Source organism: Solibacillus ferritrahens (genome assembly GCF_037027585.1).
GTDB lineage: Bacteria > Bacillota > Bacilli > Bacillales_A > Planococcaceae > Solibacillus > Solibacillus ferritrahens.
Map to the genome: position 1 here is coordinate 115,073 of NZ_JAXCLE010000004.1, position 57,671 is coordinate 172,743.

58 protein-coding genes are annotated in these 57,671 nt (G+C 38.5%); 55 read left to right on the forward strand and 3 right to left on the reverse strand.

Features of this window, described 5'->3' with window-relative positions; genetic code table 11:
• The first annotated feature begins 57 nt into the window (after nucleotides 1–57).
• The 13 genes from SNE38_RS05870 to SNE38_RS05930 all read left to right on the forward strand — a co-directional run bounded on the left by SNE38_RS05870 (nucleotide 58) and on the right by SNE38_RS05930 (nucleotide 18,225).
• Nucleotides 58–1,014: an ABC transporter substrate-binding protein gene (locus SNE38_RS05870; RefSeq protein ID WP_336046095.1), complete on the forward strand. Its 957-nt coding sequence runs from the start codon at nucleotides 58–60 to the stop codon at nucleotides 1,012–1,014.
• The gene (locus SNE38_RS05875; protein ID WP_191703235.1) at nucleotides 998–2,005 is read left to right on the forward strand and encodes a FecCD family ABC transporter permease; all 1,008 of its coding nucleotides are present in this window, start codon (nucleotides 998–1,000) and stop codon (nucleotides 2,003–2,005) included. Before SNE38_RS05870 ends, SNE38_RS05875 begins: the two co-directional genes overlap by 17 nt.
• Complete coding sequence (locus tag SNE38_RS05880; RefSeq protein WP_336046096.1) at nucleotides 2,005–3,471, forward strand: adenosylcobinamide amidohydrolase; 1,467 nt, start codon at nucleotides 2,005–2,007, stop codon at nucleotides 3,469–3,471. Before SNE38_RS05875 ends, SNE38_RS05880 begins: the two co-directional genes overlap by 1 nt.
• A 30-nt stretch (nucleotides 3,472–3,501) precedes the next feature.
• Nucleotides 3,502–4,062, forward strand: a complete 561-nt coding sequence (locus SNE38_RS05885; RefSeq protein ID WP_191703233.1) for a cob(I)yrinic acid a,c-diamide adenosyltransferase — start codon at nucleotides 3,502–3,504, stop codon at nucleotides 4,060–4,062.
• A gap of 196 nt (nucleotides 4,063–4,258) precedes the next feature.
• Nucleotides 4,259–6,613, forward strand: a complete 2,355-nt coding sequence (locus tag SNE38_RS05890) for a (Fe-S)-binding protein (RefSeq protein ID WP_191703232.1) — start codon at nucleotides 4,259–4,261, stop codon at nucleotides 6,611–6,613.
• A gap of 291 nt (nucleotides 6,614–6,904) precedes the next feature.
• Nucleotides 6,905–8,095 carry an acetyl-CoA C-acetyltransferase gene (locus SNE38_RS05895; protein ID WP_191703338.1) on the forward strand — a complete coding sequence of 397 codons (1,191 nt, stop codon included), beginning with the start codon at nucleotides 6,905–6,907 and terminating at the stop codon, nucleotides 8,093–8,095.
• A gap of 13 nt (nucleotides 8,096–8,108) precedes the next feature.
• Nucleotides 8,109–8,963 (forward strand): 3-hydroxybutyryl-CoA dehydrogenase, encoded by an 855-nt coding sequence (locus SNE38_RS05900; RefSeq protein WP_336046097.1) that lies wholly within the window; start codon nucleotides 8,109–8,111, stop codon nucleotides 8,961–8,963.
• Between the two features lie 9 nt (nucleotides 8,964–8,972).
• Nucleotides 8,973–10,109 (forward strand): acyl-CoA dehydrogenase, encoded by a 1,137-nt coding sequence (locus tag SNE38_RS05905; protein WP_191703230.1) that lies wholly within the window; start codon nucleotides 8,973–8,975, stop codon nucleotides 10,107–10,109.
• A gap of 168 nt (nucleotides 10,110–10,277) precedes the next feature.
• A complete protein-coding gene (locus SNE38_RS05910) occupies nucleotides 10,278–11,414 on the forward strand; it encodes an acyl-CoA dehydrogenase (RefSeq protein ID WP_191703229.1) in 1,137 nt (378 codons plus the stop codon).
• Between the two features lie 3 nt (nucleotides 11,415–11,417).
• Entirely contained in the window at nucleotides 11,418–12,053 is a 636-nt protein-coding gene (locus SNE38_RS05915; protein WP_191703228.1) for a TetR/AcrR family transcriptional regulator, read from the forward strand.
• Nucleotides 12,054–12,146: 93 nt separating this feature from the next.
• Nucleotides 12,147–15,389: a fused isobutyryl-CoA mutase/GTPase IcmF gene (gene icmF, locus SNE38_RS05920; protein WP_336046098.1), complete on the forward strand. Its 3,243-nt coding sequence runs from the start codon at nucleotides 12,147–12,149 to the stop codon at nucleotides 15,387–15,389.
• 413 nt (nucleotides 15,390–15,802) lie between these two features.
• The gene (rpoE, locus tag SNE38_RS05925) at nucleotides 15,803–16,381 is read left to right on the forward strand and encodes a DNA-directed RNA polymerase subunit delta (RefSeq protein WP_191703226.1); all 579 of its coding nucleotides are present in this window, start codon (nucleotides 15,803–15,805) and stop codon (nucleotides 16,379–16,381) included.
• Between the two features lie 239 nt (nucleotides 16,382–16,620).
• On the forward strand, nucleotides 16,621–18,225 hold the full coding sequence (locus SNE38_RS05930; protein WP_191703225.1) for a CTP synthase: 1,605 nt from the start codon (nucleotides 16,621–16,623) through the stop codon (nucleotides 18,223–18,225).
• 98 nt (nucleotides 18,226–18,323) lie between these two features.
• On the opposite strand, the gene SNE38_RS05935 is transcribed toward SNE38_RS05930, so the two are convergent.
• Nucleotides 18,324–18,887 (reverse strand): DUF2529 family protein, encoded by a 564-nt coding sequence (locus SNE38_RS05935; protein WP_191703224.1) that lies wholly within the window; start codon nucleotides 18,885–18,887, stop codon nucleotides 18,324–18,326.
• Nucleotides 18,888–19,022: 135 nt separating this feature from the next.
• Between SNE38_RS05935 and SNE38_RS05940 the strand changes: the two genes are divergently transcribed.
• The 42 genes from SNE38_RS05940 (at nucleotide 19,023) to SNE38_RS06145 (ending at nucleotide 55,244) form a co-directional block, all read left to right on the forward strand.
• Nucleotides 19,023–19,394 (forward strand): response regulator, encoded by a 372-nt coding sequence (locus tag SNE38_RS05940; protein ID WP_318247678.1) that lies wholly within the window; start codon nucleotides 19,023–19,025, stop codon nucleotides 19,392–19,394.
• 186 nt (nucleotides 19,395–19,580) lie between these two features.
• A complete protein-coding gene (locus SNE38_RS05945) occupies nucleotides 19,581–20,435 on the forward strand; it encodes a class II fructose-bisphosphate aldolase (RefSeq protein ID WP_336046099.1) in 855 nt (284 codons plus the stop codon).
• Nucleotides 20,436–20,573: 138 nt separating this feature from the next.
• Nucleotides 20,574–21,224, forward strand: a complete 651-nt coding sequence (gene fsa, locus SNE38_RS05950; protein WP_191700789.1) for a fructose-6-phosphate aldolase — start codon at nucleotides 20,574–20,576, stop codon at nucleotides 21,222–21,224.
• 64 nt (nucleotides 21,225–21,288) lie between these two features.
• Nucleotides 21,289–22,566, forward strand: a complete 1,278-nt coding sequence (locus SNE38_RS05955; protein WP_191703221.1) for a UDP-N-acetylglucosamine 1-carboxyvinyltransferase — start codon at nucleotides 21,289–21,291, stop codon at nucleotides 22,564–22,566.
• A 153-nt stretch (nucleotides 22,567–22,719) separates the two neighbouring features.
• Nucleotides 22,720–23,685, forward strand: a complete 966-nt coding sequence (gene glpX, locus SNE38_RS05960) for a class II fructose-bisphosphatase (protein ID WP_191703220.1) — start codon at nucleotides 22,720–22,722, stop codon at nucleotides 23,683–23,685.
• 187 nt (nucleotides 23,686–23,872) lie between these two features.
• Entirely contained in the window at nucleotides 23,873–25,156 is a 1,284-nt protein-coding gene (rho, locus tag SNE38_RS05965; protein ID WP_336046100.1) for a transcription termination factor Rho, read from the forward strand.
• Nucleotides 25,157–25,341: 185 nt separating this feature from the next.
• A complete protein-coding gene (rpmE, locus tag SNE38_RS05970) occupies nucleotides 25,342–25,542 on the forward strand; it encodes a 50S ribosomal protein L31 (protein ID WP_191700793.1) in 201 nt (66 codons plus the stop codon).
• Between the two features lie 404 nt (nucleotides 25,543–25,946).
• Entirely contained in the window at nucleotides 25,947–26,519 is a 573-nt protein-coding gene (locus tag SNE38_RS05975; RefSeq protein WP_191703218.1) for a thymidine kinase, read from the forward strand.
• Between the two features lie 206 nt (nucleotides 26,520–26,725).
• Nucleotides 26,726–27,802, forward strand: coding sequence for a peptide chain release factor 1 (gene prfA / locus SNE38_RS05980; protein ID WP_336046101.1), 1,077 nt, complete (start codon nucleotides 26,726–26,728; stop codon nucleotides 27,800–27,802).
• Nucleotides 27,789–28,652, forward strand: a complete 864-nt coding sequence (gene prmC, locus SNE38_RS05985) for a peptide chain release factor N(5)-glutamine methyltransferase (RefSeq protein ID WP_336046102.1) — start codon at nucleotides 27,789–27,791, stop codon at nucleotides 28,650–28,652. Before prfA ends, prmC begins: the two co-directional genes overlap by 14 nt.
• A gap of 44 nt (nucleotides 28,653–28,696) precedes the next feature.
• On the forward strand, nucleotides 28,697–29,293 hold the full coding sequence (locus SNE38_RS05990; RefSeq protein ID WP_191703215.1) for a stage II sporulation protein R: 597 nt from the start codon (nucleotides 28,697–28,699) through the stop codon (nucleotides 29,291–29,293).
• 49 nt (nucleotides 29,294–29,342) lie between these two features.
• On the forward strand, nucleotides 29,343–30,374 hold the full coding sequence (locus tag SNE38_RS05995) for an L-threonylcarbamoyladenylate synthase (RefSeq protein ID WP_191703337.1): 1,032 nt from the start codon (nucleotides 29,343–29,345) through the stop codon (nucleotides 30,372–30,374).
• A 124-nt stretch (nucleotides 30,375–30,498) separates the two neighbouring features.
• Entirely contained in the window at nucleotides 30,499–30,996 is a 498-nt protein-coding gene (locus SNE38_RS06000; protein ID WP_191703214.1) for a manganese efflux pump, read from the forward strand.
• Nucleotides 30,997–31,009: 13 nt separating this feature from the next.
• Nucleotides 31,010–31,465, forward strand: a complete 456-nt coding sequence (locus tag SNE38_RS06005; protein WP_336046103.1) for a low molecular weight protein arginine phosphatase — start codon at nucleotides 31,010–31,012, stop codon at nucleotides 31,463–31,465.
• A gap of 1 nt (nucleotide 31,466) precedes the next feature.
• Nucleotides 31,467–32,759, forward strand: coding sequence for a methyl-accepting chemotaxis protein (locus SNE38_RS06010; protein ID WP_191703213.1), 1,293 nt, complete (start codon nucleotides 31,467–31,469; stop codon nucleotides 32,757–32,759).
• 185 nt (nucleotides 32,760–32,944) lie between these two features.
• On the forward strand, nucleotides 32,945–33,298 hold the full coding sequence (locus SNE38_RS06015) for a c-type cytochrome (RefSeq protein ID WP_225223705.1): 354 nt from the start codon (nucleotides 32,945–32,947) through the stop codon (nucleotides 33,296–33,298).
• A 221-nt stretch (nucleotides 33,299–33,519) separates the two neighbouring features.
• Nucleotides 33,520–33,957 carry a ribose 5-phosphate isomerase B gene (gene rpiB, locus SNE38_RS06020; protein ID WP_191703211.1) on the forward strand — a complete coding sequence of 146 codons (438 nt, stop codon included), beginning with the start codon at nucleotides 33,520–33,522 and terminating at the stop codon, nucleotides 33,955–33,957.
• Between the two features lie 14 nt (nucleotides 33,958–33,971).
• The gene (locus tag SNE38_RS06025; RefSeq protein ID WP_336046104.1) at nucleotides 33,972–34,517 is read left to right on the forward strand and encodes a TIGR01440 family protein; all 546 of its coding nucleotides are present in this window, start codon (nucleotides 33,972–33,974) and stop codon (nucleotides 34,515–34,517) included.
• A gap of 76 nt (nucleotides 34,518–34,593) precedes the next feature.
• Entirely contained in the window at nucleotides 34,594–35,838 is a 1,245-nt protein-coding gene (gene glyA, locus SNE38_RS06030; protein WP_191703209.1) for a serine hydroxymethyltransferase, read from the forward strand.
• A gap of 362 nt (nucleotides 35,839–36,200) precedes the next feature.
• Nucleotides 36,201–36,830: a uracil phosphoribosyltransferase gene (gene upp, locus SNE38_RS06035; RefSeq protein ID WP_191700803.1), complete on the forward strand. Its 630-nt coding sequence runs from the start codon at nucleotides 36,201–36,203 to the stop codon at nucleotides 36,828–36,830.
• A gap of 119 nt (nucleotides 36,831–36,949) precedes the next feature.
• Complete coding sequence (gene wecB / locus SNE38_RS06040) at nucleotides 36,950–38,104, forward strand: non-hydrolyzing UDP-N-acetylglucosamine 2-epimerase (RefSeq protein ID WP_191703208.1); 1,155 nt, start codon at nucleotides 36,950–36,952, stop codon at nucleotides 38,102–38,104.
• 612 nt (nucleotides 38,105–38,716) lie between these two features.
• A complete protein-coding gene (locus SNE38_RS06045; RefSeq protein ID WP_191703207.1) occupies nucleotides 38,717–39,088 on the forward strand; it encodes an ATP synthase subunit I in 372 nt (123 codons plus the stop codon).
• 30 nt (nucleotides 39,089–39,118) lie between these two features.
• The gene (gene atpB, locus SNE38_RS06050) at nucleotides 39,119–39,844 is read left to right on the forward strand and encodes a F0F1 ATP synthase subunit A (protein ID WP_191703206.1); all 726 of its coding nucleotides are present in this window, start codon (nucleotides 39,119–39,121) and stop codon (nucleotides 39,842–39,844) included.
• Nucleotides 39,845–39,923: 79 nt separating this feature from the next.
• Nucleotides 39,924–40,148 carry a F0F1 ATP synthase subunit C gene (atpE, locus tag SNE38_RS06055; RefSeq protein ID WP_191703205.1) on the forward strand — a complete coding sequence of 75 codons (225 nt, stop codon included), beginning with the start codon at nucleotides 39,924–39,926 and terminating at the stop codon, nucleotides 40,146–40,148.
• Nucleotides 40,149–40,316: 168 nt separating this feature from the next.
• Complete coding sequence (gene atpF / locus SNE38_RS06060; RefSeq protein WP_191703204.1) at nucleotides 40,317–40,838, forward strand: F0F1 ATP synthase subunit B; 522 nt, start codon at nucleotides 40,317–40,319, stop codon at nucleotides 40,836–40,838.
• A complete protein-coding gene (locus tag SNE38_RS06065) occupies nucleotides 40,835–41,371 on the forward strand; it encodes a F0F1 ATP synthase subunit delta (protein WP_336046105.1) in 537 nt (178 codons plus the stop codon). Before atpF ends, SNE38_RS06065 begins: the two co-directional genes overlap by 4 nt.
• A gap of 29 nt (nucleotides 41,372–41,400) precedes the next feature.
• A complete protein-coding gene (gene atpA / locus SNE38_RS06070; RefSeq protein ID WP_191703202.1) occupies nucleotides 41,401–42,909 on the forward strand; it encodes a F0F1 ATP synthase subunit alpha in 1,509 nt (502 codons plus the stop codon).
• 103 nt (nucleotides 42,910–43,012) lie between these two features.
• Nucleotides 43,013–43,870, forward strand: coding sequence for an ATP synthase F1 subunit gamma (gene atpG, locus SNE38_RS06075; RefSeq protein WP_336046106.1), 858 nt, complete (start codon nucleotides 43,013–43,015; stop codon nucleotides 43,868–43,870).
• Nucleotides 43,871–43,918: 48 nt separating this feature from the next.
• On the forward strand, nucleotides 43,919–45,334 hold the full coding sequence (atpD, locus tag SNE38_RS06080; protein WP_336046107.1) for a F0F1 ATP synthase subunit beta: 1,416 nt from the start codon (nucleotides 43,919–43,921) through the stop codon (nucleotides 45,332–45,334).
• Between the two features lie 23 nt (nucleotides 45,335–45,357).
• Nucleotides 45,358–45,765: a F0F1 ATP synthase subunit epsilon gene (locus tag SNE38_RS06085; protein WP_336046108.1), complete on the forward strand. Its 408-nt coding sequence runs from the start codon at nucleotides 45,358–45,360 to the stop codon at nucleotides 45,763–45,765.
• A gap of 142 nt (nucleotides 45,766–45,907) precedes the next feature.
• Entirely contained in the window at nucleotides 45,908–46,150 is a 243-nt protein-coding gene (locus SNE38_RS06090; RefSeq protein WP_191703198.1) for a DUF1146 family protein, read from the forward strand.
• Nucleotides 46,151–46,516: 366 nt separating this feature from the next.
• On the forward strand, nucleotides 46,517–47,818 hold the full coding sequence (gene murA / locus SNE38_RS06095; RefSeq protein ID WP_336046109.1) for a UDP-N-acetylglucosamine 1-carboxyvinyltransferase: 1,302 nt from the start codon (nucleotides 46,517–46,519) through the stop codon (nucleotides 47,816–47,818).
• 330 nt (nucleotides 47,819–48,148) lie between these two features.
• On the forward strand, nucleotides 48,149–48,958 hold the full coding sequence (spoIID, locus tag SNE38_RS06100) for a stage II sporulation protein D (RefSeq protein WP_336046110.1): 810 nt from the start codon (nucleotides 48,149–48,151) through the stop codon (nucleotides 48,956–48,958).
• A 49-nt stretch (nucleotides 48,959–49,007) separates the two neighbouring features.
• Nucleotides 49,008–49,658 carry a M23 family metallopeptidase gene (locus SNE38_RS06105; RefSeq protein ID WP_191703195.1) on the forward strand — a complete coding sequence of 217 codons (651 nt, stop codon included), beginning with the start codon at nucleotides 49,008–49,010 and terminating at the stop codon, nucleotides 49,656–49,658.
• A 339-nt stretch (nucleotides 49,659–49,997) separates the two neighbouring features.
• Nucleotides 49,998–50,264 carry a sporulation transcriptional regulator SpoIIID gene (locus SNE38_RS06110; protein ID WP_191703194.1) on the forward strand — a complete coding sequence of 89 codons (267 nt, stop codon included), beginning with the start codon at nucleotides 49,998–50,000 and terminating at the stop codon, nucleotides 50,262–50,264.
• A 191-nt stretch (nucleotides 50,265–50,455) separates the two neighbouring features.
• Nucleotides 50,456–51,448, forward strand: a complete 993-nt coding sequence (gene mreB, locus SNE38_RS06115; RefSeq protein ID WP_318247676.1) for a rod shape-determining protein — start codon at nucleotides 50,456–50,458, stop codon at nucleotides 51,446–51,448.
• A 72-nt stretch (nucleotides 51,449–51,520) separates the two neighbouring features.
• On the forward strand, nucleotides 51,521–52,363 hold the full coding sequence (locus tag SNE38_RS06120) for a flagellar hook-basal body protein (protein ID WP_191703192.1): 843 nt from the start codon (nucleotides 51,521–51,523) through the stop codon (nucleotides 52,361–52,363).
• Nucleotides 52,364–52,428: 65 nt separating this feature from the next.
• On the forward strand, nucleotides 52,429–53,268 hold the full coding sequence (locus SNE38_RS06125) for a flagellar hook-basal body protein (protein ID WP_336046111.1): 840 nt from the start codon (nucleotides 52,429–52,431) through the stop codon (nucleotides 53,266–53,268).
• A 25-nt stretch (nucleotides 53,269–53,293) separates the two neighbouring features.
• Nucleotides 53,294–53,584 (forward strand): DNA-directed RNA polymerase subunit beta, encoded by a 291-nt coding sequence (locus SNE38_RS06130; protein WP_191703190.1) that lies wholly within the window; start codon nucleotides 53,294–53,296, stop codon nucleotides 53,582–53,584.
• 172 nt (nucleotides 53,585–53,756) lie between these two features.
• Complete coding sequence (gene fabZ, locus SNE38_RS06135; RefSeq protein WP_191703189.1) at nucleotides 53,757–54,194, forward strand: 3-hydroxyacyl-ACP dehydratase FabZ; 438 nt, start codon at nucleotides 53,757–53,759, stop codon at nucleotides 54,192–54,194.
• Nucleotides 54,195–54,386: 192 nt separating this feature from the next.
• Nucleotides 54,387–54,770: a hypothetical protein gene (locus SNE38_RS06140; protein WP_191703188.1), complete on the forward strand. Its 384-nt coding sequence runs from the start codon at nucleotides 54,387–54,389 to the stop codon at nucleotides 54,768–54,770.
• Nucleotides 54,771–54,881: 111 nt separating this feature from the next.
• On the forward strand, nucleotides 54,882–55,244 hold the full coding sequence (locus SNE38_RS06145; RefSeq protein ID WP_191703187.1) for a hypothetical protein: 363 nt from the start codon (nucleotides 54,882–54,884) through the stop codon (nucleotides 55,242–55,244).
• 794 nt (nucleotides 55,245–56,038) lie between these two features.
• On the opposite strand, the gene SNE38_RS06150 is transcribed toward SNE38_RS06145, so the two are convergent.
• Together SNE38_RS06150 and SNE38_RS06155 are read right to left on the reverse strand one after the other, a co-directional pair.
• On the reverse strand, nucleotides 56,039–57,007 hold the full coding sequence (locus tag SNE38_RS06150; protein ID WP_191703186.1) for a nuclease-related domain-containing protein: 969 nt from the start codon (nucleotides 57,005–57,007) through the stop codon (nucleotides 56,039–56,041).
• A 164-nt stretch (nucleotides 57,008–57,171) separates the two neighbouring features.
• Nucleotides 57,172–57,600: a YwpF-like family protein gene (locus SNE38_RS06155; RefSeq protein ID WP_191703185.1), complete on the reverse strand. Its 429-nt coding sequence runs from the start codon at nucleotides 57,598–57,600 to the stop codon at nucleotides 57,172–57,174.
• Nucleotides 57,601–57,671 lie beyond the last annotated feature (71 nt).

The window sequence follows — 57,671 nt, forward strand, 5'->3', positions numbered from 1 at the left end:
TTTTTATTTTTGTGTAAAATTACAGGTTAGAACAATTTTAGGAGGAATTAATTACATATGAAAACTTGGCAACGACTTTCTTCAACAGGAATCTTCTCCATTATGCTTCTTGCAGGATGTGGAGTAGAAGAAACAGCAGTTGAAAAAGATACAGCACAACAATCGACAAAAGCGGCTGAGGAACAAGCGCAGTTTCCTGTAACGGTAACTGATGCTTTAAACAAAGAAGTGACAGTGGAAAAAGCACCTGAACGCATTATTTCCCTCATTCCGTCCAATACAGAAATATTATTTGGCTTAGGCTTAAATGAACAAATTATTGGAGTATCCGATAATGATAATTACCCGGAAGAAGCTCAGACAAAAGAAAAAGTCGGTGGAATGGAATTTAACTTGGAACAATTGATTGCATTGCAGCCAGATCTAGTAGTAGCTCATGAATCAGGTCTTTATAGCTTTAACGAAGAAGGTATTGCGCAACTTGAATCAGTGGGTATTCCTGTATTTGTAGTGAAAAATACTACAACATTTGAAGAAACATATACGACTATTGAACAAATTGGGCAATTAACAGGGAAAACCGCTGAGGCAACAGAGATGATTGCATCCATTCAAAAAGGAATTCAAGACATTGAAGTTAAAGTGGCTGATTTAGAAGAAAAATCTGTGTTTATCGTAGTGGGCACAGAGCCGGACTTATATGCAGCAGGACAGGAAACATTTATTAATGAAATGCTAGAAGTGTTAAATGTAGAAAATGCAGTACAAGAACTTGGGTGGCCGATGTATAGCTCTGAGCAATTTGTTGACAGTAATCCGGACGAAGTGATTGTAACATATGAAAATGACTATGATAGCATCGTAAATAATTCTGCCTATGCCGAAATGGATGCAATTAAAAATGGCAATGTTCATGTAGTGGATGGGGATACGACGAGTCGCCAAGGTCCACGTATTGTAGAAGGTATTGAATCACTAGGTGAGGCAATTTATCCAGATGTATTTAAAGAATAGTAAGTATATATATGCTTATATTGCTTCCATTGCATTGCTTCTTTGCAGTTTGTGGATTGGGGTATCATTTGGAACGGTTAATATCCCGATTTCGACATTGTGGGATAAAGCGACAGATCCGATTGCTTATAGTATACTTTGGAAAATTCGAATGCCACGCGTAATTTTAGCCGCAATTGTTGGTGCATCACTTGCGATTGCAGGTGCGGCTTTTCAGGGGCTCTTAAAAAATCCATTGGCCGATCCGTATACGCTAGGGATTTCATCAGGTGCATCAGTCGGAGCAGTTATGACGATTTTTTTAGGTATCTCGATTCCTGTTCTTGGTGCATTTACATTACCTGTATTTAGTATGGCAGGTGCCGCATTTACAATGGTCATAGTATTATCATTTGCCCGACTTGTGGATCGTTCTATGAAAATGGAAACGTTAATCTTAACAGGAATTATATTTAGCTCGTTTTTAGGTTCATGTATCTCATTAATGGTTGCTTTAACGGGGGAAGAGCTTAGAGCTATTATTGGTTGGCTGCTTGGCAGTGTATCGATGCGCGGCTGGTCATATGTAAATATGGTTTTACCATTCATGATTATCGGTACGAGTATTATATGGTTCAACCGCCGTGAGCTGAATGCGATGATATACGGAGAGGAACGTGCCCAGTACTTAGGGGTAAATGTGAAGCGAAGTAAATATATGATTTTAGCAGGCGGCTCCATCTTAACAGGGTCTGCTGTAGCTGCATCCGGTACGATTGGTTTTGTCGGTTTAGTTGTCCCACACATGATTCGTCTATTAGTTGGAGCCGATCATCGACATTTACTGACATTATCCTTTTTAAATGGTGCCAGTCTACTCGTCATTTGCGACTTAGTATCACGTACCATCATCTCACCTGTAGAGCTCCCAATTGGCGTGATTACGTCGTTTATTGGTGCACCGGTATTTGCCTATATTTTCTTTAAGCAACGTAGAAAGGTTGTTGCATAATGTTAAAAGTGAACGAATTGTCGGGTGGTTATGACGGGAAACAGATTGTGAAAAATATGACGTTTCACGTGGAAAAAGGTAAAATCCTCGGGATTCTTGGTCCGAACGGTAGTGGAAAATCGACATTATTAAAAATGATCAGTGGCGTTTTAAAACCTACACGGGGGGAAATCTTGATTGAAGATCGCCCGATTAATAGCTATGATATCAAACAGTTGGCAAAAAAGATGGCCGTTCTTCCTCAATTAAATGCAAGCGTATTTACGAACAGTGTATATGACGCTGTTTCATTGGGCAGATATCCACATCAAAGTGGCTTTTTTTCCACATGGTCAAAGGAAGATGAAAACCTAGTACAGCGTGCAATGGAAAGCACAGGTGTTTCACATTACAGAAATCAACATCTAGAGTTTCTGTCTGGTGGTGAGCAACAGCGTGTATTTATTGCACAGGCATTAGCTCAAGATTCGGAGCTGCTTCTTTTGGATGAGCCGACAAATCATTTGGACATTGCCCATCAGAAGCAAATTTTGGATATGATTCGGATGCAAGTCGAACTTAATGGGTTAACCGTTGTATCGATTTTCCATGACATTAATTTGGCGTCGCTATATTGTGATGAACTGCTTCTAATAGAAAATGGAGAAATACGCGCGTTTGGTGAGCCGCATGAAGTCATTATGCAAGATCAAATTGCTGATGTATACAAAGCACGTATTGTGACTTATCCACATCCGGAACTGCCAAAGCCGCAAATAACAATGTTGCCAACGAATGAATTAGAACGGAAAAAAGCGACTATTAATAAAAAAAATTTCATAATAACAGATGAATATGTTAAGTACAATTCTCCCTCCCCATTAAAAGTTATCTCTTCAGCAGTACATAACGCAGGAATGGGCTGGTACGATACATTTTTAAACCGGGCGATTGCTCCGGAATATGATATATACAATGTAAAAGAAGAAACAGAGCAATTTTTACGACACAACCGGTTTTCACCAACAAATACGGTCGTTATGTTAACAGCTGTGAAAACGAAATGTGCTGCCATTCAGCACTTTTCAAAAGGTAATGTTGAAATTAGTGTTATGGTAACAGCAGGGATAGGAAATGGTGTTGATGTCACAAAAGCTTATTTACGCGAAGACGAGCCGCATATCGGAACTATTAATACATGGGTTTTTATTAATGGTAAACTAACGGATGAAGCATTTATCCAAGCTATGATTACGGCAACTGAAGCGAAAACAAAAGCATTGGCAGATCAACAAATTAAAGACCCTTTAACAAACACAACGGCAACTAGTACCGCAACTGATAGCTTATTAATCGCCGCGACCCAGCAAGGTGAAGAAATGCCGTATGCAGGGCCAATTACTGAAGTTGGAAAATTAATCGGTCGCGCCGTTTTCGAAGTTACCGTGTCCGCAATAATAAAGTATAAAGAGCATACAATTCTTTAATGCAACGCTAAATCGAAAGGATGAAATTTGATGAAATTATACACAAAGTCAGGCGATAAAGGGAAGACAAGCATTATTGGAGGGCGTGTTGATAAAGATCATCTACGTGTAGAAGCTTATGGAACAATTGATGAATTGAATTCATTCATTGGTAAAGCAGTATCAGAACTGGATGCAAGTAAATTTCAGGATATTATTGAAGATTTAACAGCTATCCAGCATGAATTGTTCGATGGCGGTGGCGATTTGGCTAATGTTATGAAAGATCGCCACTATAAATTAGCAGAGGAACCTATCACAGTTTTGGAGAATCGGATTGATTTATTATCTGAAGAAGCACCTCCATTAAAACGTTTCATTTTACCAGGAGGTGCTCCTGCTGCTGCCACACTGCATATTGCTCGCACAGTAGCACGTCGCGCAGAACGACAAACCGTATCGTTAATGAAAGAAATTGAAGACGTTTCACCGGTCGTACAAAAGTATTTAAATCGCTTATCGGATTATCTATTTGCTGCAGCACGCGTAGTGAACTATCGCTTATCCATTAGGGATATTGAGTATATTCGTAGTGGTGACGTCTTTAAATAAAGCAGGAAAATGCTAGCTTAGACAATTAAATTGTCAGGCTAGCATTTTTTATATTTTGATTTAATTTTCAGAATTAATGATGAAATTTGTTGACTGAATGCTCATTCATAACTACAATGAGGTTAGAGATTAATAGGGTAATATAGTTTGTAAGAACAAAGGGGTTCGGAAACTTAGTATTCCAGGGGGGAAAAGTATGAATACATTTTTAATTATTAACTGGATTGCATTCATTGCTGTGCTACTTTATGCATTAGGGTTATTTGCATACTTATTGAAAACACGCTATGACTACATTCAGCTTGGTCGTAAAGAAGAGTTTAATCAAAAATTTTCTGAGCGCATGGAAGATATTATCGAGAAAGTATTCGGTCAATCCAAATTAATGAAAGACAAGAAGATGGGACTTGTACACGTTCTGTTTTTCTACGGATTTTTAATGGTTCAGTTTGGAGCAATTGACCTGATTTGGAAAGGGTTGGCACCGGGTTCGCATTTGCCATTAGGCGGCTTATACCCAGTATTTACATTTACACAGGAGCTTGTCGTACTAACGATTTTAATCGCAGTTGCAGTCGCATTTTACCGTCGTTATATGGAAAAGCTTGCTCGTTTAAAGCAAGGATTTAAAAACGGTTTAGTATACATGTTTTTAGCAATTTTAATGTTTGCCACACTATTTGGTAACGGTTTTTATTTAATTTGGCATGATCATGGCTTAACAGGCTCTGAACCTGTTGCTTCAGCTATTGCATGGGTATTCCAATGGATGAACCCAACAATTGCTGCCGTAATGTTCTTTGTAATGTGGTGGGCGCATTTATTAGCGCTATTAGCATTCCTTGTTTATATTCCACAAGGTAAGCACTTCCACTTAATTACGTCGATTTTAAATGTTTATTTCAATCGTCAAGACCGTATGGGTACATTACGTCCAATCGATTTTGCAGCTTTGGAAGAAGCGGAAGACGAGGAAAGTATGCCGCCGCTTGGAGTTGGTAAAATTCATGACTTCACGCAGAAGCAAATGCTCGATTTATATTCCTGTGTTGAATGTGGCCGCTGTACGAATATGTGTCCGGCAACAGGTACAGGAAAAATGCTGTCGCCAATGGATTTACTTGTAAAATTGCGTGATCACTTAACATTTACAGGGGCTGTTGAACTAAAGAAAAAGCCTTGGGTACCATTTTCTTTCTTCAACAATACACAAGGGAACCAATTAGCAATGGCAGCTGGTGCTGAAGGTGCGGTAATTGAAGATATTTATAGTCCATCATTAATTGGTGATGTTATTACAGAAGAGGAAATTTGGGCTTGTACAACATGCCGTAACTGTGAAGATCAATGTCCGGTAATGAATGAGCATGTGGATAAAATTATTGATTTACGCCGTTATTTAACAATGACAGAAGGTAAAGTAAACCCGGATGCACAGCGTGCGATGACTAATATCGAACGCCAAGGTAATCCATGGGGATTAAACCGTAAAGAGAAAGAAAACTGGAGAGAGCTGGACGAATCTGTTTATGTTCCAACAGTTAAAGAGCTAAAAAAATCAGGCGAAGAAATGGAATATTTATTCTGGGTAGGTTCGATGGGTTCATTTGACAACCGCTCACAAAAAATTGCATTAGCATTCGCAAAATTAATGAATAAGGCCGGCGTTAAGTTCGCTATTTTAGGTAATAAGGAAAAGAACTCTGGTGATACACCACGCCGTTTAGGAAATGAATTCCTGTTCCAAGAGCTGGCAACTGCAAATATTGATGAATTTGAAAAAAATGGTGTGACGAAAATTGTTACAATTGACCCGCACGCATACAATATTTTTAAAAATGAATATCAGGATTTCGGTTGGAAAGGTGAAGTACTTCACCATACAGAGCTTTTATACGATTTAATCCAAGAAGGTCGTTTAACGATGGACTACCGTGTGGATGAAACGATTGTATTCCATGATTCATGTTATTTAGGTCGCTACAATGATGTATATGATCCACCACGTGAAATTCTAAAAGGTATAGCAGGTGTTAAGCTGGTAGAAATGACACGTAATCGTCAGGATGGTATGTGTTGTGGTGCCGGTGGTGGCTTAATGTGGATGGAAGAGCATGTCGGAAACCGTATTAACGTAGCACGTACAGAGCAGGCTCTGGCAACACAGGCTTCTGTTATTTCCTCAGGATGTCCGTACTGTTTAACAATGCTTTCAGATGGTACAAAAGCAAAAGAAGTGGAAGAAACAGTGGGAACATTTGATATTGCGGAAATTTTAGAGCGAGCAGTATTCGGTACACCGCAAAAAGTTCAAGTACAAAAAGAGCAGGTAGAAGAAATCGAAGAAGAAACGATTTTAGAACCAGTGGAAGTTTCTGGAGAACAGACTAACGAAAATGTGCAGCAGACAGAACCTGCAGAAGTTGAAAAAGAAGCACCTCCTGTAGAACAATCATCGATTATTGAAGAGCAACAAGTCGCAACGGATGAAGATTTAGCACAGAGTCCTTCTGAGGAAAATGATGAACAGGATAAAGAAAATAAGAATTAAAGAGAAGAATATTTAAATTCAGTATATTTGAATAATTGTTGCAGTTTAGAAAACTATTTAATACAATGAAATTAAGTGAAGAAATGGGAGTAGCTATTACTCTCATTTTTTTCTAAATATTGATTGAGCGAGCGTTCAGTCAAATAAACCAAGAAATGATTTACACAGAGGGAAAGCAGCAAAATTGTTCTTTTTACCATTAAGTAAAGGGGTTACTTGAAGTTGGTGAAAAAGGCAAAATCTATTTCGGATTTTGCAAGATTAGCAGATTCAAACAAAGGGGTGTATGTATTGTCGAGAACAGTCATTTTAGACGGAGCACGGACGCCATTTGGTAAATTTGGTGGTGCATTAAGTTCATTAACAGCAAGTGATTTAGGTGGAATTGTGATTAAAGAGGCATTGGCAAAAGCGAATGTAGCAACAGATGCAGTAGACGAAGTAATTATTGGAACGGTGTTACAAGCAGGGCAAGGGCAAATCCCTTCACGACAAGCTGCAAACAAAGCCGGGATTCCATGGAATGTAAAAACAGAAACAATTAATAAAGTCTGTGCATCAGGAATGCGCAGTGTAACACTTGCCGATCAACTCATTCGATTAGGGGATGAAGAGGTGATCGTGGCTGGCGGAATGGAATCGATGTCAAACGCACCGTACTATATGCCAAAAGGGAGATTTGGCTTGCGTATGGGAGATGCAAGTTTAGTAGATGGCATGATTTATGATGGTCTGTCATGTGCATTTCATCCAAAACAAGTGCATATGGGCATTTACGGTAATGAAACAGCAAGTAAGTTTGAGGTTTCCCGTGAACAGCAGGATGCATGGGCAGCACGTAGCCACGAAAAAGCACTTGGAGCGATTGAATCAGGTAAATTTGCTGAAGAAATTGTAGGCGTAGAAATTCCACAAAGAAAAGGTGAGCCGCTTCGCATAGAAACAGATGAAGCACCGCGCTTAGGGACAACAATGGAAACGCTTGCAAAATTAAAGTCGGCATTTAGCAGCGATGGATCTATTACAGCGGGGAATGCACCGGGTGTAAATGACGGGGCATGTGCATTAGTACTTATGAGTGAAGAAAAAGCACAACAAGAAAACCGCCAGCCACTTGCAACAATCCTGGCACATGCAGAAGTGGGAGTAGCACCGGAAGATTTCCCTCAAACACCAGGACTTGTAATTAATCAATTACTTGAAAAGTCCGGTAAAACATTGGCAGACATTGATTTAATCGAAATTAATGAAGCATTCGCGGCAGTTGCGCTAGTTAGCAATCAAATTAGCGGTTTAGATGAGAATAAAGTGAATGTCAATGGTGGAGCAGTTGCATTGGGTCACCCAATTGGAGCAAGTGGTACCCGTATCATTTTAACACTCGCTTACGAATTGAAACGTCGTGGCGGTGGTTTAGGGATTGCGGCAATTTGTTCAGGCGGTGGCCAAGGTGACGCGGTATTAATCGAAGTAACAAACTAAGGGGATGAAATAAATGACGATTCAAAAAGTTATGGTCATAGGTGCAGGGCAAATGGGTTCCGGGATCGCACAAGTTTGTGCACAAGCAGGCTATGAAGTCATTTTAAATGATATGAAGGATGAGTTTTTCGAACGCGGTCTAAATACCATTACGAAAAACCTGACACGTGATGTAGAAAAAGGTCGGAAAACAGAAGAAGAAAAATCAGCTATATTAGCACGAATTACAAAATCTGTGGCCATTGAGGATGCAAAAAACGCAGACATTATTATTGAAGCGGCCGTTGAAAATATGGATATTAAACAATCAATTTTTAAACAGCTTGATGAAATTGCACCTAAGCATGCGATTTTAGCAACGAATACATCAAGTTTGCCAATTACAGAAATTGCGGCAGTGACTAAGCGTCCGGAACAAGTGATTGGCATGCACTTTATGAATCCTGTACCTGTCATGAAGCTTGTGGAAATTATTCGCGGTCTTGCAACAACAGATGCAGTATATGAAACGGTTGCCGATATGACAAAGCAGCTTGGTAAAACAGGTGTAGAAGTAAATGACTTCCCAGGCTTTATTTCGAATCGTATTTTACTACCAATGATCAATGAAGCGATTTATGCATTGTATGAAGGGGTAGCAACGAAAGAAGCGATTGATGATGTGATGAAGATGGGGATGAATCATCCGATGGGTCCACTCACATTAGCTGATTTTATCGGGCTAGATACATGCTTATCGATTATGGAAATTTTACATGAGGGACTTGGGGATGGTAAGTATCGCCCTTGTCCATTATTACGCAAATATGTGGCAGCCGGCTGGTTAGGCAAAAAGAGCGGCCGAGGTTTCTACATATACGAAAGCTGAGGGACTCCTATGAATCTACAATTTACTGATGAGCAGATAATGATGCGTAACATGGTACGTGATTTTGCCAAAACTGAAATCGAGCCATTTATCGAGCAAATGGAAGCGGGCGAATTCCCCAGGCATTTACTAACGAAAATGGGGGAGCTAGGACTGATGGGCATTACAGCACCTGCTGAATACGGCGGGGCGGAAATGGATTTCACATCTTATATTATTGCTATCCATGAGCTATCGAAAGTAAGTGCAGTGATGGGTGTTATTTTATCAGTCCATACATCTGTTGGCACAAATCCGATTTTGTATTTCGGCAATGATGAACAAAAGAAACAGTATGTACCGAAGCTTGCAAGTGGTGAATATATCGGAGCCTTTTGTTTAACGGAACCAAGTGCAGGAAGTGATGCAGGGTCTTTAAAAACACGGGCAGTTCGAGATGGAGAGCATTATGTTTTGGATGGTGCAAAAGTATTCATTACTAATGGCGGGGAAGCAGATGTCTATATCGTATTTGCTTCTACAAATCCTGAAGCGGGATCACGCGGGATTTCGGCATTTATTGTAGAAAAGAATACACCGGGCCTAATTATCGGCAAAGATGAACGCAAAATGGGACTGCATGGCTCCCGTACAGTACAGCTAACATTTGAAAACATGCGTATTCCTGCACAAAATCTTCTCGGGCAGGAAGGGGAAGGCTTTAAAATCGCAATGGCCAATTTAGATGTAGGTCGAATCGGCATTGCAGCCCAAAGCTTAGGCATTGCCGAAGCTGCGTTGGAAGCTGCGACAAATTATGCAAAAGAGCGCATTCAATTTGGAAAACCGATAGCCCAGCAGCAAGGAGTCGGCTTTAAGCTTGCTGATATGGCCACAGCAGTTGAAGCGGCAAAGCTACTCGTTTACCGGGCTGCAAACTTACGAAGTGAAGGGTTATCATGCGGAAAGGAAGCGTCAATGGCAAAATTATTCGCTTCTCAAACAGCAATGGATACAGCAATCGAAGCGGTACAGATTTTTGGTGGCTATGGCTATACAGAAGAATACCCAGTAGAACGCTATTTCCGCGACGCAAAAGTAACACAAATTTATGAAGGCACAAGCGAAATCCAACGCATCGTTATTAGTAAGCATGTGATTGGGTAGATATTTTTGATAAGTAGTAAGGTTGCTTCTGCGGTGGTAGCAATAAGTTGCCACCATCCTTGGTGCAAAGAACTAGAGACAAACTAGTTTATCTCTAGTTGTTGTCCGCGGAAAGCGTAACCGTAACGGAAATCAACAGTTAATCTAATTTAAAGGGGATATGGGGAAATGAACTTTCAATTATCAGAAGAACACCAACAATTACGCGAAATGATTCGCGACTTTGCAATTAATGAAGTGGCACCAACAGCTGAGCACCGTGATGAACATGAGGAATTTGACCGCGGCATTTTCGACAAAATGGCAGAGCTAGGCTTAACGGGGATTCCATGGCCGGAAGAATACGGTGGTGCAGGCTTTGATTATTTAGCGTACTGTATCGCAGTAGAGGAACTGTCACGAGTATGTGCCTCAACAGGGGTAACATTATCGGCGCATACATCACTAGCAGGCTGGCCGATTTTCAAATTCGGCAATGAAGAGCAAAAGCAAAAGTATTTACGTCCAATGGCAGAAGGTAAAAAAATAGGTGCTTACGGCTTAACAGAGCCAGCATCAGGTTCAGATGCTGGCGGGATGAAGACATACGCGGTAAAAGACGGCGATGACTACATTTTAAATGGCTCAAAAATCTTTATTACAAATGGTGGCATTGCAGATATTTATGTTGTGTTTGCAGTAACAGATCCAGAGGCGAAAAACGGTACAACTGCCTTTATCGTTGAAGCGGATTACCCAGGGTTTTCTGTAGGGAAAAAGGAGAGAAAACTAGGAATTCGTTCATCTCCAACAACGGAAATTATTTTCGATAATTGCCGTGTGCCAAAAGCAAATGTTTTAGGTGAAGAAGGTGAAGGCTTTAAAATTGCCATGAAAACACTTGATGGGGGACGTAACGGAATTGCTGCACAGGCAGTAGGAATTGCCCAGGGTGCATTGGATGCAGCGGTTGACTATGCAAAAGAGCGTGTCCAATTCGGAAAACCAATTACAGCAAACCAAGGTATCTCGTTTAAACTTGCGGATATGGCAACAGAAATCGAAGCTTCACGTTTATTGACGTACCAAGCAGCATGGTTAGAATCAAATGATTTACCATACGGAAAAGCATCTGCAATGGCCAAACTACTTGCCGGAGATACAGCGATGAAGGTAACGACAGAAGCTGTACAGGTTTTCGGTGGCTACGGCTATACGAAAGACTATCCGGTAGAGCGCTATATGCGTGATGCGAAAATTACGCAAATTTATGAGGGCACACAAGAGATTCAACGCCTCGTAATTTCGCGTATGATTACGAAATAATCTATGGCGAATAATGATAAGCTGCATGTCCGATCGTCAATAAAGGATGAAAATAAAATTATAGAGCGGCGCCAGCAAATTATTGATGCAGGTGTGAAGCTCTTTAAGGAAAAAGGCTTCCACCGTGCAACAACACGAGAACTTGCAAAGGCTGCCGGATTTTCAATTGGGACATTGTATGAATATATTCGCACTAAGGAAGATGTTTTATTTTTAGTATGTGACAATATCTTCAATGAAGTGACAGAATGCTTATTGGAATTTCCCTCTGAAATAGGTTCGGTGGCAAGTTTGGAAAAAGCAATCCGTCAATATTATTTGCTCATTGATAAAATGCCTGAAGAGTTTACGATTATGTACCAGGAAACGAAGTCACTGCCGAAAGAAGCAATGCATTATATTCTCGACAAGGAGATGGAAATGGTCGCGATTTTTGAGCGTATACTAAAAGATTGTGTCGACTCTGGTAATTTATCTTTATCAAACGCTGCCATCTATTTGGCAGCGCATCAAATTGTCGTTCAGGGGCAAAGTTGGGCATTCCGTAAATGGGCATTGCAAAAACGCTATACAATTGAGGAATATATTAAATTGCAAACAACAATGTTTTTACAAGGCATTATGCAGTTTGAAAAATAAGAAAGGAAAAAACGCCATGTAGAGCAACTATTTTAGGGAGTTTGCTTTGTATGGTGTTTTTTCACTATTTCACTATAACAAAGGGGTAATAAAATGGGGAAAATTGAAGTATACAAACCAAAAAATTATATTCGCTTCGTTACAGCATCTAGTCTTTTTGATGGTCATGATGCTTCGATTAATATTATGCGCCGAATTTTACAATCAAGTGGTGCGGAAGTAATTCACTTAGGTCACAACCGTTCAGTAGAGGAAGTTGTTAACGCTGCGATACAGGAAGATGCACAAGGGATAGCGATCTCATCATACCAAGGCGGGCATATGGAATATTTTAAATATATGTATGACCTACTGCGCGAAAAAGGTGCACCACATATTAAGATTTTTGGCGGTGGTGGGGGAGTTATTTTACCGCGTGAAATCAAAGAGCTTCATGAGTACGGAATTGCTGGTATTTTCTCACCGGAGGATGGCCGTCAATTAGGCTTACAAGGAATGATTAATAAAAAGTTGCAAGGCGCGGACTTTTCTACATTAAAGGGAAATTATAAAGAACTTTTAGAAAAGCTGTCGACAAATACACCAGAAATTTTGGCTAATTTAATTACAGCTGCTGAAAATGGTGATGGAGCGGAGATTGAGTCAATGCTGCAGCTTGTGCGCAGCAAGGATTTAAATACACCGGTTATTGGGATTACCGGTACTGGCGGAGCTGGGAAATCTTCGTTAACAGATGAACTAATTCGACGTTTCCTGCAAGAGTTTCCAGATAAAAAGCTGGCTATTATATCAGTCGATCCAACAAAACAAAAAACAGGTGGTGCATTGCTTGGTGACCGTATTCGCATGAATGCCATCTTTAATAATCGCGTTTATATGCGTAGTTTGGCAACACGTGGCTCACATACAGAATTATCAAGCTCAATTGGCGATGTACTCGATGTTGTGCGTGCAGCAGGATTTGACTTAATTCTTGTAGAAACAAGTGGCATTGGGCAAGGGGACGCAGAGATCACAAAATACACAGATCTTTCGATGTATGTAATGACAAGTGAATTTGGTGCTCCAACACAGCTAGAAAAAATCGACATGATTGACTATGCGGATTTAATTGCGATCAATAAATTCGAGCGAAAAGGCTCAGAGGATGCATTGCGCCAAGTCCAAAAACAATTCCAACGTTCACGTGAGCTATGGGAAGAGCCGATTGAGCAAATGCCGGTATTCGGGACGATTGCCTCACAGTTTAACGATTTAGGAACGAACTCATTGTTTGCAGCACTCGTTTCAAAAATTAATGAAAAGTTCGGCTACAATTGGGAAACTTCTTATGAGCAATTTGTGAAAACACAAAAGCAAAATATCGTTATTCCAAATGATCGCCGCTACTACTTACGCGAAATTTCGGAAACAGTGCGCAACTATCATAAGCATGCAGAGCAACAGACAAACCTCGCAACGAAATGGTATCAGCTTGAAGGAACAAAAGCGTTGCTAAATGAAAATGAAACAGCATTAATTTTGTCGATTGATTCTTTATTGGAAGGGGTACAAAATGAACTGACAGCAGAATCAAAGCGTATTCTAAAAAATTGGCAAACATTAAAAGAAGCGTATGCGGGTGATGAGCTAATTACAAAAGTGCGCGATAAAGAAATTAAAACCATTTTACGAACAGAGTCTTTGGCTGGCTTGAAAATTCCAAAAGTAGCATTACCGGGCTATAAAGATTACGGTGAAATTTTACGCTGGGTTTATAAAGAAAATGTACCAGGGGAATTCCCGTATACAGCAGGGGTGTTTCCATTCAAACGAGAAGGAGAAGATCCGAAACGTCAATTTGCTGGCGAAGGGACACCAGAACGTACAAATAAACGGTTCCATTATTTATCGAAGGATGATGATGCAAAGCGCCTATCAACTGCATTTGACTCAGTAACTCTCTATGGGGAGGACCCTCATACACGTCCGGATATTTACGGGAAAGTTGGCGAATCAGGAGTAAGCATATGTACACTTGAAGATATGAAGAAGCTATATGCAGGATTTGACTTATGTGCACCTTCAACTTCTGTTTCGATGACAATTAATGGACCTGCACCGATTATTTTGGCAATGTTTATGAATACAGCAATAGATCAACAAGTACGTAAGCGCGAACAAGAGCTTGGCCGTACATTGACTATGGAAGAATTTACAGAAACAAGAGAACAAACGTTACAAGTTGTACGTGGTACGGTACAGGCGGATATATTAAAAGAAGATCAAGGGCAAAACACGTGTATTTTCTCAACAGAATTTGCTTTACGGATGATGGGTGATATTCAACAATATTTCATCGATCATAAAGTCCGCAACTACTATTCGGTTTCAATTTCGGGTTATCATATTGCTGAAGCAGGGGCAAATCCAATTTCGCAACTAGCATTTACACTTGCAAATGGCTTTACGTATGTAGAATATTATTTAAGTCGTGGTATGCATATTGACGATTTCGCACCTAACTTAAGCTTTTTCTTCTCGAATGGACTGGATCCTGAATATACTGTAATTGGTCGTGTAGCACGTCGAATCTGGGCAGTCGTTATGCGTGAAAAGTATGGTGCAAATGACCGCTCACAAAAACTGAAGTATCATATCCAAACATCCGGTCGTAGCCTACACGCACAAGAAATCGATTTCAATGATATTCGTACAACATTACAGGCATTAATGGCTTTACAAGATAATTGTAATTCATTGCATACGAATGCATACGATGAGGCAATAACTACTCCTACAGAAGAATCGGTACGTCGTGCAATGGCGATTCAAATGATTATTACAAAAGAGCATGGTCTATCGAAAAATGAGAACCCTTTACAAGGTGCTTTCGTTATTGAAGAGCTTACACAATTGGTGGAGCATGCGGTGCTGGAGGAGTTTGATCGCATGAATGATCGAGGTGGTGTTCTTGGTGCGATGGAAACGCAGTATCAGCGCGGAAAAATTCAGGAAGAATCCATGTACTACGAGCATTTAAAGCATTCAGGACAACTGCCGATTATTGGGGTGAATACGTACCTAAATCCAAATCCGCCTTCTGAGGATACAATCAATAATATGGAGATTGCACGTGCCTCAAAAGAGGAAAAGGATTTACAAATTGCTAACTTAGAAAGCTTTAAAGGTGCAAATACTCATATTTGTGCTGAAGCACTTAGTAAATTAAAGGAAGTCGCAAAAACGGGTGGCAATATTTTCGAAGAGCTTATGGAAACAGTAAAAGTAGCAAGCTTAGGGCAAATTACACAAGCTCTCTATGAAGTAGGAGGGCAATACCGACGCAATATGTAATAGAAAAAAGCAAAAAATCACTAATATTTTGCAAAAATTGCAAATAAATTAATTTGGCATACCACGGGGACAGTAAATTTCGTTATACTAGTAAACACATGATATTTTAAAGGAAGAAGGTGCGGCATGGTGCAGCAATATTTACATTACATTTTAATATTAGCATGCCTTATCGCAACCTTCTTTTTATACAACCAGCAATTAGCTGCAATTCCTTTACTGATATTATCATTCATTTTATTTTATGTAGCATATAAAAAAGCAACAAATTTAAAAAACAAGAAATGAAACTAGCATAGTGATGGCATGTTTGTATATAATGGGTATTATGCTTATCTTCATTCGGCCAATGTTTGAGTATGGTTGAATGAACATAGTGCCTGGATAAATAGATATGTAAGATAAGAAAGGACGTGCACGATTTGAACTTTCGTGGTTTGACAGATGAACAATTAGCAGAAGAGTCATTAATCGACTTAGCATACGCACTACTAGAAGAAAAAAAACAAGCAATGCCTTTAAATGAATTATTAAAAGGAATCCAACAATTAAATGGTATTTCCGATGCAGACTTAAAATCTCGTTTAGTGCAATTTTATACTGACTTAAATGTAGAAGGGCGTTTCTTATTAAACCAGGAAAATGGTTGGGGATTACGTGAATGGTATAAAGTAGAAACAATCGAGGAAGAAACTGCACCGACTATTAAGACGCGTAAAAAGAAAGCAAAAGTCGCGGATGACGAAGATGAAGAAGTACTTGACCTTGAAGAAGAGGATGTATTATTCGAGGAAGATTATGATGAATTCGTAGATGAAGAAGACGACGAAGATGAAGTAGAAGATGAAATCGACTTTGTAGAAGAAGACATCGAAGAAATTGATCCGGACATTGATGAAGAGCTTATCGATGAAGATGATACATTTATTATCGAAGATGACGACGAAGATGAATTGGATGAAGAACTGGAAGATGAAGAAGATTTAAAATAATTAGTGTTTCAATTGGAAAATTGAAAGTACTTGACTTCTTTTTCAGTTACGTATAATCTTTTACTTGGGCTCCTTTAAAAAGGAGATTGACCGTATAAGTAATACGCTCCCCCTGCAAACTGATGCAGGAGGAGCGTTTTTTATTTTTTCATGTGTATATTAGAAAAACATTCACTTACTTCTAGCAAGTAACAGGGTGTTTTTCTAATTTGTTTTAGAAAGAAGGAGGAAATTATTATATGACAAAGTATATATTTGTAACAGGTGGAGTAGTATCCTCTCTTGGTAAAGGGATCGTAGCCGCTTCTTTAGGACGTTTATTAAAAAACCGCGGTTTGGAAGTAACAATTCAAAAATTTGATCCGTATTTAAACATTGATCCAGGTACAATGAGCCCTTACCAGCACGGTGAAGTTTTCGTTACTGATGATGGCGCAGAGGCAGATTTAGACTTAGGACACTATGAGCGTTTTATTGATATTAATCTTGGGAAACACTCAACAGTAACTTCTGGTAAAGTGTATCAGTCTGTATTGAATAAAGAGCGCCGTGGTGATTACAACGGTGGTACAGTTCAAGTAATTCCTCACGTAACAAATGAAATTAAAGACCGTATTCAACGTGCAGGCCGTGAAACTTCAGCGGATGTCGTAATTACGGAAATTGGTGGTACAGTAGGTGACTTCGAATCTCTTTCTTTCCTAGAAGCCATTCGTCAAATGCGTCGTGACCTAGGTCATGAAAATGTTATGTATATCCACTGTACATTAATGCCTTACATCGCGGCTGCAGGAGAAATGAAAACAAAACCAACGCAGCACTCTGTAAAAGAGTTACGTTCATTAGGTATTCAGCCAAACATTATCGTTTTACGTACTGAACAGCCGGTACCTCAGGATATGAAAGAGAAAATCGCGCTATTCTGTGACGTGCAATCTTCTGATATTATCGAATCCCGTGATGCTGAACATTTATATGAAGTGCCACTAAACTTACATGCACAAGGATTCGACCAAATCGTTCTTGACCACTTCCGCATTAGCGCACCACAGGCAAATATGGAAGATTGGAAAGACCTTGTACATTTAGTGAAAAACCTGGAGCATAAAACACGTATCGCTTTAGTTGGTAAATATGTAGAGCTTCAAGATGCGTATATTTCAGTAGTAGAAGCATTAAAGCATGCAGGTTATGTTTACAATTCAGATATCGAAATTGACTGGATCAATGCTGAACATATTACAGCTGAAAACGTGGAGCAATTACTGGGACAAGCGGACGGCATTTTAGTGCCAGGTGGTTTCGGTGACCGCGGTGTTGAAGGAAAGATCGAATCTATTCGTTATGCTCGTGAAAATGACATCCCATTCTTCGGTATTTGTTTAGGAATGCAGATGGCTACTGTAGAATTTGCGCGTAATGTAATGGGCTTAGATGGTGCACATTCAACTGAATTGGATAAAACTACGAAGTACCCGATTATTGATTTCCTGCCAGATCAATCTGAGGATACAGATTTAGGCGGTACATTACGTCTTGGACTATATCCATGTAAATTAAAAGAAGGATCACGTGCACGCACGGCCTACAACGGTGAAGAGTTGGTGTATGAACGTCACCGTCACCGCTACGAGTTTAACAATGAATTCCGTGAAGCAATGGAAGCGGAAGGTATGGTATTCTCAGGCGTATCACCTGATAACAAGTTAGTAGAAATCATTGAATTACCAGAGAAAAAATTCTTTGTGGCTGGTCAATTCCACCCAGAATTAATTTCTCGTCCACAACGTCCACAGCCATTATTCCGTGAGTTTGTTGGAGCAGCGTTTAATAACCGAAAATAACAGTTCAGAAGCGTGTCCTATTTAAATGGGGCACGCTTTTTTTAAAAGTAAAAAACGATCCCTATACGTAGTGAAACGTAATAAGAATCGTTTATTAGTTAAGCAAAAGGAGAAATAGATTCCTCTTCTTCATCTTCGTCATCATCGACCAGCATTTCATCAAATTCCATTTTAATCGCCTCATAAATATATAAAGCAGCCATTAAATGAGGGAATACGATTCGCTCACCAAGATTGGTTGGATGGGGTAAAATTCCACCACGTACTTTTAATGAAATATAAGTATATGCAAGCTCGCTTAAAAGATTGCCAGTCTCAGCAACCTCACTTGCCACAGCTGCAAAGGGAATAAAGTTATCATGCAGTTTTTGCGCGAGCTTTAACGCTTGTTCATCCGTAGCGTGCTGCGTAAAAATAATGAGACGATCAGCAGGCAACAGCTCAACCTCATCCGTATAACGAGCAAATTTTGCAAAAGGACTGGCACCAAGCTCTGCATGGATTGTGACAGCTTCCATTTCACCAAAAGCAGCAAAGTAAATAGTTCCTTGCCCGATAGCTGCCTGTGCCAATAAACGGGCTGTTTCCTCAATAGGCTCTTCTTCGGACTGTTGAATGCGCTGAAATAGCCCTGTTAATTGAGTAGTTAAAATTTTAGACATAATTTCACCTCAAAGCTATTATAAAATTGTGCTCAAGAAAAAGCAAAATCGTATATACTTATTGTAAAAGAAGGAAAAAAAAGATAAAAATTGAATTTAGTAATATAAAATCAATATCGTAAATGGGGAATGACTATGAGGGAAATATTAATCGTAGATGATCAAAGAGGAATAAGGTTACTGTTAAATGAATTATTTAAAAAAGAAGGATTTATAACACATTTGGCTGCAAACGGTTATGATGCATTAAAAATAGCAGAGGAAAATGCAGTAGATTGCGTTTTGTTGGATATGAAAATCCCTGGAATGGATGGATTGGAAATATTAGCTCGTCTAAAAAGCAAAAATTCCTACTTACCGGTTATAATGATGACAGCGTACGTTGAACAACATATGATTGATACCGCAACAGAACTAGGTGTGACAAAGTACTTTTCTAAGCCATTCAATATATTTGAAATACGTGATGAAGTAAAAAAAATATTAAAGATTCACGAAAAAATATAAATGAACCCGTGAGCAGGCAGTAGCGCATACTGTCTGTTTTTGTTATGATTAATCTGAATGTTTTTATCAATTCATGTGAACTTGCATAGAATTGACAATAGAAAAATTACTTAAAAAAAGCATAATGCACAAACTACGTTTTTCTAGTAGCAAACTATTTATGTATCTTCGAGGAGGATTTTTATAATGCCGTTAGTTTCAATGAAAGAAATGTTAATTAAAGCAAAAGCAGAAGGTTATGCAGTTGGTCAGTTTAATATTAACAACCTGGAGTGGACACAAGCTATTCTACAGGCAGCAGAAGAAGAAAAGTCGCCGGTTATTTTAGGTGTTTCTGAAGGTGCCGGTAAATATATGGGTGGATTCATCACTGTTGTAAAAATGGTTGAGGGCTTAATGGAAAGCTATAAAACAACAGTTCCGGTTGCCATTCATTTAGACCATGGTTCGAGCTTTGATAAATGTAAAGAAGCAATCGATGCTGGCTTTACTTCTGTTATGATTGACGCTTCCCATCATCCATACGAAGAAAATGTAGAAACGACAAAAACAGTTGTTGAATATGCACATGCAAAAGGTGTTTCTGTAGAGGCTGAATTGGGTACTGTAGGTGGAGAAGAAGATGGTGTTATCGGTGGTATTATGTATGCAAATCCACAAGAGTGTAAAGCTTTAGTGGAAGCTACAGGAATTGATTGCCTGGCACCTGCACTAGGTTCAGTTCACGGTCCTTATAAAGGGGAACCAAACTTAGGTTTCACTGAAATGGAAGAAATTTCTACACTGACGGATGTACCTTTAGTTTTACATGGTGGTACTGGAATTCCAACAAAGGATATTCAACGTTCTATCTCTTTAGGTACAGCTAAAATTAACGTAAATACAGAAAATCAAATCGCGGCGACTAAAGTAATCCGTGAATTTTTGGATGGCGACAAGAAAACATATGACCCACGCAAATATTTAGGCCCGGCTCGTGAAGCGATTAAAGCAACAGTAATCGGAAAAATGCGTGAATTCGGTAGCGCGGGGAAAGCTTAACAAATAAATGATTCCACAAAAGAAATGGGCAATAGTAGCGCACTTTTCTTTGTGAACACTTGTTTTCAACTTCAAGCATCTCGTTCACAATTGGGCGGGATGTGTTTTTCTAAGTACACATAAATCGGAGGACATATAATGAAATTTTTTATTGATACAGCAAACTTTGACGAGATTAAAGAAGCATACTCTTGGGGGATTCTTTCAGGTGTAACAACGAACCCATCATTAGTAGCAAAAGAATCAGGTGTAAATTTCCACGATCGCTTACGTGAAATCGCGGAATTAGTAAACGGATCGGTGTCTGGTGAGGTTATCTCTTTAGACGCTGAAGGAATGATTCGTGAAGGGGAAGAATTAGCAGCGATTCATCCAAATATCACTGTAAAACTGCCGATGACTCCAGACGGTTTAAAAGCATGTAAACACTTCTCTGAAAAAGGGATTAAAACAAATGTGACATTAATTTTCTCTGCAAACCAAGCATTAATGGCCGCTCGTGCTGGCGCATCATATGTCTCTCCATTTTTAGGACGCTTAGATGATATTGGTCAAGACGGTGTTGAATTAATTCGTGAAATTGCTGAAATGTTTGCAATCCATGAGATTGATACTGAAATAATTGCTGCTTCTATTCGTCATCCACAACATATTACGCAAGCTGCATTGGCAGGTGCACATATTGCGACTACGCCATACAAAGTTTTACAGCAACTGTTTAACCATCCATTAACAGCCAAAGGAATTGAAGGATTTTTAGCGGATTGGGCAAAGCGTGAAGGGAAATAATAAGAATACTTCACAGCAATCTGGTTCATTGTGAAATTTGTCCAATTATAAGGGAGAACACAAAATGGATGTATTTAAAATTCAAGGCGGACGTCGACTAAAAGGGAAAATTACTGTTAGTGGTGCAAAAAATAGTGCAGTTGCTTTAATTCCTGCATCAATTTTGGCGGATTCTTCCGTTACAATTGGAGGAATTCCAGAGATTTCGGATGCGTGGACATTAAAAGCACTGTTGGAAGAAATCGGTGGCGAAGTAACGTTTGAAGATGGAAAGATGACAATCGATCCTTCAAAAATGGTAGCAATGCCACTTCCTAATGGCAATGTAAAAAAATTACGGGCATCCTACTATATGATGGGTGCAATGTTAGGACGTTTTAAGCAAGCTGTTATTGGTTTGCCAGGAGGCTGTTTTTTAGGCCCACGTCCAATTGATCAGCATATTAAGGGATTTGAAGCGTTAGGCGCAAAAGTGACAAATGAGCACGGTGCAATTTATTTGCGCGCGGATGAATTGATCGGTGCAAAAATTTATTTAGACGTGGCTAGTGTAGGGGCGACAATTAATATTATGCTGGCTGCAGTGCGGGCAAAAGGTAAAACTACTATTGAAAACGCTGCTAAAGAGCCTGAAATTATTGATGTTGCGACACTTTTAACTAATATGGGTGCCAATATTAAAGGTGCTGGAACGAGTGTTATACGTATTGAAGGCGTCGATGAGCTAAAAGGAACAAAACATACGATTATTCCAGATCGAATTGAAGCTGCAACATTTATGATAATGGCAGCGGCAATTGGTGATGGTGTAGTAATAGATAATGTTATTCCCCTGCATTTAGAGGCAGTGACAGCGAAGCTTCGTGAAATGGGCGTAATTGTGGAAGAAAACGAAGAAAGCATGTACATTCCAAAGCAAACGAATCTACAAGCAGTTGATGTTAAAACACTTGTATATCCAGGATTTCCAACTGATGTACAGCAACCATTATCTGTATTAATGACTCAGGCAGAAGGTACTTCAATGATAACGGACACAATTTATTCTGCACGCTTCAAACATATCGATGAATTACGTCGCATGAGTGCAAAAGCACGAGTAGAAGGAAATACAGCAATTATACAAGGACCTGTTTCTTTAGAAGGGTCGGCAGTAACAGCAACAGACCTGCGTGCAGGTGCAGCATTGGTTTTAGCCGGTTTAATTGCAAAAGGCGAGACAGAAATTCATGATATTCATCATATAGAGCGTGGGTATAGTTCATTAATTGAAAAGTTATGTGCATTAGGTGCAAATATCCGAAAAGAGTCATCTGTCATTAATACGAATAATAAAGCATAAAATTTGCCATAATTGATGAGCAAATTAGCGCACCTTTAAAATATGTTAAAATTAAATTCGAAAAAAATAGTAAGTAAATTATACAATTACAAAACAGCGGTTTTTTAATGCTGTTAAAATCGGCTTTACCCGATTACAGGAGGCAAACACAAAATGGAACGTAGTTTATCAATGGAAGTAGTACGTGTAACAGAAGCAGCAGCGATTGCATCAGCGAAATGGATGGGACGCGGACTTAAAAATGAAGCAGATGACGCAGCAACAACAGCGATGCGTGTTATGTTTGATACAATCCCAATGCATGCGACAGTTGTAATTGGCGAAGGAGAAATGGATGAGGCACCGATGCTTTATATCGGTGAAGAATTAGGGCTTCGAAATGGCGGACCGGAAGTTGATATCGCAGTGGATCCATTAGAAGGTACGAATATCGTAGCAAAAGGAACAAATGGCGCGATGACTGTACTGGCTATTGCAGACCGTGGGAACCTTTTAAACGCACCAGATATGTATATGGATAAAATTGCAGTAGGTCCAGAAGCAGCAGGTAAAGTTGATATTAACGCATCTGTTACTTATAACCTACTGCAAGTAGCGAAGGCAAAAAATAAAGATGTTTCTGATGTCGTAGCAACTCTTTTAGATCGTCCTCGTCATCAGCATATTGTTGATGAAATCCGTGAAACAGGTGCTCGTATTAAATTTATCCAAGATGGCGATGTAGCCGCTGCGATTAATACAGCTTTTGACGAAACAGGTATCGACATTATGTTTGGTATGGGTGGCGCTCCAGAAGGTGTTATCGCAGCTGTAGCTTTAAAATGTTTAGGTGGCGATTTCCAAGCTAAACTAGTTCCGGAAGATGAAGAACAGCTGGAACGTTGCAAAAAGATGGGGATCGACGTAGATAAAGTGTTAATGATGGAAGATTTAGTTAAGGGCGACGATGCAATTTTTGCAGCAACAGCTGTTACTGACTCAGAACTTTTACGTGGTGTTCAATATAAAGGTTCCTATGCACTGACACATTCGGTTGTTATGCGCGCAAAAACTGGTACAGTACGCTTTATCGAAGGGCGCCACAGCATTGACAAAAAGCCAAAGTACGGTCAACTCTAACTTCTCATATATTGTAATTAACATAGAAAATGCCCATTTTCATTTAATTTACGATATTATATAATAAATGCCCGGTATAATAGCCGGGCATCTTTCAAATAAATGAATCTTCTTCCAACGCACATTCCTAAATTTTCTACATGTAAAAGCCCAAAAATTTAAATTATTAATAGACTGGAGAAAACCTATGACAGCATTAACCATTGCTCAATTAGAAAGCATGACATTAAAAGAATTATATGCTTTAGCGAAGCAATTTAAAGTAATGAATGCTAGTAAGCTAAATAAAAAGGAACTTATTTTTGCAATTTTAAAATCACGCTCTGAACAGGAAGGTTTCTTTTTCATGGAAGGTGTTTTAGAAATCATTCCTACGGATGGCTTCGGATTTTTACGCCCGATTAACTATTCCCCTTCGAAAGAGGACATTTATATTTCAGCGTCGCAAATTCGTCGTTTTGATTTGCGAAATGGAGATAAAGTATCAGGAAAGGTTCGTCCGCCAAAAGAAAATGAACGCTATTATGGATTATTGCAAGTTGATGCAGTAAATGGCGAAGATCCAGAAGTAGCCAAAGAGCGAGTGCATTTCCCTGCATTAACGCCGCTTTATCCGGACCGTCATATTAAATTGGAAACAGTACCTGCAAAACTTTCAACACGAATTATGGATTTAGTAGCACCTGTTGGATTTGGTCAACGTGGATTAATTGTAGCACCGCCAAAAGCAGGTAAAACTTCTTTATTAAAGGAAATTGCCAATGCCATTACGACAAATCATCCGGAAGCGGAACTTATCGTATTATTAATTGATGAGCGTCCAGAGGAAGTAACGGATATCGAGCGCTCAGTAAATGCAGATGTTGTTTCATCCACTTTTGATGAAGTGCCGGAAAACCATATAAAAGTAGCGGAAATTGTACTGGAACGTGCACGACGTTTAGTAGAACATAAGCGAGATGTAATTATTTTAATGGATTCAATTACGCGTTTAGCACGTGCTTACAACTTAGTCATTCCGCCAAGTGGCCGTACACTTTCAGGTGGTATTGACCCAGCTGCATTCCATCGTCCAAAACGTTTCTTCGGTTCGGCTCGTAATATCGAAGAGGGTGGTAGTTTAACAATTTTGGCGACTGCTCTTGTCGAAACAGGTAGCCGTATGGATGAAGTGATTTACGAGGAGTTTAAAGGAACGGGTAACTTGGAATTACACTTAGACCGTAGCTTGGCAGAGCGCCGTATATTCCCTGCATTGGATATCCGCCGTTCGGGTACGCGTAAAGAAGAGCTTCTTATTCCAAAAGATCAGTTGGATAAGTTATGGGCAATCCGTAAAACATTTAGTGATTCCCATGATTTCAGCGAGAAGTTTTTACGTAAAATACGCACTACGAAATCAAACGAAGAATTTTTCGAAAAGCTAGATACAGATATGAAAAAGGCAACGAACGGTAAAGGGTTATTATAATCGTTTACTTAGTAAAAAATAGTTGCAACCTATTTTAATTGTTGCTATAATTCATTAGGTATGAAACGTGCACATATATAGCTGACCTCAACACATTACGTATGTAGTGACATATTCGGGCTATGTAAGGTGCAGTTCGAAAATACTCTGTTCCGGATGGTTCAGGGCGAGAGGAGAAAACGAATATGAAACAAGGTATCCACCCAGATTACAAAGTAGCAACAGTAACTTGCTCTTGTGGTAATTCTTTTGAAACAGGTTCAGTTAAAGAAAAGATCTCAATCGAGTTCTGTAACGAATGTCACCCATTCTACACAGGTCGTCAAAAGTTCGCTTCTGCTGACGGACGTGTTGATAAGTTCAACAAAAAATATGGTATGAAATAATACCTTAACCCATTTCCACGTTGTTGGAGATGGGTTTTTTGATTTTTATAATGAGTAAAATAATTTTATTAGAACATATTGTGTAGTTATTAGAAAACTTTTAAGGTTATTAGCAGGTCTGAATAGTATATTCGAAAACGGAGATCTTATATTAGAAGATGTACATATTTTATTAGAAAATCCGAGGTTTATTAGAAAATATAAAATTATATTAGAAGGAAATTTGATTATATTAGAAATTTTTCACACAAGTTTTCTTAAAGATAAATAATAAGTACAACATCTTTTACAATAGACGAATCATGAAAAAATAGCTAAGATAAAAGAAGAATAATAAAAAGTAAAACCTTGAGTAGGCACTCAAGGTTTTTGTCTGTAATTACGTGGAGAAACGAGGAATTAAAATGGCTCAATTATTTTATAAACATGGTGCAATGAACAGCGGTAAATCGATTGAAATTTTAAAAGTTGCCCACAATTATGAAGAACAAAATAAATCGGTTCTTATATTTACATCAGGTATTGATACACGTGATGAAGTAGGGATGGTCTCAAGTCGAATTGGTTTAAAGCGCCCGGCAATCGCCGTTTTTAATGATACAAATATTTATGAGATCGTCAAAAATCATGAAGGGAAATTATATTGTGTACTCGTTGATGAAGTCCAATTTTTATCAAAAGAGCATGTCCTTCAATTGACTCAAATTGTCGATGAGTTGAATATACCTGTTATGGGCTTCGGTTTGAAAAATGATTTCCAAAATGAACTGTTTGAAGGTAGCCGTTATATGACGATTTATGCTGATAAAATTGAGGAAATGAAAACAATCTGCTGGTTCTGCCATAAAAAGGCGACGATGAATTTAAGAGTAGATGAAAGTAAAAAACCGGTTCGTACAGGTGATCAAATACAAATTGGGGGTAATGATAGTTATTATCCCGTTTGTCGCAAATGCCATTCAAACCCACCTTTATAACTTCATGCATAAAGTATAGATTACAAAGAAAATTGGAAACCTAAATGTATTTATGGAAAGGTGTAAAGTTATGAATAAAGTTCGCCGTAGAGGTAGCAACAACCGTGAAATTTCTTTATACTAGTAAAGGTGCATTTTAACATGACTCGTGAAATGACGAGCTGATATAAAATAATTTAAAAATAAATTTTAGAGGTGAAATACAAATGTTTGATCGTTTACAGGCGGTTGAGGACCGATATGAAAGATTAAATGAATTACTGAGTGACCCGGAAATCGTAAGTGATTCGAACAAATTACGTGAGTATTCAAAAGAGCAATCCGATATTCAGGAAATGGTGGAAGTATACCGTGAATACAAATCGGTAAAAGAGCAACTGGCGGATACACGTGAGTTAATGGAAATGGAAAAAGATGCTGAAATGCTTGAAATGATGAAGGAAGAGTTTAATGACTTAAATAAACAAGTTCCGGATTTAGAAGAACGTCTACGTATTTTATTAATTCCGAAAGACCCGAACGATTCGAAAAACGTAATTATGGAAATACGCGGTGCTGCAGGCGGTGACGAGGCCAATATTTTTGCAGGTGACCTGTTCCGTATGTATACACGTTATGCAGAAACGCAAGGTTGGAAAGTGGATGTAATGGAAGCTACACCGAATCCGGCAGGCGGCTATAAAGAGGTAATCTTGATGATTAATGGTCAAGGTGCGTATTCGAAATTCAAATATGAAAACGGCGCACACCGTGTTCAGCGTGTACCGGCGACAGAATCACAAGGCCGTATTCATACATCAACTGCAACGGTTGCATGTTTACCGGAAGTGCATGTAGAAGATGTGGAAATTCATGAAAAAGATATCCGTGTTGATACATTCGCTTCATCAGGTGCTGGTGGTCAATCAGTAAATACAACGATGTCCGCTGTCCGTATGACCCACTTACCAACTGGGGTTGTCGTTTCGATGCAGGATGAGCGTTCACAAATTAAAAACCGTGAAAAAGCGATGAAAATTTTAGTAGCCCGTGTAGCAGATAAACACCGTCAAGAAGCACAGGCAGAAATCGATGCAACACGTAAGACAGCAGTAGGAACAGGCGACCGTTCTGAGCGTATTCGTACTTACAACTATCCACAAAACCGAGTAACAGATCACAGAATTGGCTTAACGATTCAAAAACTTGATCAAATTGTTGAAGGTAAGCTGGATGAAATTATCGATGCACTCATTTTAGATGAGCAAGCAACACGCTTATCGAACTTGAATGAAGATGCATAAAACAATTTTTGAGGCCCTGAATGGGGCTTCTTCTTTTTTAGAGGAAAATGGTCGCGAAGGCAATGCCGCAAGATTACTCTTGCAGCATATTTTACAGACAAATTATTCAGGGTTGATGATGAAAATGCATGATCCCCTATTGATAGAACACCAACAGCAATTTGACGCTTATTTACAGGAGCATATTAAAGGACGGCCTATACAATACATTACAGGTGTAGAAGAATTTTATGGTCGTACTTACAATGTGGATGAGTCCGTTTTAATTCCACGCCCTGAAACAGAAGAGTTGATTGTGGGTACAATAGAGCGGATGCAAAAGCTATTTGGTGAAAAAAAAGAACTTAAATTTGCCGATATCGGAACAGGTAGTGGAGCAATCGCTATTACGATGAAAAAAGAATGCCCAAATCTTGATGTAACAGCGACGGATATTTCGGAGTCCGCATTGGAAACAGCAAAGAAAAATGCAGCGCAACTTCACGCGCAAATTACATTTAAGCAGGGCGATCTAACAGCACCGATTACCAATGAAAAGTGGGATATCGTATTATCCAATCCCCCGTATATCGCTTTTGATGAGATGAAGGGCATGTCCGATGTTGTCGTTGCACATGAACCGCATAGTGCATTATTTGCAGAGGAAAATGGGCTGTTACTTTATCGTAAACTAGCAGAAGATTTACCCGCAATTATGAATACACCTGCCTTAATTGGACTTGAAATTGGCTATACACAGGGAGAAGCTGTAGCAGAATTTTTCAAAAAAAGCTTCCCGAAAGCATGTGTAACAGTAGTTAAAGATATAAATAAAAAAGATCGAATAATTTTTTGTGAGATTAGTGATTAAAAACTAGATTCCTTGTTAACAATGGTTTGCAAGGGGGAATGAAAATGTTACATGATTACGATATTCAAAGTGAATCCAATCTTTTTTTAGCAATTGCTAAATTACTAATAAGTGTGTTGTTTATATATAGTGCTGCCTGTATCGTACCTGACTTTGTAGAGGAATTACGAGAAGGGCAGGCGCTAAGCGGTGAGGAACTAAAAATCCGTGTCATTGCAAATAGTTCAACAAAAGCTGATCAATTAGTAAAGTATGAGGTCGTAGAAACAATACAAGCTTATATGCAAGATACATCAGATTTTTCGGAAGATATCCACAGTGTGGAAAAGATTTATCAAGAAATTCAGAAAAATTACCCACAATTAAAAGTTTCGTATAACTTTGGGGATAACTTAATGCCTCCAAAATGGTATTTGGGACAATTTTATCCACAAAACAAATATTATTCTGTTAATTTTGTTATTGGACAAGGGCGGGGTGAAAATTGGTTCTGTGCAGTGTTTCCAACGCTTTGCAAAAATAATGAACCAACGAAAACGGAACGACCAACCTTTTATATTTCTGAGTGGTGGAAAAAAAATAAATTAAAAAATAATCAACAGAAAATAAGAGAATATACACAGGATGCTGTTAGTTATTAACAAATTGTGGATAATATTTTGAAATCCTTATAGAAAGGGGGTTGGAATGATGCAAACCTTACAATTACCTGTGGATGATTTTGTGGATAATTCAGAAAATTATACACAAGCTGTGGATTTGTTGGAAAAGGGAGAAGTTGTGGCGTTTCCGACAGAAACAGTTTACGGGTTGGGTGCAGTTGCAACAGATGAAAAAGCAGTGAAAAAAATATTTGATGCAAAAGGTCGTCCTTCCGATAATCCGCTTATTGTACATATTGGCACAGCGGAAGAAATATCCCTCTATACATCATATATTCCTGAAGTTGCCAAAATATGCATGGAGGCTTTTTGGCCGGGTCCACTCACAATTGTCATGCAGGCAAAACCAAATGTATTGGCACCGAGCGTGACAGCGGGATTGGATACAGTTGGAATCCGTATGCCAAACCACCCGGTGGCACTCAAACTGCTGCAAACTTTAAAAGCACCATTAGCGGCACCAAGTGCAAACCGCAGTGGGAAGCCAAGTCCAACAAAAGCCGACCATGTATTCGAAGATTTGCAGGGCATCATCCCATGTATTTTAGATGGTGGAATGACAGGGATCGGTGTAGAATCAACCGTCCTCGATGTCACGTTAGATACGCCTGTTATTTTACGACCAGGTGGCGTGACAAAAGAAATGCTGGAAGCGGTAATCGGTCCGGTAGTTGAGCCAAGCATTGAACAGCAAAAAATTGAGTCGACACCAAAAGCACCAGGGATGAAATATACCCATTATGCACCGAATGCACCTGTGTATTTAATAGATGCAGATAAAGAAACAATTGAAAATGCATTAGGGCAATTGAAATCCGAGCATAAAGTTGCTCTATTGGCACCAGAAAGCTTTAAAGATATACAAGCAGATTACTATTTTTCTTTTGGTGAAGCACATAATCTTGAACAAATGAGTGCGACATTGTACGATGCTTTACGCGCTTGTGATAAAACTGATGCTACAATTATTTTAGCAACGGCTACAACAAAATCCGGGGTAGGTACTGCAATTATGAACCGCTTAGAAAAAGCAGCTGGCGGCAATTGGTATACACTTTAATAATCTTCTCGACCACATTCTGCAGAAATTTGTAGGTGTGGTTTTTTTGTTTGTACAAAACAGTAGGATATTTTTAATTGGAAAAGCATAAATTACAACAGCGCATAGAGGAAGAGGGGAAAAAATGCAGGAAGTGGTTGCTGGGATATTAATGTCGTTTGATGTCGTTGCACTTTATTTAATTGCTACAAATGTTAAATCAAAATGGTTATTAGCGTTATGGACGGCATTATTACATATGATTTTCCCGTTGATAGGATACCGTTTTGGAGAATGGATAGCCGTTTATTTAAATAACTGGGCGACAAGCCTTTCTACAATATTACTATTCTTTGTTGGTTTGCAATTACTGCTCTCAAAAAAAGATGAAAGTTTCCCTGCCATATCTTTACCGATTATTGCCATATTTGCGAGCATTGATACCTTTTCAGTTAGCCTATCTTTTGGTATGCTAAATTTAGAAAAATATGTTTTTATTATAAGTGCAGGGTTATCCACATTTTTTTTATCCTATGCGGCTTTAGTAGTAGCGCAAAAAACTACTATTTTGAGAAATAACGCATTAAAGAAAATTGCGGGATTATTACTGATTATAATGAGTGTTTTGTTATTAAAATGGTAGATTAGAGGGTGTGATGAAGATAAATATTTACTTTATTTGTACAGGAAACACATGTAGAAGTCCTATGGCAGAAGCAATTTTAAAAGCTAAAAACTATGAAAATATAAATGTACGCTCTGCGGGTATTTATGCTTATGAGGGGAATGGAATGTCCCGAAATGCCGAAGAAATATTATTGCAAAAGGATATTTTCCAACCCCATCACTCTTCGCAATTTACAAAGAGCGATGCACAGTGGGCAGACTTGATTTTAACAATGACGACGGCACATAAAGAAGTGGTTATAAGTCTTGTTGAAGAGGCCGCACATAAAATATTTACGTTAAAAGAATATGTAGAGATGGAAGATGGGGCGGATATACAAGATCCATATGGAGGAAGCCTGCAAATATATGAGCAGACATATAATGAACTAAACGAAGCGATTAATAAACTAGAAATAAAACTAAAATTGGAGGAGAAAATTTAACATGGATTCACAAAAAAAATCATTTAGCTTACGTCGGAAGCTTGTATTATTTGTAGGAATATTAGCACTTATTACATATACATGCAGTTTTGTATTTATCGAATATTTACGTCCGATGTTTTTCGAAAATACTAGTACGAGCCTGTTTCAAATTATTACATATGTATTAGGAATCTTTTGGTCATGTGCATTGGCAGCAGTATTTAGCTTAGTAATTGTACGTCCGTTACAGCGTTTAGAGAGCAGTGCAAATCAAGTAGCTGAGGGCAAGATTGGGAAAGATGTCGACATGCCAAAAACAAATGATGAAATTCGAACTGTAGCAGAGGCATTTCAGGCGATGGTCGTTAATTTACGCAAAATGGTGAATGGCATTGAAGATAATTATAAAACAACAGACAAAACTATCCGAAAGCTATCAGATGAAAGTGTATCTGTAACAAACAATGCTGAACAAATAACGAGCAATATCAGTCAAATTTCATTAGGAGCCGAATCTTCGGCAGTGGCGATTCAGGAAACAGTAGAAGCTATTGAAGAAGTGCGTACGTTGGCATCTGAAGTAAACAATAAAGCACTGCAGACGGCCAGTCGTTCGAAAGACCTTTTATCAAATTTAACTTCAACAACGGATGCGATTCATGGAGTTGTAAATAGTATTCAAAAGATTGCTGCGGATAATGAAAATTCATTAGTTAATATTCGTGAATTAGAAAACAATGCAGAGCAAATTGAACGAATTATAAGTTTAGTAGGAGATATTGCAGGTCAAACAAATTTACTTGCATTAAATGCCTCAATTGAAGCAGCGCGAGCAGGCGAACACGGTAAAGGTTTCGCTGTGGTAGCGGAAGAAGTACGTGGTTTAGCTGACGAAAGTGCTAATGCAGTACAAGGCATTACAAAATTAATTCAAACAATGCAACAAAACGTTTCTATTGTAGTAAAACAAATGAACGAACAAGTTACATTTGCTGCCAATGAATCTTCACGTGTATCTGAAACGACAACAGCCGTTGAAGGCATGACGAAATCAGTGTATGAAATGGCAGATGATGTTGTTCAAATTTCTCAATTAGTTGAACAGCAAATGAAAAATATCGAGCATACATCTCAACAATCGCAAGAAGTAGCCGCAATTGCAGAACAAACATCAGCAAGTGCACAGGAAGTAAGTGCTGCATCTTCAGAACAAGCCCAAGCTATTAAGAAAGTAGAAGCATTGGCAAGTGATTTAAATCAGCAATCTGCTGAGCTATATCGAATGATTCAGCAATTCGATCGAAACGAATAGTTAGATATTGAAAATATTATAAACGTTCCCCTATAATCTTGGATGCATTCCAATTTAATAGGGGTTTTATATTTGTCAAAATTATGACTATGTGTGCCTTATTAAAGGGGTTTGTCGTTTCATGTTGAAATGAATAGGGTATGTACGAAATATTACGTATAAAAATTAATCCTGGAGGGATCGTTTTGAAAAAAATCAAGTACTGGTTGTTAATGGGTGTAGTAGTAGCGGGTTTAGCTGCATGTGGGGATGCAGAGGAAACAGATACGGACTCTACAAATTCAACACCTACTGAATCAACCGAATCAAATGACTCAGCTACGTCAGATGTTTCAGAAGGGGAAAAGGTTGTGAATGCCAGCTGTATCGGCTGTCACGGGGGCGACTTGTCAGGAGCAATGGGACCAAACTTAACTAACCTTTCATTATCTAAAGATGAAATTATCAATATTTTAGAAAACGGTAAAGGCTCAATGCCAGCAGGAACTGCAGCAGGTGAAGAAGAGGCAGTAGCAGATTATCTATTATCTATACAATAAATTGGAAAAGATCGCTCAAATTAGGGTGATCTTTTTTTATATAAACTTTTAAAGCGAAATGTCCAAAAAAATAACAATATTACATTAGTATAGGTTTAATATTCGTGTTTTGTGTATATATTGCGAAACATCTTCGGAAAAGACGTGTCATTTTGATGTAATAAATGGTACACTGATGTTGAATATAATTGTAAATAAAAAAAGAGGTAGGAGGAACCTTCATGAAAATTGCGATTTCATCAGACCACGGTGGAAATAATTTAAGAAAAGAAATTATGTCACTATTGGACGAATTGTCGATAAGTTATGAAGACTTTGGTCCACAAACTGACGATTCTGTAGACTATCCAGACTATGCTCGTCCCGTAGCAGAACGAGTAGCAAAAGGTGAATTTGACCGCGGGATATTAATTTGCGGCACAGGAATTGGTATTTCGATTGCTGCAAATAAGTTTAAAGGCATTCGCTGTGCACTTGTACATGACGTATTTTCTGCAAAAGCAACACGCTGTCATAATGATTCCAATGTATTAGCGATGGGTGAGCGTGTAATAGGGCCGGGATTGGCTAGGGAAATCGTTGAAACTTGGTTGAATACTGAATTCGAAGGTGGACGTCATATCCGCCGCGTAGAAAAGATTTCAGAAATTGAAGGGTAACAAGGAGCGATCTAATGACGGACTTACACGATTTGCAAAATGATTTAAGACAAGCATTAAATGAATTTGAGCAACAAGTGAAGTTTACTGAAGGTCAGCTTTTTGTCGTCGGCTGCTCCACGTCTGAAGTAATGGGCGAAAAGATTGGCACAGCCGGCGCACTCGATGTTGCACAAGCTCTATATGAAGAATTCTCAAAATTCGCACAAAGACATAATGTCCATTTAGTTTTCCAGGGTTGCGAACATATTAATCGAGCTTTAACTCTTGAGTCGGCTACGGCTAAGAAGTACCATTTAGAACCGGTTTCAGTTATTCCAGTTCGCACAGCAGGCGGTTCCATGTCTGCTTATGCATTCTCACAAATGAATGAACCAGTAGTCGTAGAATCGATTCAGGCACATTATGGCATCGATATTGGTCAAACTTTAATCGGCATGCATTTAAAATCAGTAGCGGTACCTATTCGAACATCTGTTAAACATTTAGGTAATGCCGTCATTACATTAGCGACAACACGTCCAAAACTTATCGGTGGAGAACGTGCGCAATATAAGTAACGCTGTGACGTTACATACATCATTTTGAATTGGAAACTCCGGTATATTCGGAACAAAATTTAGGGGGATTTTTATAATGGCATTTGAAAACTTAGCTGGACAAGACAAGGCAATTTTAGACGCAATTCTATTGGAAAAAAAACGTCAAAATACGAACATTGAGTTAATCGCTTCAGAAAACTTCGTATCGGAAGCTGTAATGGAAGCGCAAGGCTCTTACCTTACAAATAAGTATGCAGAAGGCTATCCTGGGAAACGTTACTATGGTGGCTGCGAACACGTAGACGTAGTTGAAAATATTGCGCGCGACCGTGCAAAAGACTTATTCGGTGCTGCATATGTAAACGTACAGCCTCACTCAGGTGCACAAGCAAACATGGCAGTTTACCATACAGTTTTAAAACCAGGAGATACAGTATTAGGTATGAACTTATCTCACGGTGGTCATTTAACGCATGGTTCTCCAGTTAACTTCTCAGGTATTTTATATAATTTCGTAGAGTACGGTGTTACAGAAGATACAAATGTAATCGACTATGAAGATGTAAGACAAAAAGCGTTGGAATCTAAACCGAAATTAATCGTTGCAGGTGCTTCAGCATACCCACGTGAAATTGACTTTGCAAAATTCCGGGAAATCGCAGATGAAGTAGGCGCATACTTCATGGTAGACATGGCACATATTGCTGGTCTAGTTGCTGCAGGTGAACACCAAAACCCAGTGCCATACGCAGATTTCGTAACAACAACAACACATAAAACGTTACGTGGTCCTCGCGGCGGTATGATCTTAACAAATGATGCAAAATGGGAAAAAGAATTAAATAAATCAGTATTCCCAGGTATTCAAGGTGGTCCATTAATGCATGTCATTGCTGCAAAAGCAGTATCATTTGGTGAAGCATTACAGCCAGAATTTAAAGAGTACGCAAAACAAATTAAACTAAATGCAGCAGCATTGGCTAAATCTTTAATGGAAGAAGGCGTTGAAATCGTATCTGGTGGTACAGATAACCACTTACTTCTATTAAATGTAAAGTCTTTAGGTTTAACAGGTAAAGTAGCCGAGCATGTATTAGATGAAGTAGCGATTACTACGAATAAAAATACGATTCCTTTCGATACAGAATCTCCATTTGTAACTTCTGGAATTCGTGTAGGTACAGCTGCTGTAACATCTCGTGGCTTTAAAGAAGAGGATGTTATTGAGGTAGGTAAAATTATCGCATCTGTTCTTAAAAATCATGAAGATACATCAGTTAAAGAAGAAGCCCGTAAACGTGTTGAAGCTTTAACAGCGAAATATCCATTATATGCATAATTAAATTTAAGCCTTTCTAACTACGATTATGTTAATTAGAAAGGCTTTTTTAATATATTTCAATTGCAATACCTGAAATTTTCCATTAAATATTGAATAAAAACTGTGAACAAAAAGCAATTTGTAGATTTTCATATTGCGAATTGAAGGTTGACAAAAGTTTTTCATAAAAAAAGAGAGCAAAATGAAAAAATGGACATATACTAGCTATTTTAGTGATGAATATGTCCTTTTTTATTATTGCGAAATATAAACCTTACCTTGTAAAATAAGACGTTTTTCAAAACATTACTGTGAGAGTTTTCGTTAACTTTTTTTTCTGTTATACTAACTTAGATAAACAACAGTTAGGAGATGTCAATGTGAGTAAAGTATACGTATTTGACCACCCATTAATTCAGCATAAGTTAACTTATATTCGAGATAAAGATACTGGGACAAAAGAATTCCGCGAGCTAGTGGATGAAGTCGCAACATTGATGGCTTTTGAAATTACACGTGATTTACCATTGGAAGAAATTGAAGTGGAAACACCTGTTACGAAAGCAAAGGCAAAAGTACTGTCAGGTAAGAAAATTGCGATTGTTCCAATTTTACGTGCAGGCATCGGAATGGTAGATGGAGTATTAAAGCTAATTCCTGCTGCAAAAGTAGGGCATATTGGTCTTTACCGTGACCCGGAAACTTTAAAGCCGGTAGAATATTATGCAAAACTTCCAGCTGATGTTGAAGAGCGTGACTTTATTATTGTCGACCCAATGTTAGCAACGGGTGGTTCAGCTGTTGAAGCAATCAACTCACTGAAAAAGCGTGGCGCTAAAAGCATTAAATTCATGTGCTTAATTGCTGCTCCAGAAGGTGTGGAAGAAATTCAAAAATTACACCCGGATGTAGATATTTACATTGCATCTTTAGATGAAAAACTAGATGATCACGGCTATATCGTACCAGGTTTAGGGGATGCCGGGGATCGCTTATTCGGTACAAAATAATGAAAACATCAAACGCCCGTGCATAAGTAACGGGCGTTTTATCTTGAATCGGCAGTGTTTGAAACACATGCTGAATCAAAGCAATAATTAATATTCTAGATTAGATAAGGAGTAGAATGATGAAGAAAAAGTATAAAGTTATGACGATTTTTGGGACACGTCCAGAAGCAATTAAAATGGCACCACTTGTGTTGGAGCTAGAAAAGCATTCAGAGGAAATTGAATCAATCGTAACTGTGACAGCGCAACATCGTCAAATGCTTGATCAAGTATTGGAAACGTTCAATATTACACCAAATTATGATTTAAATATAATGAAGGATCGCCAAACATTGGTCGATGTAGCAACAAATGCATTACTCGGTCTTGACCGTGTAATGAAAGAGGCAAAACCTGATATTGTTTTAGTTCATGGAGATACTGCGACAACATTTGTAGGGAGCTTAGCTGCTTTTTATAACCAGATTGCAATTGGCCATGTAGAAGCAGGTTTACGAACAGGTCAAAAATACTCGCCTTATCCAGAAGAGATGAATCGACAGTTAACGGGAGTAATGGCAGATTTGCATTTTGCTCCAACAGAACAATCGAGAGCAAACCTACTAATGGAAAATAAGCTTGATGAGTCAATTTTTGTGACAGGTAATACAGCGATAGATGCACTGAAAACAACTGTAAGTGATCATTATACTCACCCAGTAATCGAAAAGATTGGCACAGACCGAATGATTTTACTGACTGCACATCGTCGCGAAAACTTAGGTAAGCCAATGCGTAATATGTTCCGTGCTATTATGCGTCTATTAAATGAGCATCAGGATATTCAAGTAGTATATCCAGTGCATATGAACCCTGCAGTTCGAGAGGTTGCAAATGAAATTTTAGGTGACAACCCAAGAGTTCATTTAATCGAGCCATTGGAAGTGTTTGATTTCCATAACTTTGCAGCCCGTTCATATATGATTTTAACAGATTCAGGTGGTGTGCAGGAAGAAGCGCCATCGTTAGGAAAACCAGTACTCGTTTTACGCGATACGACTGAACGTCCTGAAGGGATTGCAGCGGGCACATTAAAGCTTGCAGGTACAGATGAGGAAGTAATTTATAAAATGGCTAAAGAGCTACTAACAAATAGTAATGCATACGAAGCTATGGCTCATGCTTCGAACCCATATGGAGATGGATTTGCATCTGCTCGTATTGTGGAAGCGTTGTTGAAGTTCGCACAAAAGCAACTATTGGAAGATATTATTAAAAATGCTGAAACGAGATAAATACTCCCTAGCGCAAAATTATTGACCTTTAATAGGGAAAAATAGGGGATAATACTTATTTTCCATTTGTCAATAGCAAAATTCGCTATTTTTGCTAAAAAAAAAATTCTATGATACTTCACTTTTAGTAAGAATGGAAAAAATGCATGAGATAGCGAATTTTAGCTTTAGTGAAAAAAAGTAGAGAATAATTATGAACATTAATGCACAAATTTGTCAACAATTTGACAAGGAATTTAACTGTGTGAAGTTTTTCACCATTACTAATTGACATCAAAAACCCCCTATTGTATGCTTACAAAGGGTAAGAATGATAAGGGTTTCGTTTAGTCTAAAGACGTTGAAACACTTGTTATATCAAGTTTCTACTAGATTGACGGTTGAAACGAAATTCGTCAATTTGCAACGTTTTGCGTCTGGATTAAGTCCGTGAAGATTAAGAGACATTTAGAAGTATGAAATGAATGTTTACTATGTGATTTGTCTATAGTAAAAATTATTTAGTACTTGTAACGGCCTCTAATTTTGTAGTGCATTCACTACGATTTAAATTCATTTAATGGTCGATGAACACTTTCTTTACTCGAAAAAGTTTCAGGAGATTAATTGCCAATGCTAAATTTGCATCACATTTTTGCAATGCAGAAGAAAGCGTTCTTTTTTTTGCTTGTTGTTTGTGCGTTAGGCTGGGGATTTTCACCATATGATTCTGTGTTTGCTGGTATAGCCCTGGGTGCGTTCTTTGGTACGTATAACTTTTGGATATTAGTTCGACGTATGGAAAAATTTGACCGTTCCATTAGTGAAGGGACAAAAGTAGCATCTATCGGCACAGCGCTTCGCTTTGGATCAGGTGTTGCCGCAGTCGCAATCGCAATATCGTTGCCACAATATTTTCACTTAATAAGCACGGTCATTGGGCTGATGATTCCGTACATCTTTTTAGTAGTAGAAAGACTTGTACATCACAAAAAAAGCCACTAAGGTGCATTTGAAAGAGAGGTGAATGCAAAAATGGATCATACAGCTCCAGAGCTACACTTGGATTTAGGCTTTATGACGCTTACTTTCAACTTATCTACAGTGTTAACTCTTCTAGTAACGGCAGCCATCGTATTTTTAATCGCGTTTGTTTCTACAAGAAGACTCGCTTTAAAACCGACTGGTATGCAAAACTTCATGGAATGGATTATGGATTTCGTGAAAAATATTATTAAGAGTAACATGGACTGGAAAACAGGCGGTCGCTTCCACATTCTAGGTATTACATTAATTATGTTTATTGCCGTAGCCAACTTACTTGGTTTACCAATGGGTGGTATTGCATATGGTAGTGATTTATGGTGGAAATCACCAACAGCTGACCCAGTCGTAACAATGACATTAGCTTCGTTGATTTTAGTATTAACTCAGTACTACGGTGTGAAAATGCAAGGTACAGGTGGTTATACTAAAACATTCTTCCAGCCATTGTCATTCTTGTTCCCGTTAAAAGTTATCGAGGAGTTCGCAAATACGCTAACTCTTGGTCTACGTCTTTACGGTAACATTTATGCCGGTGAAATCCTACTAGGTTTACTAGGTCGATTAGCTGGCGCAACTTTATTAGGCTTTGTTGGTGCAATCGTACCAATGATGGCATGGCTAGGATTCTCGATTTTCATCGGATTTATCCAAGCTTTCATTTTCGTTATGTTAACAATGGTTTATATGGCTCACAAAGTGAGTGCAGACCATTAATTATAAATTTCCGCATTCAAATGTAGTGTGGCGATTTGAAAAAAAAAAAAACAACACAATCCAAGGAGGATATATTATTATGACAGGTTCAATAGGTTTATTAGCAGCAGCAATCGCAATCGGTTTAGCAGCACTAGGTGCAGGTATTGGTAACGGTCTTATCGTTTCAAAAACAGTAGAAGGTATCGCTCGTCAACCAGAAGCACGTGGCGTTCTACAAACTACAATGTTCATCGGGGTTGCATTAGTAGAAGCATTACCGATCATCGCAGTAGTAATCGCATTCATCGTAATGAACCAATAGTCTTCAATAAGATTATTAAATCCAGTGGCGAAGTAGAATTCTTTTGAAACCCTTCGCCATTAGTTTTGTATAAAGAAGGATTACCCTTTTTTTACAAATATTAAAACGAACAAAAAGTAATACAAAATATAGATTTCTATTCAAGCTCTTGAAGGGAGTGAAACAATCGTGTTTTTAGATTATCTTGTACTAGGTGCAGGTGCTACTGGCATTAACTTAGGAGACGCTATCGCAACATTAGTGATTTTCTTAGGATTAATGGCACTTCTTAAAAAGTTCGCTTGGGGTCCTTTAATGGGTATTATGCGCGAACGTGAAGAGTTAGTTGCAAACGGTATCGACGCGGCTGAAAAAGCCAAAAAAGAAACACAAGCACTATTAGAAGAACAAAAGAGCCTTCTTAAAGAAGCTCGTACGGAAGCACAATCGATTATTGAAGGTGCTAAAAAGCAAGGCGAAGCAACACGCGAAGAAATCGTTGTCGCTGCTCGTGCTGAAGCGAACCGTTTAAAAGAATCTGCTGTTCGTGATATCGAAGCAGAGAAAGAAAAAGCAATCGCTGCTGTACGTGAAGAAGTCGTTTCATTATCAGTACTTGCTGCGTCTAAAGTTCTTGGGAAAGAAATTTCTGAAGCAGACAATAGCGCATTAATTAAAGAAACGATTGCGAAGGCAGGCGAAGCGAAATGAGTCAATCGACTGTAGCAAATCGCTATGCTCAAGCAATTTTTGAATTAGCAATTAAGCAAAACGTTCTTACTGAAGTAAGTGCAGATTTTCAGGAGCTTACAAAAGTATTATCTTCAAACGAAGAGTTTATGGCTTTATTAACTGCTCCAAAAATCTCTACTAATCGTAAGAAAGAGCTTATTGCACAAGTTTTAACTGGTGCACAGCCAATCGTAATTAATATGATTCAATTCTTAATCGAAAAGAAACGTTTAAACGAATTATCGGCTGTAGCAGAACAGTACCAAGCATTGGCAGCTGCTGCTCAAGGCTCTGCAGATGCAAAAGTTTACTCTACGCGTGAGTTAACGGCTGGGGAGCGCGCAGAAATTTCTGCTGCTTTCAGTAAGTTAGTCGGCAAAGAGCAACTAAACATTACAAACATTATCGATGCGTCATTAATTGGTGGCGTACGCGTTCAAATCGGCAACTATATTTTCGACAGCACTGTAGCATCTAAGCTAGAGGACTTAAAACGAGTATTAGTTGGCTAAATCTTAAGAAATGTGAGAGGTGAACATACATGGGCATCAAAGCTGAAGAAATCAGCAGTCTGATTAAACAGCAGATTGAAGGTTATCAATCGGAATTAAAAGTAAGCGAAGTAGGTACAGTTATCACTGTTGGTGACGGTATCGCTCGTGCTCATGGCCTCGACAACGCCATGGCTGGAGAGCTTTTAGAGTTCTCAAACGGTGTTATGGGTATGGCACAAAACCTAGAAGAAGGTAACGTTGGTATCGTAATTTTAGGAGACTACCTAGGCATCAAAGAAGGCGATGAGGTTCGTCGTACAGGTCGTATTATGGAAGTACCAGTTGGTGAAGCGCTAATTGGTCGTGTTGTAAACCCACTTGGTATGCCAGTGGATGGATTAGGTCCAATCAACACAACAAAATCTCGTCCAATCGAAAGTCCTGCTTTCGGTGTAATGGCACGTAAATCAGTACATGAGCCATTACAAACAGGTATTAAAGCGATTGACGCTTTAGTTCCAATCGGCCGTGGTCAACGTGAGTTAATCATCGGTGACCGTCAAGTTGGTAAAACATCTGTAGCAATCGATACAATTTTAAACCAACAAGGTGAAGATATGATTTGTATCTACGTAGCAATCGGTCAAAAAGAATCAACTGTACGTAACGTAGTTGAAACTTTCCGTAAGCACGGTGCATTAGATTACACAATTGTTGTAACAGCTTCTGCATCACAACCAGCTCCATTATTATACCTTGCTCCATTTGCAGGTATTTCTATGGCAGAAGAATTCATGTTAGATGGTAAACACGTATTAATCGTGTATGATGACTTAACTAAACAAGCATCAGCATACCGTGAACTTTCACTTCTTCTACGCCGTCCTCCAGGTCGTGAAGCTTACCCTGGTGACGTATTCTACTTACACAGCCGTCTACTTGAGCGTGCTGCGAAGTTAAACGAAACTTACAAAAATGGTTCGATTACAGCGCTTCCATTCGTAGAAACGCAAGCGGGCGATATCTCTGCATATATCCCAACAAACGTAATCTCAATTACAGATGGTCAAATCTTCTTACAATCTGACTTATTCAACTCAGGTGTACGTCCTGCGATCAACGCTGGTTTATCAGTATCACGTGTAGGTGGTTCTGCACAAATCAAAGCGATGAAAAAAGTAGCAGGTACATTACGTCTTGACTTAGCAGCGTTCCGTGAGTTAGAGTCATTCGCTCAGTTCGGATCTAACTTAGACCCGATTACGCTTGGTAAATTAGAGCGTGGTAAACGTACAGTTGAAGTGTTAAAACAAGACTTAAACAAACCACTTAAAGTTGAAAAACAAGTTGCGATCCTTTATGCATTAACTAAAGGTCACTTAGATGATATTCCAGTACAAGACATCGTGCGTTTTGAAAACGAATTCTTAAGCTGGTTAGATACAAACCACACAAACGTTTTAGATCATGTTCGTACAACTAAAGAACTTGCTCCAGACGCAGAGTATGTTGAAGCAATTAACGCATTCAAAAAGACTTTCTCTAAATCTGAGTAAGTAAGAATTGAACGGTTTTTCACGCGTATTTATACAGCGTGAAAAACTGGACAACTCTTTTTTAATAAGAGCTTGATAAAAATCAAAAGGTGGTGAAATACCAGTGGTAAACTTACGCGAAATTAAAGGTCGTATTAACTCTACAAAGTCTACGAAACAAATTACTAAAGCGATGCAGATGGTTTCTTCTTCAAAGTTACGTCGTGCAGAGCAAAATGCTAAGGCTTACGTTCCATACATGGAAAAAATTCAAGAGGTAGTTGGCGCAATCGCAGCAGGTACTAAAGACAGTGGACATCCAATGTTAATGTCTCGTCCTGTTAAGAAAACAGCTTACTTAGTTATCGGTTCTGATAGCGGGTTAGCAGGTGCTTACAACTCAAGCATTTTACGTGAGGTTCAAAACACTATTATTAAACGTCACAAGTCTAAAGATGAGTACGTAATCTTAGCAGTAGGTCGTGTTGTTCGTGATTACTTTGTAAAGCGTGGACACAATGTTATTGCAGATGTTATTGGTCTTCCAGATCAACCATCATTTGCTGATATTAAAGAAATCGCTCGTAATGCTGTTGGTATGTTCATTGACGGTACGTATGATGAACTTTATATGTACTACAACCACTTCGTATCTGCTATTCAAAACGAAGTGACTGTGAAAAAAGTTCTTCCTTTAACTGATATTGCACCTTCATCAAACGATGCTTCTTATGAATTTGAGCCATCAGGTGAAGCCATTTTAGAAGTATTACTTCCACAATATGCGGAAAGCTTAATTTATGGCGCTATATTAGACGGAAAAGCGAGTGAACATTCAGCACGTATGACAGCCATGAAAAACGCTACAGACAATGCAAATGATCTTATTGCAGACCTTTCTCTACAATATAACCGTGCACGTCAAGCGGCGATTACACAAGAAATTACAGAAATCGTTGGTGGAGCAGCTGCCTTAGAATAGGCGCATTCACCAACGTCGTATAAGAATACGATAGGAGGGTACAAAGTAATGAACAAAGGACACGTTCTTCAAGTAATGGGTCCAGTAGTAGACGTAAAGTTTGCTAATGGTCAATTACCAGATATTTATAACGCATTAACAGTTACAATTGAACGTCCTAACGAAGCACCGACTACTCTTGCATTAGAAGTAGCGCTTCACTTAGGTGACGATTCTGTTCGTACAATTGCCATGTCATCTACTGATGGTTTACAACGTGGAGCAGAAGTAACAAACTCAGGAGCACCAATCTCAGTACCAGTTGGTGATGCTACATTAGGTCGCGTATTTAACGTACTTGGTGAAGTTATCGATTTAGGTGAAGAGATTCCTGCTGACGTTCGTCGTGATTCAATTCACCGCGAAGCTCCAACATTCGATGAATTATCAACTACTGTAGAGATCCTTGAAACAGGTATCAAAGTAGTAGACTTATTAGCACCATATATTAAAGGTGGTAAGATCGGTCTATTCGGTGGTGCCGGTGTAGGTAAAACAGTATTAATCCAAGAATTAATCAACAACATCGCACAAGAGCACGCAGGTATTTCTGTATTCGCAGGTGTAGGTGAGCGTACTCGTGAGGGTAACGACTTATTCTTCGAAATGACAGATTCAGGCGTAATCAAACAAACAGCGATGGTATTCGGTCAAATGAATGAGCCACCTGGAGCACGTATGCGCGTAGCTTTAACTGGTTTAACAATGGCTGAATTCTTCCGTGATGAGCAAGGTGCAGACGTACTTTTATTCATCGACAACATTTTCCGTTTCACACAAGCAGGTTCTGAAGTTTCTGCCCTATTAGGTCGTATGCCTTCAGCAGTAGGTTACCAACCAACACTTGCTACAGAAATGGGTAAATTACAAGAGCGTATCACATCTACTACAAAAGGTTCTGTAACTTCTATCCAAGCGATTTACGTACCAGCCGATGACTATACTGACCCGGCTCCGGCTACAACATTCGCCCACTTAGATGCAACAACTAACCTTGAGCGTAAATTATCTGAGATGGGTATCTATCCAGCGGTAGACCCACTAGCTTCGACTTCTCGTGCATTATCACCAGAAATCGTTGGACCAGAACACTATGCAATCGCAACTGGTGTTCAACGTACAATCCAACGTTACCGTGAGCTACAAGATATCATTGCTATCTTAGGTATGGATGAGTTATCTGATGAAGATAAACAAACTGTAGAACGTGCTCGTCGTATCCAGTTCTTCTTATCTCAAAACTTCCACGTAGCGGAGCAATTCACTGGTCAAAAAGGTTCTTACGTACCGGTTAAAGAAACTGTTCGTTCATTCAAGGAAATCCTTGAGGGCAAATGGGATCACTTACCAGAAGATGCTTTCCGTTTAGTTGGTTCTATTGATGAAGTAGTAGCGAAAGCTAAAGAAATGGGCGTACAAGTTTAATTAGCTGACGAGGAGGAAAAAATATGAAGACAGTTACAGTCAATATTGTCACTCCCGACGGCTCAGTATACGATTCAGAGGTTACGATGGTAATCGCTAAAACGACTTCAGGTGAAATCGGTGTCTTAGCTGGCCATATCCCTATGGTTGCTCCACTTGCGATTGGTGCAGTGAAGCTTAAAAAAGCAGATGGCACGACAGAAGTTGCAGCGGTTAGCGGTGGTTTCATTGAAGTTCGTCCTGAGAAAATTTCGATTTTGGCTCCTTCTGCTGAAGTTGCTGCTTCTATCGATATTGCACGTGCTAAAGAAGCTTTAGCGCGTGCTGAAGGTCGCCTTCAAAAGAAACAAGATGACATCGATTTCAAACGTGCGGAACTATCTTTAAATCGCGCGATGAATCGTATCAACGTTCATGAGGGTAACATCTAAATTTGATGACGTGCGGGCAGAGGTCTCTCTGCCCGCTTTTTTTGGATGTAACATATTTTCAAGTAACAAAAATCTGAAAGCACGATTCGCCATAATACTACGTGCGAAATCTATTCTCGTTTTTTAAAAGGAGTGGAGAAAAATGGATTTATTTGTTGAAGCTGGTCAACAGGCAATCATTAATGTTTTAGCATATATTATATTTATAGGAATGGCTCTTTATGCATTACAAGGCTTACGTATTGAACAATTGTTTAAAAAAGGGAAAACGTTTCAAATCCAGCTCTTTTATATATTTATGAGTATTGCAATCGGCTCGGCTGTAGCAGACTTCTTTTTAAATTTTCTAAGTTGGTCTAAAACAATCCCTTATATTTTCGGTTAAAAAGGGAGATGAGCATTTTATTTCTTGCAGGGAGCAATAACCGTTTGTTTTTCACTCCAAGAAATAAAATTTCCTAGGAAATATTGACGTTTGTATAGCTACTTGTTTTGGGTAGTTAATAGAAGATGCTACTTAAGTTGTGAAAATTTGTCTATTCACATTAAATAGTTGCGCTGCGTATTATAATTTAATAGCCTTTTCAGAAAAATTAGCTTAAAATAGTATTTTGGGTGCTTGAAATAAAGTGCCAATAAATGTAGTATGATTTTTGTGTGTAAAATTGAAGTCAAATGAAGTTTAAAATAATTATTATTAAATTGAACTTATCCATTTATTATATGAGAATTGAATTCGGAGGGACGAATTGTGGAGAGAATTATTGTTACTGGGGGTCAGACTCTAAAAGGAACAGTACGCGTTGAGGGTGCAAAAAATGCTGTATTGCCAATTTTAGCTGCTTCTCTATTAGCTTCTAAAAATAAAAATATGATTAAAGACGTACCGAACCTAGCTGATGTAGGAACGATTGGTGAAGTCTTAAAAAGTTTAAATGCTATTGTAGAGTTTAATGTTGAGAAAAATGAAATGATTATAGATGCATCTATGAAGCTATCAAGTGAAGCACAATTTGAGTTTGTTAGTAAAATGCGTGCATCGATTTTAGTGATGGGGTCGCTATTGGCGCGTAATGGCTATGCACGTGTTGCATTACCAGGTGGATGTGCTATCGGATCTCGTCCTATTGAACTTCATTTAAAAGGCTTTGAGGCAATGGGCGCAGAAATCTCCTTTGGACATGGTTATGTGGAAGCAAAGGTAAAAGATGAATTAAAAGGCGCAGAAATCTATTTAGATTTCCCAAGTGTAGGCGCTACAGAAAATATTATGACTGCAGCAGCACTTGCAAAAGGTACTACGGTTATAGAAAATGCTGCAAAAGAACCTGAGATAGTAGATTTAGCAAACTTTATTAACGCGATGGGTGGTCGTGTTATCGGTGCTGGAACAGATACAATCCGCATCGAGGGTGTGAAAGAACTTAAAGGTTGCGAGCATTATATTATTCCAGATCGTATTGAAGCAGGTACATTTATGGTAGCAGCAGCAATTACACGCGGCGATGTATTTATTGAAAATGCAGTACCTGAGCATATGACGGCATTAATCGCAAAAATGCGTGAAATGGGCGTTGAAGTTGTTGAGGAAGATGAAGGCGTACGTGTACGTTCAAATGACCCCTTAAAAGCAGTGGATATTAAAACTATGCCACATCCAGGATTCCCTACCGATATGCAATCGCAAATGATGGCCTTAATGTTAACAGCGAACGGAACAAGCATCATTACAGAAACAGTTTTTGAAAACCGTTTCATGCATGTTGAAGAATTCCGTCGAATGAATGCAGACGCAAAGATCGAAGGGCGCTCTGTTTTTATTGAAGGTGGGAAAAATCTGCAAGGAGCTGAAGTTTCAGCTACAGATTTACGCGCAGCAGCAGCACTTATTTTAACTGGCTTAGTATCGGAAGGTGTAACACGTGTTACAAAATTACACCATTTAGACCGAGGTTATGTAGATTTCCACAAAAAATTGGCTTCTCTAGGTGCTCAAATCGAGCGCATTGATACAGAAGAAGAAATCTTACAGGAAACAAGTGTACCAGTTTAAATTATAAATAGTTTGGCATTTCGAGGGCTTATAAAGTTTTCGAAATGCTTTTTAATTTTCAGGAGATTTTTAAAATGATAGAGAATTTTTATAGAAATAAATAAAACTACCTAGTCAGTAGAGTATATGTCTCGAAAAATAGATAATGACAATAAAAAGTAGAATGTAAATATCTCATTTTCTCTTAAATAATCCAACTCATATTCCTCCAACCATCTCATATACTGTCTCATGAAAAAAATTATAATTTATTCCATCATCTGTGTTTTGTTATTTTTAATACCCCTTACTTTTAAGACTAAAAATCCCAGCACTACTTCAACAAAACCATTGCCTCAAACAGAGTCTTGTCCAATACTCATTACTGCGAACAATGAAACAATTCCAGTTGAAGACTATCTGATCGGTGTCCTAGCAGGAGAGATGCCGGCAAGCTTCCATCTAGAAGCATTGAAGGCTCAGGCTATTGCTGCACGCACATACGTATTGAAACAAACAGACTATGGTGCAAAACCAATACTTACAACGACCGCACACCAAGTATACAATGATCAAAATTTACGTGAACAAAAATGGCAAACTACCTTCGCAGAAAATGAACAGAAGCTTACAGAAGCGGTTCGACAAACAGCGAATCAAATCCTCACTTACAATGATGAACTAATTACTGCAATGTTTCATGCTTCGTCCTATCAACAAACAGAATCCGCTAAAAATTATAGTGGCAACTCCATACCTTATTTGACATCTACTACTTCACCTGAAAAACTTGATGCCGAGAAAACGCATTACACCTACGAGGAACTAAATAAAAAACTTCAACAAAAATTTTCGAAGGCCCAATTTCAAAACGCTAAAATTCAGCGCAATGACTCTCAACGTATTGAGCAAATCAAAATCGGCAAAAAAACATGGTCAGGACGAGAATTTCGAACACTTTTAAATTTGAAATCCAGTAATTTTACTTGGTCAGCAACAGCGAATGGTATTACACTAACGACCTATGGATACGGGCACGGGGTAGGCATGAGCCAGTATGGAGCTAATGCGATGGCTCATAATGGAAGTGCAGCAAAACAAATACTCGCCCATTATTATCCAAACACTACACTAGAAACTATAAAATATTGTAAAAAATGATGTTTAACTTTTAAAACTCCTGTCTACACTTCCATTTGAGGTGATGAATATGAGAGAAGTTAAACAAAAGCCTTCTCAAAAACCAGTTACACAAAAAAAATGGTTTTGGCCGGTTGTATACGGTGGTATGGCAGTAATGATTGTGGCCGTAATTTTTAGTTTTACTGCATTATATGAAAGTCAGGAAGAGCAAGAATTGTTAAGTGAAGTATCTGCGCCAGTGGAAGAAACGATTATTCCAACATCTACAGCTCAAGAAACGTTAAAGTATCCATTTAAAGAACAATACTTAAGTGAAGTGACAATTTTACAAGATTTTTATGATGTTACAAAAGATGAAGCAACAAGAGAAAATGCATTACTTGTATTTAATCAAGTATTCACAACATCAACAGGGGTATCTATTGCGATTAATAGCGAGCCTTTTGAAGTAGTTGCTGCAATGAGCGGTGAAGTAACGGAAGTAAAGATGGATTCGTTTACGGGCAATATGATTACCCTAACACATCCAAACGGTATGCAAACGCGCTATAACTCAGTGGCAGATATTCTTGTAAAACAAGGAGATAAAGTTTCTCAAGGAGAGCCAATCGCTACTTCTCAAGAAAATGAATGGAATCCTACAGCAGGTATCCATTTACATTTCGAAGTTATTGAAGATGGGGTATTAGTGAACCCGAACAAATATTTATCCTTTTGATTTCCTGACAAAATGGATTGATACAGAAATGTTTTTAGCAAGATCTCAACGATTCCTTCATTCTAACTCGAATAAATAAGAGCCAACTCACATAAGGTGAAATATTAAGAAAGAAAGGCTCTTAATCTTCATACCATAGTTGTCTGTGACACCTGTTGTATGAAGATATGCCTCTGGCAGTTGTCACAGATTTTTTAAGGAACTGAGGAAGTCAGCCTAAAAACGTCGCTTCGTGCGACAATGGCAAACTGACCCCACATCCTGTGAGCCTAAACTCAAAAAAATCTGGACGCAATTACGCCGAGGCGTAATTGATATTCGGGTAGAGAGGGAGAGGACGTGCACGAACATATTCGGCAACGCTGCGTTCGATTGGGTGAACTGTTGGTAGAGACAGGGGAAACCGTGCGTGCACTCGCGAAAATGACGGGATTTTCAAAAAGTACTGTACACAAAGATTTGACAGAGCGACTAAAACAAGTGAATGAACCACTTGCGCTACAAGTACAACAGGTATTATCCTACAACAAATCGATTCGCCATTTACGCGGTGGTGAAGCAACACGTAAAAAGTGGATATCTAAGCAACAAGAAAAAAGCATTTAGGCTGTTTTTATAGCAACTAAATGCTTTTTTAAGTGATTATAAATCCATAATTATTCCATTAAAATCCATTATAAAGGAAAAACCTTCCCTTAATATTGATGTAATTAAGTATTGTATATGATAAAATAACTAAGATAGAGATATAAAGATTCGTATACATGTTGAAATGGTCGGAAGGAGAATTACAAAACATGTTTTCAAAAGATATTGGGATAGATTTAGGTACTGCAAATGTGCTCATTCACTTAAAAGGTAAAGGGATTGTGTTAAATGAACCGTCCGTGGTAGCAATTGATAAAAAGACAAATAAAGTACTAGCAGTCGGTGAAGAGGCACGTCAAATGGTAGGACGTACCCCTGGGAATATCGTCGCAATTCGTCCATTAAAGGATGGAGTCATTGCTGATTTTGATGTAACAGAAGCAATGCTGAAGCATTTTATTAATAAATTGGAATTAAAAGGTTTTCTTTCAAAGCCACGTATTTTAATTTGCTGTCCTACTAATATCACATCCGTTGAGCAAAAGGCTATTCGGGAAGCTGCTGAAAAATCAGGCGGCAAAAAAGTATATTTGGAAGAAGAACCTAAAGTTGCAGCAATTGGAGCTGGCATGGATATTTTCCAACCGAGTGGCAATATGGTCGTTGATATCGGTGGAGGTACAACGGATGTTGCGGTGCTATCTATGGGGGATATTGTAACAAGCGAATCTATAAAAGTCGCAGGGGATGTATTCGACAATGATATATTGCAATACATAAAGAAAGAATACAAGCTGTTAATCGGCGAACGTACAGCAGAAAATATTAAAACAACAATAGGTACAGTTTTCCCAGGTGGGCGTAATGACTCAATGGATATCCGCGGTCGAGATATGGTTACAGGTTTACCGCGTACAATCGAAATTAATTCAGAAGAGATTGAGCATGCATTGCGTGAATCGATTGGGATGATTGTCCAAGCGGCAAAAGATGTGCTGGAAAAAACACCACCTGAATTATCGGCAGATATTATCGATCGAGGCGTTATTTTAACAGGCGGCGGTGCGTTATTGCATGGGATTGACCAGCTGTTAATTGAAGAGCTGAAAGTTCCTGTATTTGTCGCAGAAAACCCAATGGATTGTGTGGCAATTGGGACTGGAATTATGCTAGACAATATTGATCGCGCGGTAAATAAATAAGTTAAATTACTAATAATTCTTTAATTTTTACCGATAAATTATAAATACAAACATTAATTAGAGGTGAAATGGGTGTTTAAAGGTTTTTATACAGTAGCTACAGGAATGGTTGCACAACAACGTAAAACAGAAATTCTAACAAATAATATGGCCAATGCAAATACACCTGGCTTCAAATCAGACCAAACGACAATCCGATCATTTCCGGATATGTTGATGTCTGCAGTAAATTCGACAACAATCCCTACCGAAAAGGGCTTTGCATTAAAAAAGTTGAATCCAGTAGGCGCGTTAAATGCCGGTGTATATTTACAAGAAACGATGCCTAATCAAGCACAAGGCCAAATATATTCTACAGGCCTAACGACTGATATAGCATTAATAAATAGCTCGTTACCAATTGACGAGGCTTCAGGTAATTCTGCTCAAATATTTTTCCGTCTGGAAAATGAAGATGGTGTAGAAAGCTATACACGTAACGGGAACTTTACGATGGATGGACAAGGAAATCTAGTAAATGCTCAAGGACTATTTGTATTGGATTCGAATGGCGAGCGTCTGCAATTGACAAACGACAATATTCGTATTAGTGCGGATGGTGCGATTTTTGACGAAAATGGTGTACAGGTTGGCACTTTAGGTGTCGCATTTTCTGAAAATCCAGATGTACTTGTTAAGCAAGAGAATGGTTTATTTAATACGTTGGATGGTGTTGATTTACCTTCAGCTTACGGTCAGGCAAATGTTCAGTTTGCAATGCAGCAACAGTATTTAGAAGGTTCAAATGTCGATGCATCAAAAGCAATGACAGACCTTTTAACAGCGTATCGCGCATTCGAAGCAAATCAAAAAGTGCTGCAGGCATATGATAAGAGCATGGAGAAAGCCGTAAACGAAATTGGACGCGTTAACTAAATAAGGAAATGGTAAATGATTTTCATTAACCGTTGAATTTTCGTATAATAGGGAGGTACTAGATAATGTTACGTACAATGATGACTGCGACAAATACATTGTCACAAGTTCAACAGCAACTAGATACAATCAGTTCAAATATTGCAAATAGTAATACGCATGGTTATAAAGCACAGCAAGCGAATTTTTCTGAAATGCTTTATCAACAGTTTAATAACGATGAATATGACCGTACTGTAAGGGATACACCTGTAGGCATTCGTTATGGTGTCGGGGCACAAATTGGTCAAATCCAATCAAACCAGGCACAAGGTTCAATTCAATTGACAGAACGTGATTTGGATTTTGCTTTAACAACGAAAAACCAATACTTTAATGTATTGATGCAAAATGATGCAGGTGACGTACGTACTGCCTATACACGTAACGGTAGCTTTTATGTAACTCCTACAGAAGCTGGAATTGTCACACTAGTGAACAGTGACGGATACCAAGTAGCAGATGCAAACGGTCAGCCGATTACATTCCCAGATGATGTGACACAGTTTACGATGGATTCGGATGGCACTTTAGTGGCAAACTATGATAATGGTGCAACCTTAACTTTCCAATTAGGTATTTCATCATTGCAAAAACCACAAGTAATGGAAAAATTACAGGGTGGGACATATATTGGTTTACCAGAAAACCTGGACGAGCTTGGATTTACACAGGCACAAGTGCTAACGGATTTACAAGGAGCAAATCGTCAAGTAGGTATACAAAAAGGTGCGCTTGAAATGTCGAACGTAGATTTATCGCAAGAGATGACAAATCTGATACAGGCACAGCGCTCATATCAATTTAATACACGTGCGGTAACCATTGCAGACCAAATGCTTGGATTAATTAACGGCATTCGCTAAGCAGTATTTCTAAGGGAGAAAAATTATGACAAAAGAGCTAGATAGACGAGTTGTACAACAAGAGCCTCCAGCAAAAAAGACGAGACGTAGGTTAAGAGAAGTTTCTGAGCCAAACACGGATCAGCCTGCTCGCTGGGTCCGACTTCGTCTAATTCCCATTTGGCTTCGAATAATAGTTGTCTTCCTTCTCTTTGGTATCGCAACAATTGTAGGGCTAATTGTTGGCTATAGTATCATAGGAGATGGCGCTACATCGGATGTTTTAAAAGGGGATACATGGCAGCATCTTCTCAATATTATCAATGGGAAAGAGTAGGGGATTGTCGGGAAGGTCATTACCGAACGATCCCTTTACAACGAAAAAGTAAATGCGGAAAAGCTGCAAAAAATCATGCGCTTTTCTTCCATGCTTTCGTTGATTTATTGATCCATACATAATTGGTAACATTTTTATACATAATATTATAGAGTAAATGAGGGGGATTATTTTGTTAAACTCAGAACAAATTCAAAATATATTACCACACCGTTATCCGTTTTTACTAGTAGATCGTATTCTTGAAATAGAAGAAGGAAAGCGTGCACTAGGTTTAAAAAATGTTTCGATAAATGAAGAATTTTTCAACGGTCATTTCCCTGGCTACCCGGTTATGCCGGGGGTATTAATTGTCGAGGCATTAGCACAAGTAGGCGGCGTTGCTCTATTAAATGCACCACAATTTAAAGGAAGACTTGTTTTCTTAACAGGTATAGATAATTGTCGTTTTAAACGACAAGTTGTACCGGGCGATCAATTAAAGCTAGAAGTGGAATTTATAAAATTGCGTGGGCAAATGGGTAAAGGTCGCGGTATTGCTACTGTAGACGGCGAACTTGTATGCGAATGTGAGATTTTGTTTGCGATCGGACCAGAACAGCCAAAGTAAGCCATTTGCATTTATAACTTAAAGATTATAAAATATAAAGGTTGAACAAATTATTCAACCTCTTTTTTACAAAATTTTAACAAATTACGCAATTAGAGAGATTATTGCAAGTTACCCCTTTTTTATGGAAGTTTCAAACACTCATATACAATGAGCGAAGTTCGGCTTTAAACGTAGGAGGTTTTAAAATAGATGTATAAACAACTGTCTTCAGGCGTAAAAATTAGCATTACACGATCAATATCGACGTCGTTTGAAGCTTATTTAGCAAGCATTGGTTGGGATGAGGAAAAGTTTTCAATGGAAGACTACATGGCCAGCTGGCAAAATTATTTTAAGGAAAATGCGGCATGGATTGATAAGATCCCAGCAGACATTTTACTGAGCACAGAATTCCATGAAGAAATTGCAAAGAAAATGGACGAGGTCATTTCAAAAATTTTAAATGAAGAGCCAACAGAAAAGCAAAAAAAAGAAATTGCTAAATTACAGAAAAAATTAGGAACAAATTTCAAATTTGACTGTAAAGCAGAAGCCGCTTATGTTGAACAGCTTTTAAAAGATAAATTAAAATAACCAAAATTTTTTGTAGGATAGATCCTTCTTTTCCCGGGCAATCTATGTACGATCACATGAGGACATGATGTGATTGATCAATGATTGCATACGGAGAGGAGGGATTTTTTTATGCGAAAATCATTATTATTAGCAATTTCACTTGGGTCGGCGTTATTTTTAGCGGCGTGTAACAACGATGATAACGCTCAAAATGGCAATACTCCAGCGGGCGATGTCAAAAATGGTGTTAATGATGTAATGGATGATACACGTGACGTCATTGATGATACGGTTGACACGGTCGATCCGAATGCCAAAAACGGGCAAACAAATGAAAGTACAATGGACAACAATGCCAATGTACCGAATGGCTCAAGCGGTCCAAATGGTGATAACGGTGTAACTGCACCAGGTGCACCATCCGTAAACCAGGAAGATATCATTGAGGATCGAAAAGACCGAGATGATAAAGACAAGATAGACAATCAATAATTAAAAAGAACCAGCGTTCAATTTGGACGCTGGTTTTTTTTAGGGACGAGTGAGAATTTGGGGTTTATTCGCCACATTGGATCGATAATTGACAAGTGTTCAGTATTATCAGCTTGGTATTGAAAAGGGTCGCTATACAATAACTTTGAATTGAAATTTGCCACTTTTATCAATTTAAACGCCACTCTTGGGTCGATATTCGACAAATCCTCTGAAATATTCGTCACTTAGGATTAGATAATCGCCACTTCAGCCTCGATAATCGTCAAATAGAAAAATAATCGCCACTTAGGATCATATATTCGTCACTTAATGAATTTTATTATCCGCTTGATATTGAAAAGTGTCGCTATACAATAACCTTAAGCTGAAATTCGCCACTTTTATCAATTTAATCGCCACTCTTGGGTCGATATTCGACAAATCCTCTGTGATATTCGTCACTTAAGATTAGATAATCGCCACTTCAGCCTCGTTAATCGTCAAATAGAAAAATATTCGCCACTTAGGATCATATATTCGTCACTTAATGAATTTTATTATCCACTTAATATTGAAAAGGGTCGCTATACAATAACCTTAACTAGAAATTCGCCACTTTTATCAATTTAATCGCCACTCTTGGGTCGATATTCGACAAATCCTCTGAAATATTCGTCACTTAGGATTAGATAATCGCCACTTCAGCCTCGATAATCGTCAAATAGAAAAATAATCGCCACTTCAACCATGATATTCGTCAAATCCTCTGTCATATTCGTCACTTAAGATAAAATATCCGCCACCTACAGAAGTTACTGAATGTGTACCTTTCGCACTCTTTTTTCTTCCCATTGTAAAATGTCTTCGGGAATAATATAATAAGTTCCTTTTTTCGTACCATGGCGCTCGAGGCCGAGTCGTACTAAAAGTTTTGAAGCAGCTTGGATACTTTGAATTCCGAAAAACTCACGGAACTGCTGATTAGTAATTTTTTCGCTAATTAAAATACGGTAATGATGGAGTGTTTCGAAGAGGGCAGAACGACTTTTTAACTTGCAAAAATTGCAAATAAATAAACCATAATGATAATGCATCGTATTTTCAAAGTTACACTGTTTACAGAGGACGCCTTTACGAAGTCGATTCGAGCTGATGAAACGGCGTGGAGGAAGGGGCTTATAAAGTTGATTAAGTTTTGCAATAATAACATTAATGTTAGCGTTTGATTTTGATGTATTGCGATATAGATTTTCAATAAAGCTCGGGACACCGCTAATATGGAAAATAGGGAAACTGTCCAGTGATTCATCCAACATCGCTTGGAAATTTGCAATGACAACAGCAAAATAAACTGGAATATTAATTTGCCATTTTCTCAAACATTGTTCCAAAAATAGCTGGTGACGGTATACTTGATCAAGCGGATTACGGAAGTTTTCGCGCTTGTCGTTATGGATGCGGAAAAATTCATGTTGTCCAGGTTTGTAGAATAATGTGCCGGATAGTTGCTTTACTTCAAAAATCAAAATAAAGAATGGAGTAATTAAAATTGCATCCATTTGGTGTGAAAAGCCATTTTCATTCATACATTCGAAATTATAAATTATGTGATAATCCGTTTTAAAGAAATAATCAGAAAGAGTTTGCTTTAGCTTCACTTCACCTGATAATCCCGCCTCCAACCGATAAAACTCCTGCTGAATTGAACTTACCTCATAGTCATCTGGTAAAATTCGTTTCATTAAGGTTTCTGTATAAAGATAATGTTTTGATTTTTGCACTGACTACACCTCCACCATAAATATACGATGTGTGAAATTTATTTACAAATTACACCAAAAGTGCAATTTTAAACATATTTCTAAAGTAAATTGCTGTTTACACTTATCTGTACATACCAAATATTCATTTCCACAAAAAAAGTACGGCATCAAGTACCGTACTTTCACTTTTTATCTTTTAACGAAGGACGATTACGCATCCCTTGTTCAAATGCCTCAAGAAGTTCATCATTACGTAAACCATCCTCAAGCAGCTTTCCTAATAATAGCTCCGCGTACTTTTTACGTTGTGCCTTTAATCGTCCTTTTATAAGCACTGAAATTTTATCGTCCAATTTTGTAATGGAATGAACGACAACTGCAAACGGTGCTGGTTCATTGTCAGGAAGAGAGATAATGGCACGTGCATCGATAGCTTCGCCGGACGTGATAAAGCTTTGGAAAAAATCATAGTATGTATCTTCTGTAAAAAGCTCTAAAATCCACATTTGATGGCTGTTTTCCTGGTTAATAATAATGCCATCAATTAAAGGGATTTTTTTGATTTCATTCGAAAGTAATAAATCAAAAGCAAGCATTTTAAAGGTCTTCAATTAATAAATCCCCCTCAATTGTCTTTTGTAAAAGTATAACATATAAAAAATGCGAAACTGTAAGAATCAGC

What these genes read in the sequence shown, in the direction of transcription:
- SNE38_RS05870 (WP_336046095.1), top strand. Translation starts at nt 58, where the DNA reads ATGAAAACTTGGCAACGACTTTCTTCAACAGGAATCTTCTCCATTATG.
- SNE38_RS05875 (WP_191703235.1), top strand. Translation starts at nt 998, where the DNA reads ATGTATTTAAAGAATAGTAAGTATATATATGCTTATATTGCTTCCATT.
- SNE38_RS05880 (WP_336046096.1), top strand. Translation starts at nt 2,005, where the DNA reads ATGTTAAAAGTGAACGAATTGTCGGGTGGTTATGACGGGAAACAGATT.
- SNE38_RS05885 (WP_191703233.1), top strand. Translation starts at nt 3,502, where the DNA reads ATGAAATTATACACAAAGTCAGGCGATAAAGGGAAGACAAGCATTATT.
- SNE38_RS05890 (WP_191703232.1), top strand. Translation starts at nt 4,259, where the DNA reads ATGAATACATTTTTAATTATTAACTGGATTGCATTCATTGCTGTGCTA.
- SNE38_RS05900 (WP_336046097.1), top strand. Translation starts at nt 8,109, where the DNA reads ATGACGATTCAAAAAGTTATGGTCATAGGTGCAGGGCAAATGGGTTCC.
- SNE38_RS05905 (WP_191703230.1), top strand. Translation starts at nt 8,973, where the DNA reads ATGAATCTACAATTTACTGATGAGCAGATAATGATGCGTAACATGGTA.
- SNE38_RS05910 (WP_191703229.1), top strand. Translation starts at nt 10,278, where the DNA reads ATGAACTTTCAATTATCAGAAGAACACCAACAATTACGCGAAATGATT.
- SNE38_RS05915 (WP_191703228.1), top strand. Translation starts at nt 11,418, where the DNA reads ATGGCGAATAATGATAAGCTGCATGTCCGATCGTCAATAAAGGATGAA.
- icmF (WP_336046098.1), top strand. Translation starts at nt 12,147, where the DNA reads ATGGGGAAAATTGAAGTATACAAACCAAAAAATTATATTCGCTTCGTT.
- SNE38_RS05930 (WP_191703225.1), top strand. Translation starts at nt 16,621, where the DNA reads ATGACAAAGTATATATTTGTAACAGGTGGAGTAGTATCCTCTCTTGGT.
- SNE38_RS05935 (WP_191703224.1), bottom strand. Translation starts at nt 18,887, where the DNA reads ATGTCTAAAATTTTAACTACTCAATTAACAGGGCTATTTCAGCGCATT.
- SNE38_RS05940 (WP_318247678.1), top strand. Translation starts at nt 19,023, where the DNA reads ATGAGGGAAATATTAATCGTAGATGATCAAAGAGGAATAAGGTTACTG.
- SNE38_RS05945 (WP_336046099.1), top strand. Translation starts at nt 19,581, where the DNA reads ATGCCGTTAGTTTCAATGAAAGAAATGTTAATTAAAGCAAAAGCAGAA.
- fsa (WP_191700789.1), top strand. Translation starts at nt 20,574, where the DNA reads ATGAAATTTTTTATTGATACAGCAAACTTTGACGAGATTAAAGAAGCA.
- SNE38_RS05955 (WP_191703221.1), top strand. Translation starts at nt 21,289, where the DNA reads ATGGATGTATTTAAAATTCAAGGCGGACGTCGACTAAAAGGGAAAATT.
- glpX (WP_191703220.1), top strand. Translation starts at nt 22,720, where the DNA reads ATGGAACGTAGTTTATCAATGGAAGTAGTACGTGTAACAGAAGCAGCA.
- rho (WP_336046100.1), top strand. Translation starts at nt 23,873, where the DNA reads ATGACAGCATTAACCATTGCTCAATTAGAAAGCATGACATTAAAAGAA.
- rpmE (WP_191700793.1), top strand. Translation starts at nt 25,342, where the DNA reads ATGAAACAAGGTATCCACCCAGATTACAAAGTAGCAACAGTAACTTGC.
- SNE38_RS05975 (WP_191703218.1), top strand. Translation starts at nt 25,947, where the DNA reads ATGGCTCAATTATTTTATAAACATGGTGCAATGAACAGCGGTAAATCG.
- prfA (WP_336046101.1), top strand. Translation starts at nt 26,726, where the DNA reads ATGTTTGATCGTTTACAGGCGGTTGAGGACCGATATGAAAGATTAAAT.
- prmC (WP_336046102.1), top strand. Translation starts at nt 27,789, where the DNA reads ATGAAGATGCATAAAACAATTTTTGAGGCCCTGAATGGGGCTTCTTCT.
- SNE38_RS05990 (WP_191703215.1), top strand. Translation starts at nt 28,697, where the DNA reads ATGTTACATGATTACGATATTCAAAGTGAATCCAATCTTTTTTTAGCA.
- SNE38_RS05995 (WP_191703337.1), top strand. Translation starts at nt 29,343, where the DNA reads ATGCAAACCTTACAATTACCTGTGGATGATTTTGTGGATAATTCAGAA.
- SNE38_RS06000 (WP_191703214.1), top strand. Translation starts at nt 30,499, where the DNA reads ATGCAGGAAGTGGTTGCTGGGATATTAATGTCGTTTGATGTCGTTGCA.
- SNE38_RS06005 (WP_336046103.1), top strand. Translation starts at nt 31,010, where the DNA reads ATGAAGATAAATATTTACTTTATTTGTACAGGAAACACATGTAGAAGT.
- SNE38_RS06010 (WP_191703213.1), top strand. Translation starts at nt 31,467, where the DNA reads ATGGATTCACAAAAAAAATCATTTAGCTTACGTCGGAAGCTTGTATTA.
- rpiB (WP_191703211.1), top strand. Translation starts at nt 33,520, where the DNA reads ATGAAAATTGCGATTTCATCAGACCACGGTGGAAATAATTTAAGAAAA.
- SNE38_RS06025 (WP_336046104.1), top strand. Translation starts at nt 33,972, where the DNA reads ATGACGGACTTACACGATTTGCAAAATGATTTAAGACAAGCATTAAAT.
- glyA (WP_191703209.1), top strand. Translation starts at nt 34,594, where the DNA reads ATGGCATTTGAAAACTTAGCTGGACAAGACAAGGCAATTTTAGACGCA.
- wecB (WP_191703208.1), top strand. Translation starts at nt 36,950, where the DNA reads ATGAAGAAAAAGTATAAAGTTATGACGATTTTTGGGACACGTCCAGAA.
- SNE38_RS06045 (WP_191703207.1), top strand. Translation starts at nt 38,717, where the DNA reads ATGCTAAATTTGCATCACATTTTTGCAATGCAGAAGAAAGCGTTCTTT.
- atpB (WP_191703206.1), top strand. Translation starts at nt 39,119, where the DNA reads ATGGATCATACAGCTCCAGAGCTACACTTGGATTTAGGCTTTATGACG.
- atpE (WP_191703205.1), top strand. Translation starts at nt 39,924, where the DNA reads ATGACAGGTTCAATAGGTTTATTAGCAGCAGCAATCGCAATCGGTTTA.
- SNE38_RS06065 (WP_336046105.1), top strand. Translation starts at nt 40,835, where the DNA reads ATGAGTCAATCGACTGTAGCAAATCGCTATGCTCAAGCAATTTTTGAA.
- atpA (WP_191703202.1), top strand. Translation starts at nt 41,401, where the DNA reads ATGGGCATCAAAGCTGAAGAAATCAGCAGTCTGATTAAACAGCAGATT.
- atpD (WP_336046107.1), top strand. Translation starts at nt 43,919, where the DNA reads ATGAACAAAGGACACGTTCTTCAAGTAATGGGTCCAGTAGTAGACGTA.
- SNE38_RS06085 (WP_336046108.1), top strand. Translation starts at nt 45,358, where the DNA reads ATGAAGACAGTTACAGTCAATATTGTCACTCCCGACGGCTCAGTATAC.
- SNE38_RS06090 (WP_191703198.1), top strand. Translation starts at nt 45,908, where the DNA reads ATGGATTTATTTGTTGAAGCTGGTCAACAGGCAATCATTAATGTTTTA.
- SNE38_RS06105 (WP_191703195.1), top strand. Translation starts at nt 49,008, where the DNA reads ATGAGAGAAGTTAAACAAAAGCCTTCTCAAAAACCAGTTACACAAAAA.
- mreB (WP_318247676.1), top strand. Translation starts at nt 50,456, where the DNA reads ATGTTTTCAAAAGATATTGGGATAGATTTAGGTACTGCAAATGTGCTC.
- SNE38_RS06125 (WP_336046111.1), top strand. Translation starts at nt 52,429, where the DNA reads ATGTTACGTACAATGATGACTGCGACAAATACATTGTCACAAGTTCAA.
- SNE38_RS06130 (WP_191703190.1), top strand. Translation starts at nt 53,294, where the DNA reads ATGACAAAAGAGCTAGATAGACGAGTTGTACAACAAGAGCCTCCAGCA.
- SNE38_RS06140 (WP_191703188.1), top strand. Translation starts at nt 54,387, where the DNA reads ATGTATAAACAACTGTCTTCAGGCGTAAAAATTAGCATTACACGATCA.
- SNE38_RS06145 (WP_191703187.1), top strand. Translation starts at nt 54,882, where the DNA reads ATGCGAAAATCATTATTATTAGCAATTTCACTTGGGTCGGCGTTATTT.